At 60.2% G+C, this 54084-nt stretch carries 61 protein-coding genes, 2 tRNA genes and 1 pseudogene (2 of these 64 only partly in view); 26 read left to right on the forward strand and 38 right to left on the reverse strand.

The features are described from left to right. On the forward strand, nucleotides 1–161 hold the final stretch of the coding sequence (rplO, locus tag Q6L55_08240; GenBank protein MEN9258700.1) for a 50S ribosomal protein L15. The gene continues 289 nt to the left of window position 1, outside the view; the window shows 161 of its 450 coding nt (coding positions 290–450); the start codon falls outside the window, past its left edge; its stop codon occupies nucleotides 159–161. 56 nt (nucleotides 162–217) lie between these two features. Beyond that, a complete protein-coding gene (locus Q6L55_08245) occupies nucleotides 218–808 on the forward strand; it encodes a PAP/fibrillin family protein (GenBank protein ID MEN9258701.1) in 591 nt (196 codons plus the stop codon). On the opposite strand, the gene typA is transcribed toward Q6L55_08245, so the two are convergent. Further along, nucleotides 805–2595 carry a translational GTPase TypA gene (typA, locus tag Q6L55_08250; GenBank protein ID MEN9258702.1) on the reverse strand — a complete coding sequence of 597 codons (1791 nt, stop codon included), beginning with the start codon at nucleotides 2593–2595 and terminating at the stop codon, nucleotides 805–807. The genes Q6L55_08245 and typA overlap by 4 nt on opposite strands. 78 nt (nucleotides 2596–2673) lie before the next feature. Here typA and tgt point away from each other — a divergent pair, with 78 nt between their 5' ends. Further along, the gene (tgt, locus tag Q6L55_08255) at nucleotides 2674–3795 is read left to right on the forward strand and encodes a tRNA guanosine(34) transglycosylase Tgt (protein ID MEN9258703.1); all 1122 of its coding nucleotides are present in this window, start codon (nucleotides 2674–2676) and stop codon (nucleotides 3793–3795) included. 229 nt (nucleotides 3796–4024) lie between these two features. Here tgt and Q6L55_08260 read toward each other — a convergent pair whose 3' ends face one another. From Q6L55_08260 to Q6L55_08285, 6 genes are all read right to left on the reverse strand, one after another. Beyond that, the gene (locus Q6L55_08260; GenBank protein ID MEN9258704.1) at nucleotides 4025–5041 is read right to left on the reverse strand and encodes an FAD-dependent oxidoreductase; all 1017 of its coding nucleotides are present in this window, start codon (nucleotides 5039–5041) and stop codon (nucleotides 4025–4027) included. Beyond that, nucleotides 5041–8046, reverse strand: coding sequence for an SMC family ATPase (locus Q6L55_08265; GenBank protein MEN9258705.1), 3006 nt, complete (start codon nucleotides 8044–8046; stop codon nucleotides 5041–5043). The genes Q6L55_08260 and Q6L55_08265 overlap by 1 nt, the downstream gene beginning before the upstream one ends. Nucleotides 8047–8150: 104 nt before the next feature. Then, complete coding sequence (locus Q6L55_08270) at nucleotides 8151–9353, reverse strand: tetratricopeptide repeat protein (GenBank protein ID MEN9258706.1); 1203 nt, start codon at nucleotides 9351–9353, stop codon at nucleotides 8151–8153. Between the two features lie 3 nt (nucleotides 9354–9356). Further along, nucleotides 9357–9938 carry an orotate phosphoribosyltransferase gene (pyrE, locus tag Q6L55_08275; GenBank protein MEN9258707.1) on the reverse strand — a complete coding sequence of 194 codons (582 nt, stop codon included), beginning with the start codon at nucleotides 9936–9938 and terminating at the stop codon, nucleotides 9357–9359. A 102-nt stretch (nucleotides 9939–10040) separates the two neighbouring features. Continuing rightward, nucleotides 10041–10589 (reverse strand): hypothetical protein, encoded by a 549-nt coding sequence (locus tag Q6L55_08280; GenBank protein ID MEN9258708.1) that lies wholly within the window; start codon nucleotides 10587–10589, stop codon nucleotides 10041–10043. Between the two features lie 136 nt (nucleotides 10590–10725). Then, a complete protein-coding gene (locus Q6L55_08285) occupies nucleotides 10726–10941 on the reverse strand; it encodes a hypothetical protein (GenBank protein MEN9258709.1) in 216 nt (71 codons plus the stop codon). Nucleotides 10942–11120: 179 nt separating this feature from the next. Between Q6L55_08285 and Q6L55_08290 the strand changes: the two genes are divergently transcribed. Genes Q6L55_08290 through Q6L55_08300 form a run of 3 tightly spaced genes read left to right on the forward strand, consistent with a single transcriptional unit; the run spans nucleotide 11121 to nucleotide 12787 of the window. After that, nucleotides 11121–11369: a phycobilisome linker polypeptide gene (locus Q6L55_08290; GenBank protein ID MEN9258710.1), complete on the forward strand. Its 249-nt coding sequence runs from the start codon at nucleotides 11121–11123 to the stop codon at nucleotides 11367–11369. Next, nucleotides 11366–12133, forward strand: a complete 768-nt coding sequence (locus tag Q6L55_08295) for a HEAT repeat domain-containing protein (protein MEN9258711.1) — start codon at nucleotides 11366–11368, stop codon at nucleotides 12131–12133. The genes Q6L55_08290 and Q6L55_08295 overlap by 4 nt, the downstream gene beginning before the upstream one ends. Beyond that, nucleotides 12134–12787 carry a phosphoribosylanthranilate isomerase gene (locus Q6L55_08300; GenBank protein MEN9258712.1) on the forward strand — a complete coding sequence of 218 codons (654 nt, stop codon included), beginning with the start codon at nucleotides 12134–12136 and terminating at the stop codon, nucleotides 12785–12787. Between the two features lie 80 nt (nucleotides 12788–12867). Here the strand turns inward: Q6L55_08300 and Q6L55_08305 are convergent, their stop codons facing one another. The 3 genes from Q6L55_08305 to Q6L55_08315 are packed head-to-tail and all read right to left on the reverse strand — an operon-like array spanning nucleotide 12868 to nucleotide 14059. Then, nucleotides 12868–13338 carry a photosystem I reaction center subunit XI gene (locus Q6L55_08305; GenBank protein MEN9258713.1) on the reverse strand — a complete coding sequence of 157 codons (471 nt, stop codon included), beginning with the start codon at nucleotides 13336–13338 and terminating at the stop codon, nucleotides 12868–12870. Nucleotides 13339–13367: 29 nt separating this feature from the next. After that, the gene (locus tag Q6L55_08310) at nucleotides 13368–13493 is read right to left on the reverse strand and encodes a photosystem I reaction center subunit IX (GenBank protein ID MEN9258714.1); all 126 of its coding nucleotides are present in this window, start codon (nucleotides 13491–13493) and stop codon (nucleotides 13368–13370) included. Nucleotides 13494–13504: 11 nt separating this feature from the next. Further along, complete coding sequence (locus tag Q6L55_08315) at nucleotides 13505–14059, reverse strand: Photosystem I reaction center subunit III (GenBank protein ID MEN9258715.1); 555 nt, start codon at nucleotides 14057–14059, stop codon at nucleotides 13505–13507. Nucleotides 14060–14184: 125 nt separating this feature from the next. On the opposite strand from Q6L55_08315, the gene Q6L55_08320 reads away from it, so the two are divergent. From Q6L55_08320 to Q6L55_08330, 3 genes are all read left to right on the forward strand, one after another. Then, nucleotides 14185–14973 (forward strand): tetratricopeptide repeat protein, encoded by a 789-nt coding sequence (locus Q6L55_08320; protein ID MEN9258716.1) that lies wholly within the window; start codon nucleotides 14185–14187, stop codon nucleotides 14971–14973. Then, nucleotides 14970–15902, forward strand: coding sequence for an NAD(P)H-dependent glycerol-3-phosphate dehydrogenase (locus tag Q6L55_08325; GenBank protein ID MEN9258717.1), 933 nt, complete (start codon nucleotides 14970–14972; stop codon nucleotides 15900–15902). The genes Q6L55_08320 and Q6L55_08325 overlap by 4 nt, the downstream gene beginning before the upstream one ends. A gap of 13 nt (nucleotides 15903–15915) precedes the next feature. Then, nucleotides 15916–15988 (forward strand) — tRNA-Ala (locus tag Q6L55_08330). A gap of 30 nt (nucleotides 15989–16018) precedes the next feature. Here the strand turns inward: Q6L55_08330 and Q6L55_08335 are convergent. The 5 genes from Q6L55_08335 to Q6L55_08355 are packed head-to-tail and all read right to left on the reverse strand — an operon-like array spanning nucleotide 16019 to nucleotide 21188. Beyond that, entirely contained in the window at nucleotides 16019–16798 is a 780-nt protein-coding gene (locus Q6L55_08335; protein ID MEN9258718.1) for a ZIP family metal transporter, read from the reverse strand. Continuing rightward, nucleotides 16798–18045 carry an ABC transporter substrate-binding protein gene (locus Q6L55_08340; protein ID MEN9258719.1) on the reverse strand — a complete coding sequence of 416 codons (1248 nt, stop codon included), beginning with the start codon at nucleotides 18043–18045 and terminating at the stop codon, nucleotides 16798–16800. The genes Q6L55_08335 and Q6L55_08340 overlap by 1 nt, the downstream gene beginning before the upstream one ends. After that, nucleotides 18042–19091, reverse strand: coding sequence for a methyltransferase domain-containing protein (locus tag Q6L55_08345; protein ID MEN9258720.1), 1050 nt, complete (start codon nucleotides 19089–19091; stop codon nucleotides 18042–18044). Before Q6L55_08345 ends, Q6L55_08340 begins: the two co-directional genes overlap by 4 nt. Then, nucleotides 19088–19921 (reverse strand): Cof-type HAD-IIB family hydrolase, encoded by an 834-nt coding sequence (locus Q6L55_08350; GenBank protein ID MEN9258721.1) that lies wholly within the window; start codon nucleotides 19919–19921, stop codon nucleotides 19088–19090. Before Q6L55_08350 ends, Q6L55_08345 begins: the two co-directional genes overlap by 4 nt. Nucleotides 19922–19949: 28 nt before the next feature. Next, nucleotides 19950–21188: a DUF445 family protein gene (locus Q6L55_08355; protein MEN9258722.1), complete on the reverse strand. Its 1239-nt coding sequence runs from the start codon at nucleotides 21186–21188 to the stop codon at nucleotides 19950–19952. 88 nt (nucleotides 21189–21276) lie between these two features. On the opposite strand from Q6L55_08355, the gene Q6L55_08360 reads away from it, so the two are divergent. Together Q6L55_08360 and Q6L55_08365 are read left to right on the forward strand one after the other, a co-directional pair. Beyond that, nucleotides 21277–21987, forward strand: coding sequence for a phycocyanobilin:ferredoxin oxidoreductase (locus tag Q6L55_08360; protein MEN9258723.1), 711 nt, complete (start codon nucleotides 21277–21279; stop codon nucleotides 21985–21987). Beyond that, nucleotides 21984–22610, forward strand: coding sequence for a J domain-containing protein (locus Q6L55_08365; protein MEN9258724.1), 627 nt, complete (start codon nucleotides 21984–21986; stop codon nucleotides 22608–22610). Before Q6L55_08360 ends, Q6L55_08365 begins: the two co-directional genes overlap by 4 nt. Nucleotides 22611–22613: 3 nt before the next feature. Here Q6L55_08365 and Q6L55_08370 read toward each other — a convergent pair whose 3' ends face one another. The 9 genes from Q6L55_08370 to Q6L55_08410 form a co-directional block, all read right to left on the reverse strand. Then, the gene (locus tag Q6L55_08370) at nucleotides 22614–22925 is read right to left on the reverse strand and encodes a hypothetical protein (GenBank protein MEN9258725.1); all 312 of its coding nucleotides are present in this window, start codon (nucleotides 22923–22925) and stop codon (nucleotides 22614–22616) included. A 62-nt stretch (nucleotides 22926–22987) separates the two neighbouring features. Continuing rightward, nucleotides 22988–23941, reverse strand: a complete 954-nt coding sequence (cofG, locus tag Q6L55_08375; GenBank protein MEN9258726.1) for a 7,8-didemethyl-8-hydroxy-5-deazariboflavin synthase subunit CofG — start codon at nucleotides 23939–23941, stop codon at nucleotides 22988–22990. A gap of 7 nt (nucleotides 23942–23948) precedes the next feature. Further along, nucleotides 23949–24350 (reverse strand): photosystem II protein Psb27, encoded by a 402-nt coding sequence (gene psb27, locus Q6L55_08380; protein MEN9258727.1) that lies wholly within the window; start codon nucleotides 24348–24350, stop codon nucleotides 23949–23951. 62 nt (nucleotides 24351–24412) lie between these two features. After that, entirely contained in the window at nucleotides 24413–24832 is a 420-nt protein-coding gene (locus tag Q6L55_08385; protein ID MEN9258728.1) for a hypothetical protein, read from the reverse strand. Nucleotides 24833–24875: 43 nt separating this feature from the next. Further along, nucleotides 24876–25862, reverse strand: a complete 987-nt coding sequence (locus Q6L55_08390; protein ID MEN9258729.1) for a carbohydrate kinase — start codon at nucleotides 25860–25862, stop codon at nucleotides 24876–24878. A 1-nt stretch (nucleotide 25863) separates the two neighbouring features. Continuing rightward, nucleotides 25864–26586, reverse strand: a complete 723-nt coding sequence (locus Q6L55_08395) for a TIGR03943 family protein (protein MEN9258730.1) — start codon at nucleotides 26584–26586, stop codon at nucleotides 25864–25866. Beyond that, nucleotides 26583–27584, reverse strand: a complete 1002-nt coding sequence (locus Q6L55_08400) for a permease (protein MEN9258731.1) — start codon at nucleotides 27582–27584, stop codon at nucleotides 26583–26585. Before Q6L55_08400 ends, Q6L55_08395 begins: the two co-directional genes overlap by 4 nt. Before the next feature lie 97 nt (nucleotides 27585–27681). Next, the gene (gene rodA, locus Q6L55_08405; protein MEN9258732.1) at nucleotides 27682–28914 is read right to left on the reverse strand and encodes a rod shape-determining protein RodA; all 1233 of its coding nucleotides are present in this window, start codon (nucleotides 28912–28914) and stop codon (nucleotides 27682–27684) included. A 20-nt stretch (nucleotides 28915–28934) separates the two neighbouring features. Then, nucleotides 28935–29021, reverse strand: a tRNA-Ser gene (locus tag Q6L55_08410). A gap of 115 nt (nucleotides 29022–29136) precedes the next feature. Here Q6L55_08410 and atpD point away from each other — a divergent pair. From atpD to Q6L55_08430, 4 genes are read left to right on the forward strand one after another with little or no spacing between them, the layout of a single operon-like run. Next, on the forward strand, nucleotides 29137–30597 hold the full coding sequence (gene atpD / locus Q6L55_08415; protein MEN9258733.1) for a F0F1 ATP synthase subunit beta: 1461 nt from the start codon (nucleotides 29137–29139) through the stop codon (nucleotides 30595–30597). Continuing rightward, nucleotides 30594–31004, forward strand: a complete 411-nt coding sequence (atpC, locus tag Q6L55_08420) for an ATP synthase F1 subunit epsilon (protein ID MEN9258734.1) — start codon at nucleotides 30594–30596, stop codon at nucleotides 31002–31004. Before atpD ends, atpC begins: the two co-directional genes overlap by 4 nt. Further along, a complete protein-coding gene (locus Q6L55_08425) occupies nucleotides 31001–31711 on the forward strand; it encodes a hypothetical protein (protein MEN9258735.1) in 711 nt (236 codons plus the stop codon). The genes atpC and Q6L55_08425 overlap by 4 nt, the downstream gene beginning before the upstream one ends. Before the next feature lie 22 nt (nucleotides 31712–31733). Next, nucleotides 31734–32303 (forward strand): 5-formyltetrahydrofolate cyclo-ligase, encoded by a 570-nt coding sequence (locus tag Q6L55_08430; GenBank protein MEN9258736.1) that lies wholly within the window; start codon nucleotides 31734–31736, stop codon nucleotides 32301–32303. 16 nt (nucleotides 32304–32319) lie between these two features. Here the strand turns inward: Q6L55_08430 and Q6L55_08435 are convergent. Beyond that, nucleotides 32320–33072: pseudogene (locus Q6L55_08435) on the reverse strand (methylenetetrahydrofolate reductase). Nucleotides 33073–33140: 68 nt separating this feature from the next. Next, complete coding sequence (gene trpS / locus Q6L55_08440; protein MEN9258737.1) at nucleotides 33141–34151, reverse strand: tryptophan--tRNA ligase; 1011 nt, start codon at nucleotides 34149–34151, stop codon at nucleotides 33141–33143. A 78-nt stretch (nucleotides 34152–34229) separates the two neighbouring features. On the opposite strand from trpS, the gene Q6L55_08445 reads away from it, so the two are divergent. Then, a complete protein-coding gene (locus tag Q6L55_08445; protein MEN9258738.1) occupies nucleotides 34230–35138 on the forward strand; it encodes a bestrophin family ion channel in 909 nt (302 codons plus the stop codon). Next, nucleotides 35131–36084: a bestrophin family ion channel gene (locus tag Q6L55_08450; protein ID MEN9258739.1), complete on the forward strand. Its 954-nt coding sequence runs from the start codon at nucleotides 35131–35133 to the stop codon at nucleotides 36082–36084. Before Q6L55_08445 ends, Q6L55_08450 begins: the two co-directional genes overlap by 8 nt. On the opposite strand, the gene aroQ is transcribed toward Q6L55_08450, so the two are convergent. After that, nucleotides 35993–36451 (reverse strand): type II 3-dehydroquinate dehydratase, encoded by a 459-nt coding sequence (gene aroQ, locus Q6L55_08455; protein ID MEN9258740.1) that lies wholly within the window; start codon nucleotides 36449–36451, stop codon nucleotides 35993–35995. The genes Q6L55_08450 and aroQ overlap by 92 nt on opposite strands. A 243-nt stretch (nucleotides 36452–36694) precedes the next feature. Here aroQ and Q6L55_08460 point away from each other — a divergent pair, with 243 nt between their 5' ends. After that, nucleotides 36695–37591, forward strand: coding sequence for an adenylate/guanylate cyclase domain-containing protein (locus Q6L55_08460; GenBank protein ID MEN9258741.1), 897 nt, complete (start codon nucleotides 36695–36697; stop codon nucleotides 37589–37591). Here Q6L55_08460 and Q6L55_08465 read toward each other — a convergent pair. From Q6L55_08465 to Q6L55_08475, 3 genes are all read right to left on the reverse strand, one after another. Further along, nucleotides 37582–38403 (reverse strand): DNA-formamidopyrimidine glycosylase, encoded by an 822-nt coding sequence (locus Q6L55_08465; GenBank protein ID MEN9258742.1) that lies wholly within the window; start codon nucleotides 38401–38403, stop codon nucleotides 37582–37584. The genes Q6L55_08460 and Q6L55_08465 overlap by 10 nt on opposite strands. A gap of 1 nt (nucleotide 38404) precedes the next feature. Next, the gene (locus Q6L55_08470) at nucleotides 38405–38641 is read right to left on the reverse strand and encodes a photosystem I reaction center subunit IV (protein ID MEN9258743.1); all 237 of its coding nucleotides are present in this window, start codon (nucleotides 38639–38641) and stop codon (nucleotides 38405–38407) included. A 79-nt stretch (nucleotides 38642–38720) separates the two neighbouring features. Continuing rightward, nucleotides 38721–38972: a 2Fe-2S iron-sulfur cluster-binding protein gene (locus Q6L55_08475; GenBank protein ID MEN9258744.1), complete on the reverse strand. Its 252-nt coding sequence runs from the start codon at nucleotides 38970–38972 to the stop codon at nucleotides 38721–38723. Nucleotides 38973–39092: 120 nt separating this feature from the next. On the opposite strand from Q6L55_08475, the gene Q6L55_08480 reads away from it, so the two are divergent. Further along, nucleotides 39093–39626: a hypothetical protein gene (locus Q6L55_08480; GenBank protein MEN9258745.1), complete on the forward strand. Its 534-nt coding sequence runs from the start codon at nucleotides 39093–39095 to the stop codon at nucleotides 39624–39626. Here the strand turns inward: Q6L55_08480 and Q6L55_08485 are convergent. From Q6L55_08485 to Q6L55_08495, 3 genes are all read right to left on the reverse strand, one after another. Then, entirely contained in the window at nucleotides 39623–39892 is a 270-nt protein-coding gene (locus Q6L55_08485) for a hypothetical protein (protein MEN9258746.1), read from the reverse strand. The genes Q6L55_08480 and Q6L55_08485 overlap by 4 nt on opposite strands. Further along, a complete protein-coding gene (locus tag Q6L55_08490) occupies nucleotides 39889–40347 on the reverse strand; it encodes a peroxiredoxin (protein MEN9258747.1) in 459 nt (152 codons plus the stop codon). The genes Q6L55_08485 and Q6L55_08490 overlap by 4 nt, the downstream gene beginning before the upstream one ends. Before the next feature lie 65 nt (nucleotides 40348–40412). Beyond that, nucleotides 40413–40745 (reverse strand): c-type cytochrome, encoded by a 333-nt coding sequence (locus Q6L55_08495; protein ID MEN9258748.1) that lies wholly within the window; start codon nucleotides 40743–40745, stop codon nucleotides 40413–40415. A gap of 143 nt (nucleotides 40746–40888) precedes the next feature. Between Q6L55_08495 and ychF the strand changes: the two genes are divergently transcribed. Next, nucleotides 40889–41983: a redox-regulated ATPase YchF gene (gene ychF, locus Q6L55_08500; GenBank protein ID MEN9258749.1), complete on the forward strand. Its 1095-nt coding sequence runs from the start codon at nucleotides 40889–40891 to the stop codon at nucleotides 41981–41983. On the opposite strand, the gene Q6L55_08505 is transcribed toward ychF, so the two are convergent. Further along, on the reverse strand, nucleotides 41980–44073 hold the full coding sequence (locus Q6L55_08505) for a hydantoinase/oxoprolinase family protein (protein MEN9258750.1): 2094 nt from the start codon (nucleotides 44071–44073) through the stop codon (nucleotides 41980–41982). The genes ychF and Q6L55_08505 overlap by 4 nt on opposite strands. Nucleotides 44074–44129: 56 nt before the next feature. Between Q6L55_08505 and Q6L55_08510 the strand changes: the two genes are divergently transcribed. Both Q6L55_08510 and Q6L55_08515 read left to right on the forward strand, forming a co-directional pair. Then, nucleotides 44130–44510: a hypothetical protein gene (locus tag Q6L55_08510; GenBank protein ID MEN9258751.1), complete on the forward strand. Its 381-nt coding sequence runs from the start codon at nucleotides 44130–44132 to the stop codon at nucleotides 44508–44510. 42 nt (nucleotides 44511–44552) lie between these two features. Further along, nucleotides 44553–45848 (forward strand): glutamate-5-semialdehyde dehydrogenase, encoded by a 1296-nt coding sequence (locus Q6L55_08515; GenBank protein ID MEN9258752.1) that lies wholly within the window; start codon nucleotides 44553–44555, stop codon nucleotides 45846–45848. On the opposite strand, the gene Q6L55_08520 is transcribed toward Q6L55_08515, so the two are convergent. Genes Q6L55_08520 through Q6L55_08530 form a run of 3 tightly spaced genes read right to left on the reverse strand, consistent with a single transcriptional unit; the run spans nucleotide 45823 to nucleotide 49434 of the window. After that, on the reverse strand, nucleotides 45823–47940 hold the full coding sequence (locus Q6L55_08520) for a protein kinase (GenBank protein MEN9258753.1): 2118 nt from the start codon (nucleotides 47938–47940) through the stop codon (nucleotides 45823–45825). The genes Q6L55_08515 and Q6L55_08520 overlap by 26 nt on opposite strands. Nucleotides 47941–47949: 9 nt before the next feature. Continuing rightward, on the reverse strand, nucleotides 47950–48261 hold the full coding sequence (locus Q6L55_08525; GenBank protein ID MEN9258754.1) for a hypothetical protein: 312 nt from the start codon (nucleotides 48259–48261) through the stop codon (nucleotides 47950–47952). Nucleotides 48262–48279: 18 nt separating this feature from the next. Next, nucleotides 48280–49434, reverse strand: coding sequence for an aminotransferase class V-fold PLP-dependent enzyme (locus Q6L55_08530; protein MEN9258755.1), 1155 nt, complete (start codon nucleotides 49432–49434; stop codon nucleotides 48280–48282). A gap of 61 nt (nucleotides 49435–49495) precedes the next feature. On the opposite strand from Q6L55_08530, the gene ilvC reads away from it, so the two are divergent. From ilvC to Q6L55_08550, 4 genes are all read left to right on the forward strand, one after another. Then, entirely contained in the window at nucleotides 49496–50512 is a 1017-nt protein-coding gene (gene ilvC, locus Q6L55_08535) for a ketol-acid reductoisomerase (protein ID MEN9258756.1), read from the forward strand. A 26-nt stretch (nucleotides 50513–50538) separates the two neighbouring features. Continuing rightward, complete coding sequence (locus Q6L55_08540) at nucleotides 50539–50817, forward strand: hypothetical protein (protein MEN9258757.1); 279 nt, start codon at nucleotides 50539–50541, stop codon at nucleotides 50815–50817. Beyond that, nucleotides 50814–51041, forward strand: coding sequence for a membrane protein insertion efficiency factor YidD (gene yidD, locus Q6L55_08545; GenBank protein MEN9258758.1), 228 nt, complete (start codon nucleotides 50814–50816; stop codon nucleotides 51039–51041). Before Q6L55_08540 ends, yidD begins: the two co-directional genes overlap by 4 nt. 68 nt (nucleotides 51042–51109) lie before the next feature. Further along, on the forward strand, nucleotides 51110–51943 hold the full coding sequence (locus tag Q6L55_08550; GenBank protein MEN9258759.1) for an ABC transporter ATP-binding protein: 834 nt from the start codon (nucleotides 51110–51112) through the stop codon (nucleotides 51941–51943). 61 nt (nucleotides 51944–52004) lie between these two features. On the opposite strand, the gene Q6L55_08555 is transcribed toward Q6L55_08550, so the two are convergent. Beyond that, nucleotides 52005–54084, reverse strand: the 3' portion of a protein-coding gene (locus Q6L55_08555) for an AMIN domain-containing protein (protein MEN9258760.1). 146 nt of this gene lie beyond the right edge of the window; only the last 2080 of its 2226 coding nucleotides appear in the window; its start codon lies beyond the right edge, outside the window; the stop codon is at nucleotides 52005–52007.

Here is a 54084-nt window from a genome sequence, read left to right on the forward strand (position 1 = left end):
TGCAGGCAGCCGGTTGGGTCAAGCAACCCCAGGGGCCGCTAAAGGTGCTGGGGGATGGGGAAATTGACCGGCCTATTACGGTGGTGGCAGCGGCTTTTAGCGCGTCGGCTGAGCAAAAAATCACGGCGGCGGGGGGGACCTGTCAAATCGCTGGGTCATGACCGGCTTGTGTGGACCTGAAAAACCTACTTTAATAGCGGTGGGGTGTTAGGGCACCATGCAGGAGAAGTTAAAACTGTTACAGGCCGTGGCGGCGACCAATCGGGGATTGTTGGTGACCCCCCAGCTGCAGGCGGAGATTGACCAACTGGTGCGCCGGTTAGAAGCCCAAAATCCCACGCTCAACCCGGTGCAGGCCACGGAACTCCTGAGCGGGTGTTGGCAGTTGCTCTACACCACTAGCCGGGATGTGCTGAGTTTGGGGCGCTTGCCGGTGGTCACCCTGGGCCAGATCTACCAGGTGATCCAAGCCGACCGCAATCGGGTGTACAACGTTGCTGAGGTGCAGGGGTTGCCGGGGTTGGAGGGGTTGGTAACGGTCAAGGCCCGGTTTGAGGTGGTTAGTCCCAGCCGGATTGCCATTTACTTTGAACAGAGTCTGGTGGGGTTGCAGGCGCTGGTGGGCTACCAACAAAATCCCACCCGTTGGCTAAGTCGCCTGGAGCAGGAGGACAACCTGCCTTTGGTGCGCATCCCCCTGGACAGCAACCGGTCCCAGGGCTGGCTGGACATCACCTATCTGGACATTGACCTGCGCATTAGCCGGGGGGATAAGGGGAATCTGTTTGTGCTGGGGCGGGCCGGTTAACGGCGGGCCAATTTTTTGTTCACCTTGCGCAGGCGAATGGATTTAGGGGTCACTTCCACCAGCTCATCGGGACCGATGTATTCCAGTGCCCGTTCCAGGGTCATTTCCACCGGTGGTTGGAGTTGGGTGAGTTCCTCGGCTCCGGCTGCGCGCATGTTGGTCAGGTGCTTGGTTTTGCAGACGTTGAGTTCCAGGTCTTGGGGCCGGTTGTGCTCCCCCACGATCATGCCCCTATAGACGCGGGTGCCCGGCGTGATGAAAAACACCCCCCGGTCTTCGGCGTTTTTCAGGGCGTAAAAGGTGGCTTCCCCCTCTTCGAGGGCGATGAGCACCCCGTTGCGGCGGGTTTCGATGGGGCCGGCCAGGGGGCGATAGTCTAGGAAACTGTGGCTCAGAATGCCCTCGCCCCGGGTCAGACGCAAAAACTCGCTGCGAAAGCCTACCAACCCCCGCGCCGGGATGATGAATTCCAATTGGGTACGCCCGTTGCCCCCTACCTGCATGTCCTGCATTTCTCCCCGCCGGGGACCGAGGGCCTCAATGCAACTGCCTACGGCCTCGTCCGGCACATCCAGCACCAGGTACTCATAGGGTTCGCAGGGTTGGCCGTCAATTTGCCGGTAAATCACCTGGGGCTGGGACACTTGAAACTCGTAGCCCTCCCGGCGCATGGTTTCGATGAGAATACCCAGGTGCAATTCGCCACGCCCCGATACCAAGAAGCGGTCCGTGTCTTCCGTCTCCTCCACTCGCAGAGCCACGTTGGTTTCCAGCTCCCGGAATAGGCGCTCCCGCAACTGCCGCGACGTGACGAATTTGCCCTCTTGGCCGGCGAAGGGGGAATCGTTGACGGAAAAGGTCATCTGTAGGGTTGGCTCGTCCACCTTGATCAGGGGCAGGGCCAGGGGGTTGTCCGGGCAGGTGATGGTTTCGCCGATGTTGGCCTCGTTGAACCCGGCTACCGCCACGATGTGACCAGCGCCTGCCGATTCCAGCTCCACCCGCTCCAGGCCCTCAAAGCCGAACAGCTTGGTGACCTTGCCGCGAATAATTTTACCCTCCGCCGTAACCAGGGCCGCCGTTTGCCCAGTGGTAATCCGCCCGTTGTGAATCTTGCCGATGACAATCCGCCCCAGGTAGTCCGAGTAATCCAGGGTGGTGACTTGCAGTTGCAAAGGCTTGCTGTCATCCCCCGCTGGGGGCGGCACATAGCGAATGAGGGCTTCAAACAGGGGTTGCATATCCACCGGTTCATCTTCCCACCGCCAGCGGGCATGGCCGGCCATTCCTGAGGCGAACAAATAGGGGAACTCGCACTGGTCGTCGTCCGCCCCCAGCTCCAGAAACAAATCCAGCACCTTGTTTAGGGCCACGAACGGGTCGCCCCGCAACCGGTCCACCTTGTTTAACACCACAATCGGCCGCAGCCCCTTTTCCAAGGCCTTGCGCAGCACAAACCGCGTCTGGGGCATGGGGCCTTCATTGACATCTACGATGAGCAGGCAGCCCTCGACCATCCCCAGCACCCGTTCCACTTCGCCCCCAAAATCCGCGTGCCCTGGCGTATCCACGATATTGATGAGGTAATCCTTGTAACGCACGGCGGTATTTTTAGCCAGGATGGTAATGCCCCGCTCCCGCTCTAGGTCATTGGAGTCCAGCACACAGGTCGGCACCTTTTCCCCCTGGCGAAAGGCCCCCGCCTGCTGCAGTAGGGCATCCACCAGCGTGGTCTTGCCGTGGTCCACGTGCGCGATAATAGCCACATTGCGAATAAGCGCTGTCATAGGGGCAACAGGAATAGGTGGCTGAAACGTTAAATCTTGTTAATTAAAACTCTAGCAGAGGTAAGGACTAACCAGCCCGTGAGCGCCTTTCGGTTTGTGATCGAGCAGACCTGTTCCCAGACCCACGCCCGGGCCGGTCAGTTGGAGACCCCCCATGGGGTGGTGTTGACGCCGACTTTTATGCCGGTGGGCACCCTGGCGACGGTCAAAGGTGTCGCCCCCGACCAATTGGCCCGCACCGGCGCCCAGATGATCCTCAGCAACACCTACCACCTGCACCTGCAACCGGGGGAAGACATCGTAGCCCACTGCGGCGGGTTACATCGGTTTATGCAGTGGCCGGGACCCATCCTCACCGATTCCGGGGGATTTCAGGTGTTCAGCCTGAGCGCCCTACGCCAGATTAGCGACGAAGGTGTGGTCTTTCGTTCCCCCCGCAGCGGCGATTGGGTCGAATTCACGCCGGAGAAAGCCATCGCTATCCAAAACGCCCTAGGGGCGGACGTGATCATGGCCTTTGACGAATGCCCCCCCTATCCGGCCAGCTATGACGAGGTCAAACAGGCGGTGGAACGGACCTACCGGTGGTTAGGGCGCTGTGTACGGGCGCATCAACGGGCGGACCAGGCGTTATTTGGGATTGTCCAGGGGGGCATTTATCCCGACTTGCGGCAGCTTTCCCTGCAATACACCCTGGAGTACGACTTGCCCGGCTACGCCATTGGCGGTGTGAGCGTGGGCGAACCCGTGCCCCACATCCATGCCATCGTGCAGCAGGTAGCGCCGCAGTTGCCCCCCGACCGGCCCCGCTACTTGATGGGGGTGGGCACCTACCGAGAAATGGCCCTAGCCATTGCCGCCGGCGTGGATTTATTCGACTGTGTGATGCCCACCCGCTTGGCGCGGCATGGCGCGGTCCTGGTGCAGGGGGAACGGTGGAACCTGAAAAACCGAGCCTTTCAGCGGGACGAACGGCCTTTAGACCCCACTTGCCCCTGCTACACCTGCCAACACTTCAGCCGGGCCTATTTAAGTCACCTGTTTCGCGCCCGAGAGTTGCTGGCCTATACCCTGCTTTCCATTCACAACATCACCGAACTGATGCGCTTTACCGCCGGTTTGCGCCAGGCCATTCTTGCCGGTCGTTTCCCGGAAAAATTGACCTTCTGGCAGCAGCGGGTCACCAACAGTGATGATTAAGCGTGCCGCTGTCCCCCATTACCCCTGTTTCGGGATGGATAACCGATGCGTCAATTTGTAAAGATTTGTGTCTGCCAACCATACGACCAGCGCTGGAAAGTCCCGTAGTTGCGTCGAATCGTTGACAACTGACGTTGACGCGTCAAACGCAAACAAATCTTGCCCGGCTGTCCCCATCGGTTTTTATAGAAGCTTTCCTCACTCGCTGGGGAAGTCTATCAATTGGAAACTAAGTGCTGATCATCTGCCGCACCTGTTGGGCTGTCCAGGGGGCCAAAAGGACGCCATTGCGGTAGTGGCCTGTGGCCCAAATCACCTGGGGACATTGGGGATCGCGCTGCACGATGGGTGCGGTCTGCTCGACCGGGTGTGGGCGCAAACCATGCCATTGCCGTTGCCAGGGTCGCCCCCCCAGGACCGGACACATGGCCACCGCTCCTTGCCAGAGCTGTTCCCACGCCTGCGGGTCCGGCGTTGTCCTGGTTTCCACCGTCGCCCCCACCCACACCTGGCCGGACGCCTGGGGCACGATGGCAACGTCCTGGCCGTAGAGGACCGGATAATCCGCCAATTCTGGACAAAACACCTCCACCGCCTGCCCCAACACCGGCTCCAGGCGAAAGGGGGCCGTCAACCCCGGAATCTGAGTCGAACCCAGACCCGCACTCACCACCAGCACATCACACGTTTGTTCACCCCCCGGTATCTGCAATCGCAGGGGTTGTTCAGGAATCACCCGCAACACCGGCGTTTGATAATGCACCTGCACCCCCCGCGCCTGGGCTGCCGTTAACCAGTAGCGGGTTAAAAGCACGGGATGGAATTGCCATTCCTGGGGAGAAAAAACCGCCCCTACCCACCCTTGGGCAGCGATGGCCGGAAAACGCGCCCGTATCTCCACAGGGCTCAGCAGCTCCAGCGACCATCCCTGCGCCCGTCGCCGTGCCACTAGCTTGTCCACCTTCAGCCAGGCACTTGCATCGGCATACAAGCGCAACAGTCCCCGCCGGTTACCGGGCACATCCGCATCCGCCAAGATTTCGTGGTAACGCTGCAGACTGGCTAACCGTTTCGCCGTCCCCCGGTCGCTCAACACCGCCATCACCAACCCCAGGGCCGCCGAGGTCACCCCTTGTGCCGGTTCGGCTTGGGCTTCATAAACCGAGACCTCCCACTCCGGGACACCTGCTAACTCCCAGGCAATGGCCGCCCCCACCACCCCTGCACCTACAATGGCAATCCGCATCACACCACCAACTGCACCTGGGAACCCGCCTCCGTTTTGGTCACCTCGATGCGGGCAGGAAACGCCTCCTTCAGACTAGGAATGTGCGTCACCACCAAAATACAAGCATACTCATCGGCGATGGCACTAATAGCCGCCAACAAACGGTCACACCCCTGGGCGTCCTGCGTCCCAAACCCCTCGTCAATAATTAACATCTGTAGGGTTGCGCCGGCCCGCTGGGTCAACAGCCGTGCCAAGGCCAGGCGAATGGCAAAGTTCACCCGAAACGCCTCACCTCCGGAGTAGGTCTCGTAGGGACGGGTGCCCTGGGCATCGCCGATAACAATGTCCAATGTTTCAATCATCTGGTTCCGGTGGTTGCCACTTCTTTTCGGTTTTTGGGTCACAAAGCTGACGTGTAACTGGTTGTTGGTCAAGCGTCCCAGGATGTGATTGGCCGTCGCTTCGAGCTGGGGCAACACCTGCTCAATCATCAACGCCTGGATGCCGTTTTTCCCAAAGGCTTGGGTCAGCGCCTGATATACCTGATAGTGATGCTCGTGCTGGGCCAACTCCTGTTGTAGTTGCTGGTGCTTCTCTTGCAGTTGCACCAGTTGATGTAACTGCTCTTGCAATTTGCCGCTTTCGATGTACTGGGCCTGGAGACGTTGCCACTGCTGCTGCATTTCTGTCTCCAACCCTTGGAGGCGCTCACTCAGGTCGGGGAAATCCGCCAGGGTCTGCTCCAGCAGCGCCAGTTGCTCGTCCAACTGCTGCAATTGCCGAGCCTGTTCTGCCTCTGCCGCCGTCAACGCTGCCAGTTCCGTCTGTAGGCGGGGGTATTCCTGCTGAGCGTTTTGCAGCTCTTGGTAATACAAGGGTGCTTGTTCGTACTGCTTGAGTTGTTGGCGTAGGGCCTGATGGGCAGCCGGGTCATAGGCCAGCTCCGCCAGTTGTTTCCGGCACTGTTCGAGGGCATAGCACAGGGGTGAGTGCTGGGTAAAATGAGCCATCTCTTCCTCTAGGGCCTGCTGCCTTTGAGTCAGATTGGCCAGTTGTTGGGCTAAGTTGGCATACATCCGTTCGGCATTCTCGATTTCTGCCTGTTTGATTTCCACCCACCGCCACTTTTCGACCTCCGCTCGGGCGCAGGTATGTTCCTTTTCGTCATAGCCGATGGCCGCCATCTGGGCACAGAGTTGCTCCATTTCCGGATCGACCACCGGTTGAGCTAAAGCCTGCTCCAGGGCCTGTAACCGGGCTTCCAGGTCGGTAATTTGCGCTTGCAGGTCTTGTCGGTGCTGGATTTGTTGGAGCAATTGCCCCTGTTTCTGGTGCAGGCGTTCCCTGGCTTTCAACTGGTTGCTGACCTCCCGGTACTCCTGACGCAGGACCTCAATCTCCCGCTCAGTAACCGTTATTTGCTCCTGGGTCAGCCAGATGGCCTCCTCCAATTCCCGTTGCTCGAGTTGCTGTTTTTGGTGAACCAGTTGCCAGTGTTGGGCATCCAGGGGCCGGGCACATAGGGGACAAACCGCCTCCGGTTCCCGTAAAAGGGCCATTTTTTGCTGGAGCTGGGCCATTTGTGCTTGGTAATTCTGCAGGCGGGCCTTGAGCTGGTCCTGAAAGCTCTTGCGCTCTTTGCCCTTTTCCTCCACGTGCTTGAGATAGATTTCTTTCTTGTCCAGTTCCCCCAATTGCTGCTGGAGCGCGGCCAGTTCCTGGTCGAGGTGGGCGAGGGATGGCCACTGGTGCCGCAGGCGTTGCAGTTGCTGTTGTAGTTCGTGGCGCTGGGCCTCTTGACGGGCGCGCTGCTGCTCCTGCTGCTGGTTCAGCTGTTGATAGCGGTCGTAGAGGGGACGGTACTGGTCGGCGCGCCGGTCCAGCTCCTGGAGGTAACGCCGGGCAGTTTCCAATTGGACGAACGCATGGGCTAGCCGTTCCCTTTCTCGACAAACCGCCAGGCATTGTTGTTGATTCGCCTGTAGATTTTTGATTTCCGTTTCCAGTTGCCGCTTTTGCAGCTCCAGCTCATGTAGGGCCTGTTGATAGTCCTTCTCCAGCCGGTTGTATTCTGCTTGGAGTTGCCGGTGCTGCTGGGCTTTTTGGGTGAGTTGTTCCTCTTGCTTTTGCAGTTCGTAGTAGGTCTGATACCACTGGGTTCTGGTGTCGGCTTGGGCCAGGATATGGGCCAATTCCTGCTGCCGTTGCTCTAATTGCTGACGCCGCTGCTGGGACTGCCGTCGCCCACTAGCGAGTTGTGCCCGTTGTTGTTGTAGCCAGGTGTACTGCTGAAGCCACTGCTGCCTTTGTTGTTGGCGCTGCTGGTAGTGTTGGTACTCCTGTTGGCAACGGTCGTAGGCCGCCTGTTGGGCTTGAATCTGTTGCTGGAGTTGCTGAAAATGCTCCCGGACGACCACCTCTTGGGCCAAGGTTTGGACCTGTTGATTGAGGGTTTGCCGCAGATGCCTAATGTGGGATTCATGGTCGCTGGCGCGCTTTTTCGCTTCTTCAGCCAGGGTGTCGTAGTGCTCCAGTTGCAACAAACTGGCCAGGACCTCCTTGCGCTTGCTGGGGGTTTTCAGCATGAATTCATCGGCCCGCCCCTGGCGCAAATAGGCCGAGTGAATGAAGGTGTGGTAATCCAGTTTCAGTTCCCGGTTGATGTATTCTTGGGTTTCTGTCAGGCTGCGCTGGGTCAGGGGTTGCCAGCGGTCATTCGCCCAGATTTGAAACTCTAAAGTTGTCGTGTGTCCCCGCCGTCGCACCCGAATCACCCGATAGGTCTGCCCGCCACTGGAAAAACTAAAATCCACCCGCGCTTCCGTACAACCACTGCGAATCACATCATCGGCCTCCGGTGCCCGGCACTTGCCCCAAAGCGCCCAGGTCATGGCCTCCAAAAGGGAGGATTTACCAGCACCGTTGGGGCCACAGATACAAGCGGTGTGCAGACCGCGAAAATCTAAAGTAGCCTGACGATAACTCAGAAAGTTTTTGAGGGTTAATTGATGAGGAATCACAGGCCATCCGGTGCGGTTCTGACCCCATCATAGCGTAGATTCTCCAGGTGTTCCAAGGGGGGCGGCCCACCACTGGAAAAGATTTGTAATCGGCAAAAAAACCTCTAAAAACCGGGCAACAACCCGAGGGTTTGTAACTCCTGTTGCAGTTGTTGACCGGCGGGGGAACCCTGTTGTTGATATAACGCAATGGCCTGCTGCCAGTGCCGCTGGGCAGTTCGCAAATCCCCCAACTTACACCAAACCACGCCGATATTTTGGTGGGCCGGTGCCAAATTGGGGTCCAGTTCCAGGGCCTTTTGGTAAGCCGCCAGCGCTTCTGGTAAACGATTTAACCCCCGCAGGGCCAATCCCAGATGGTAATAACCCCAAGCCCACGTGGGCGCAATTTCCGTCACTTGCCGGAATAACTCATGGGCTTGGGCCGATTTACCCTGCTCCTGATAGAGACTGCCCAGGTTGGTGTAGGCCCCCAGTTTGGCCCGCGCCGGGCAGGGAACCCCCAGGGCCATTTGGTAATGGGTCTCTGCCAGCTCCACCTGTCCTTGGCGTTGGTAGAGCAACCCTAGGTGAAAGTAAATTTCGTACTGCACCATGGGTTCTGGGGGCTGCGCGGCTAACGCCCGTTGCAACAACGCCAGCGCCTGCTCGTTTTCACCCTCGGCCAAATAAACGGCAGCCAGCTTGGTGCATCGATAGGCATCCTGAGGATTTTGCGCTAGGGCCTGAGCCAGCAACCGTCGGGCGCGCGCCTCCTTGTCCTGGGCCTGGACCACCTCCGGCACATAACCCCAGTGCCGCAGGGCAATCGTCTCCAGGGTCGCTACCTGCCAGTGGGGTTCCCGCCGGCAAATCTCAACCACACTGTCGTCAATCAATTCGTGGTAGGCCCCGCGAAAACCAATATCCGGGTGACGGCGAAACAGACGCGACACCAGGGAATAGGGCGTCTGCCGAGCACCCACTTCCTGCCGCCATAGGTTCACCACCAGCACCCGAGCGTCCGCCATAGCCTCCTGCAATCCTGGGATGGCCTCCGGCAGCAACTCCTCGTCCGCATCCAGCACCAAAATCCACGGCTGCCGGGCCAAAGACAGGGCATAGTTGCGGGCGGCGGCAAAATCCTCTTGCCAGGTAAACCCATGCACCCGGGCGCCATAACGGCGGGCAATGGCCACCGTGTCGTCCGTGGAACCCGTATCCACCACCACAATTTCCGCGGCCACCGGCTGCACACTGGCTAGGCACCTGGGCAAAAACGGCGCCGCATCCCGCACGATCAGGCATACGCTCACCGGCAACGGCATGGTTCACCCCCCCGTCGCCTGGGATTGCCGTTGGACATACAGGGCTTGCACCTCCGCCAGGGTAAACAGGGCCGTTAGCGTCACCCCCTTTTGCGCCAAATAGTCGCTGCCCCCCTGCTGCCGGTCCACCAGAGCGATCCCCTGACCCACCCGATAGCCCGCCGTCCGCAGCACCTCCACTGCCAGCCCCAACGATTGCCCCGTCGTCACCACATCCTCCACCACCGTCACCCAACTCCCCGGCGGCGGCAACGGTCCTTCGATTTGACTACAGGCGCCATGGCCCTTGGGTTCCTTGCGAATGATTAAAGCGCTCACGGGATGGTTTGTCTGGGCCGAAACCAGGCTAATCGCCGTCACCATCGGGTCCGCTCCCAAGGTCAAACCGGCAACAGCAACGGTTTCCGGCGATAACAGGGCTTGGCACAACTGCCCCACTAAGTAAGCCCCCCGGGGGTGCAACGTCACCGTCTTGCAATTGATGTAGTAGGGACTCTTCGCCCCCGAACTAAGCAAAAAGTCCCCCTCCCGGTAAGCCAACTGAGCGATCAACCCCAAGAGTTCCTGGCGGCTAACGGCTGACATTCCCCTGCGACCGGTCAACGTTCTTAAACGTTCTTAATTTTAAAGCCACAAAAAAGCCCCCTTACGGGAGCCAAAACGAACAGATAACCGTAAAGCGCAACCTTAGCCCGGGCAAATGGGCACGTTATTGGCGTTCAGTTGAATACGGCCCGGGTCGCCGTTGATTTGGATGGGCACCTCCTCCCGACCCACCAACCGGAACATAGCACCCCGCTGCCGGGCACAGGTGCTGATACTCGTCCCCCACTTGCGCAACTGTTCCGTGAAGGTGCGTTGGTGCTGGGGAATGTCATCCAGATTCTGCACCCCGTCACCCGTGTAGTCCCGGAAGGGCGTCGGCTTGAACTTGTCAGTCACCGGCGTGGCCGAAGTTCCCGTTGTCCGGCGAATCCCGATGCGGAATGGTTCCATGCTCCGCTCAATGGCAAAGGGATGTTCATAGTAGGACGGCTTCGGGAATTGGATCAACTCATCCGGTTTACCGCGCATGGCCGGACCCGTAAAGGGGGGCCAGGGTTCCGCCTTGGCAGCTGGGGTCGTCATCACGGGCGGGTCATACAGGCGGGGAGCAGGCTGAGCATTCACCGGGGCCACTGCTGCTGCCACCATCGTGCCCGCCACCGAAAGAGATAACCATGCCTGGGGACGCATAGCCGCAACTCCTCAACTAAAAAAATAGCTTTACTCCAATCCACTCACCACAAAGATGCAGTGATGATGCCCCCATTTTAACAGCATCTCTCCCCGCCGCCGTCAAGTCAGGACCAAGCTTAACCGGAACATAACCTTAACGGGTGCCGTTGACCCGTGCTGCCCATTGCCGCAGTTGTTCGTTGTAGGCTTTTTGGTGGGCCGGCAGGTCATCTAAGTTTTGTACCCCGTCGCCGGTGTAATCCCGAAACGGGGGAATGCGAAACTGGTCGGTAATGGGCGTACGGCTTTGCGCCCAGGCTGGTAGGGTCAGCAATGCCCACCCACAGGCTAGGATCGGCCACCAACGCATGATAGTTTCCTCTGTCAGTTCAGGGCTACGCCCTATCCTACCATTCCAACCGGCATCTGAAGGTCCTGGGGGGTCTGGACCATCCAGACCTCAGCTCATGTTACAAATTGTCACGATTTGGGCCGGATGCCATCAGCTTTTACAATAGGGTTTGAGGAATTAATGCGGGAGTGGTGCTGATGTTTTACGGGCCAGCGAGTGCCGGGATGTCCAGCCTCAACGATGCCAACCGGCGTCTATTTCGTTACGAGGTGGTGGGTCTGCGCCAGAATGACCAGACGGACCGCCAAAATTTTCCCATTCGTCGCAGCGGCAGCGTGTTTATCGTCGTCCCCTACAACCGGATGAACGAGGAAATGCGCCGGATTACCCGGTTAGGGGGCCGGATTGTCAAGATTGAAGCCCTCAACGGTAGCCAGCCAGAGTGACGGTCGCCGAGGCCCTGGCCCAACTGCAGTCCCCTGACCCGAGCCAGCGGTATTATGCCGCCTGGTGGCTTGGCCGTTTTCGGGTTAAGGAGGCAGTACCGGCCCTGATAGCAGCCCTGCAGGATGAGTCGGACCGAACTGCCCTGGGGGGTTATCCCCTGCGACGCAATGCCGCCCGGGCACTGGGGGAAATCGGTGACCCGCGGGCCGTCCCCGGCTTGATCGCTTGCTTGCAGGTGGCAGATTTTCAACTGCGGGCAGCGGCAGCTACGGCGTTGGGGTTATTGGGGGACCCCCAGGCGATTCCCGCGTTGGTAGCCCTGTTACAGGAACAGAGCGTCCCTTCGGCCCTGGGCACGGAGAACCTGCCCCAACCCTATAGCGCCATTCTTTTGGCCCTGGGACGGCTCAAGGCCCACACCGCCATCCCCGTCATTGCTCCTTTTGCCGGTCACCCTTTGCCCCGGGTACGCAGCGCCGCCCTGTGTGCCCTGTACTTGCTTACTCAGGATGAACAGTACATTCAACAGTTACTCGACCTGATTAGTCGCTCTGAAACTCGCCTGCAGCGGGTGTTGTTGACGGACCTGGGGGAGACGGGGCATCTGCCGGTGGCGACAGCCATTGCCCAGGCGGCGGCCGAACCCAGTTTCAAACTGATGGGGTTACACCGGTTACTGAGCCAATGGTTAACCACCCAGAACAGCCCTCCCGATTGGCCAGCGGCGACACCCGTATTCCAGTTGATGGACCAGTTGTTGTGAATGGAAGTTAAAATCTGCGGTCTCACCGACATTTCCCAAGCCGTGGCGATTGCCCAGATAGGGGTGACGGCCATCGGTGTCATCTGTGTGCCCACCTCCCCCCGCTATGTTGCACCACCGCAACAACGGGCCATTAACCGGGCGTTAGCCCCTTACCCAGTCTGGCGCGTCGGGGTTTTTGCCGACATACCCCTCAACGAATTGGCAGAGAGCGTCCAAAGGGCCGGCTTTGATACGGTTCAGTTGCACGGGGAGGAATCTCCCGCGGATTGTCAATCTCTCCGGCAAGCCCTACCCCACCTGCGGTTGATCAAGGCCATCCGGGTACGGGACGCGACCAGCCTGGCTCAGGTGGCGGCCTACCAGCCCTGGGTGGATCGGCTATTGCTAGACGCCTATCATCCCCAGCAGTTGGGGGGCACAGGGCACACTTGGAACTGGCAACATTTGGCCTCGACGGTGCGCCCTGGGATTCCCTGGTGGTTGGCGGGGGGATTGACACCCGAGAATTGTGGGCAGGCGATCCACCAAACCCAGCCCTGGGGGATTGACGTGTCCAGTGGGGTGGAAATCCGGCCAGGTTGGAAAGATGTGTCAAAGGTGCGGCAACTGGTGGCACAGGTCGCCAATTACAGCCGACAAACTCCTCGGTAAACCACTGGCAATCCCAACGCCAGTCAAAAAAAATAAAGGGAGCTGCCGGTCTGCCCCCTATAGCCCTCGTCGTGTCAAGGTTAGTTAAACAGATTGTTGCCGATCCCCTGCAAAACCGGCAGGAAGAACAACAACACCCCGGCAAACAGCACCCCACCGGCCCCGCCGATGAGAAAGCCACTAGTAAAGCTGCTCCAGCCCTCCGTGGTTTGCAGTTGGTCCGTCGTTCCCTGGGGCGAGGGCCGATCAAACGCCACACTTCCGTAGAGGGACAGACAGACCGTCAAGATCACCACCAGCCCCAAGGCCGCCATCACCCCTGCCGCCAGGGCGTATTCTGAATCCCGCAGCGGACCCAGCTTGTAAAAGGGGCCGACCAGGAAATAACCGTGGGCCATGCCGATTTCCAGTCCCCGCCGCGACGGCTCCAACCCCGGACGATAGGCCGGTAGGTTATTCACCAGGGCCATCCCCAAACCCGCACTCACCGGCGTCTCCAAATGTCCCTGCATCGGGTCGCCCCGCCAAGGCCGCACAAAATCTTCGCTCATGCCACTACCTCCTAACCAAAACTAAAAAACTAAAAAGGAAAGGCCAATGCGTCGGGATAAAACCGGTTAATTTCAATCAAAATCCCGGCGATGATAAACAGCCAGACGGCCAACAACACCGGCGCCGTCGAGAGATACTTTTTTAGGTCCTCCATAAGCCCACCTCCTAACGGGGAGAAACAGGAATTTCCGCATCCGGCACGGTCAATTGCCCGGTGGTCCACTCCCGAAAGGCCATCACCGGCCAACTAAAGCCGGACAACATGCAGCGGATTGCCAGGGGCACATCCAGAATCACCTCTTTTTCAGTGGGTTCTTTTTCCCGCCGGATGGCAATCAGGTAGGCTCGGCCCACCCAGCCAATCCAACCAGCAATATACAGAAACAACAACCCCGGCAGGGTGAATTCGGCGGCATGGGACCAGCGGCCATCGGTAATCAAGTGCGGTAGGCCGTCCTCCCCACACAACAACCCCTGGGAGGCATACCGTTCAAAGCGGGCCTTGGTTTGGGCAATCCGCCGCTCAATGGCCTTGGCTTGCGGACTCCCCGGCGCATAGAGCGCTAAACGGGCCTCCTGGGTCGCGACTTCATTTTGCAGGCGCTGTTGGAAGGCCGCCGACTCCCGACAGGGGGTTAAGCCAGCCACATCCGCTTGCGCCGACGGTGCCCACACACACCACAGCACCAGCGCCAGGACGAAAGCCAGGACTTTGGTCATCTCTTTTCCTCTCATCAACGGATAAAATGTCGTGGGAGAATCTCAGGCCCCACTATAGCCTGAGGCATGCCCCGGCGCAGCCGTGTCGCAATGTTCTGTAAACTTGTAACACAATATGAGTTTTTATGACTTCACTGGACAAATGGGTGGGAGTGCTGGTGGGGGTGGGGTGTCTGTTGGGGAGCGGTGGCTGTCAACTCCGGCTGATACCTTCCTCAGCGCCAGCCCGCCCCAGCCTCACCCGTCGGGATGAATTGAATCGCGAGGGTGTGCAAAAGGCCCAAGCCGGGGATTATCCAGGGGCCATCCAACTGCTGACCCAGGCCCTTGACCTGGCCCCCCAGGATGCCGAGCTTTATTACAACCGGGGGTCGGTGTACAGCGACATGGGCCAAACCCAGGCAGCCATCCGGGACTTTACCCGGGCGATTCAATTGCGGCCCAACTTTGTCGAGGCCTATAACAACCGGGGCATTACCTACGCCCGGGGGAATAATTACGCCCAGGCCATTGCCGATTTTACGAGGGCCATTGAAATCAATCCCGATTTCAGTGAAGCCTATATCAACCGGGCGAAGGCCCATCGCATGCAGGGCAACTACCAGGCAGCCCTAGCGGACTGCAACGCCTTGCTACAAAAGCAACCGACCTTGGCCGAAGCGTATTACCAACGGGGAAGTACCTGGATTGCCCTGCGGGAGTACCGCAAAGCCCTGGCGGATTTGGACCATGCCCTGCGCTACAATCCCCAACTGGCGGCGGCCTATGCCCAAAAGGGGGTAGCCCACCGGGCGTTGGGGGAACGGTCCCAGGCCATTGAGGCTTGGCAGCAGGCGGCGCGCCTGTTCCAACAGCAGAAGGACCAAGACGGGCTGGCCCAGGTCACCCGTTTACTCCAGCAGTTGGTGCGATGAGCGCTGAAGTGGTGACGGTGGTGGGGGCAGGCGTCTGGGGGTCCCTGCTGGCCGAGTTAATCCGGCAAAATGGCTACCCGGTGCAGGTTTGGTCACGGCGTTGTCCGCAACCCCTGGCGACCGCCGTGCAATCGGCCACGATGGTGGTCATTGCCGTATCGGTTACTGGGGTTCTGCCAGTCTTGCGGGCGATGCCTTCCCTAGCGCCGGGTGCGGTGATAGTCAGTACCACCAAGGGATTGCTCCCCGGTAGCCACACCACACCGGCCCAACTGTGGCAAAAAGCTTTTCCTGACCACAGCGTGGTGGTGGTCTCCGGACCCAATCTGGCGGCTGAAATTGCCCAAGGATTACCAGCAGCCACCGTAGCAGCCAGTGTCCAGCGCGAGGCAGCTCGGCGGGTTCAGCGGGTCCTGGCCTCGGAACGGCTGCGCGTTTACACCAACGACGACCCCCTGGGTACGGAACTGGGGGGGGCCTTGAAAAATGTGATGGCCATTGCCGCCGGGGTATGCGATGGGTTGGGGTTGGGGGCCAATGCCAAAGCGGGGTTAATCACGCGGGCGCTAGCGGAAATGGTGCGGGTGGCGGTGGCGTTGGGGGCCAAGGCCCAGACCCTCTACGGCTTGGCTGGGCTGGGGGATTTACTGGCCACCTGCAACAGTCCCTTGAGCCGCAACTATCGCCTGGGGTACGGCCTAGCCCAGGGACGGTCCTTAACAGAAATGCTCCGGGAACTCCAGACCACGGTTGAGGGGGTTAATACGACTTATGTGTTAGTCCAACTGGCCGACCGACAGGGAATTGCCGTCCCCATTGCCCAGCAGGTCTGTCGGCTTCTCCAGGGGCAGGTTACCCCTCGCCAGGCCGTCACTGCCCTCATGGAACGAGATTTGAAAGCTGAATTTGCCCCCGACGAGCTATCATAGATCATACCTGTGTGGGGAATTAGCTCAGTTGGTAGAGCGCTGCGATCGCACCGCAGAGGTCAGGAGTTCGAGTCTCCTATTCTCCACTGCTGCATTCCGGTGCGGGGTATCTAGCTCTAGGCCAGCGCCACATCCAGCACCAGCATCACCACAAACCCCAGCATGACACCGGCGGTGCCCTGACGTTCTAATCCCCGGCGGTGGGACTCCGGGATGATTTCATCGCTGATGACAAACAGCATAGCTCCCGCTGCTAAGGCCATCCCCCAGGGGAGAATTTGCCGGCTGATGCTGACTAGACTGGCGCCCACCAGGCCCCCCACCGGTTCCACCAGCCCCGTCAGCAGGGCAATCCCCAGGGCAAACCCGCGCCCATAACCTAGGCTCCGCAGGGACGTGGCCACCACTAGCCCCTCGGGCAGGTTTTGCAGGGCAATGCCCACCGTCAAGGCCAGGGGGTTGCCTACGTTCACATCGCCAAAACCTACCCCCACCGCCAGGCCCTCAGGAAAGTTGTGCAGGGTAATGGCCAGGACAAACAGCCAGATGCGTTGCAAACGACCGGCCCGGCCCCCCTCCAGCCCCTTAAAAAAATGCTCGTGGGGAAAGAAGTTATGGGCCAGTTCCAGCAGCACACCCCCTGCCAGAATGCCCAGCGCCATGCTGCCTGCCGCTCCAACCTGGGAATAGCCCAACTGCAGGGCCGCCTCCGTGCCGGGGAGCACCAGGGAAAAGGCCGTCGCCGCCAGCATTACCCCGCCCCCAAACCCTAGCAACAGCGCCTGCAACCCCACCGTCAGCGTTACCGGCAGCAATACCGGCAAAGCCCCCAGTCCACTGCCCAAACCGGCAATCAAGCTGGCCAAGGTCCCGGCTAGCACCGGCTGTTCCGGCATCAGTCGCCCCCTGGACAAGCCCGCACGTACCGTTCCAGAGCAGCCGCCGGTGGTTGTCCCAGCAATGTCGCCTCAATCGCCCGCCCTAAGCAGTTGGACAGACGCTGGTAATTCGGGCCGTTGGGACGGGAATAGGCAAAGCGCATCTGGTCGAGAAACACTTGTAGCGGGGGATGGTCGCGCAAAAAAGCTTGATACGTCGGGTCCTGTCGCGCCGATTGGGTCACCGGTAACGCCCCCGTCTGCACCGCCCAGGCCACCTGAAAAGCGTCACTCAAAATATAGTCCAAAAACTGGAGCGCCGCCTGTTGCCGCCTAGGTTCGGTGCGCATCACAAACACATTGGCTCCCCCCACAATCGTGGCCGGGCGCTTCCCCGCCGGCAGGGGCATCACACCAAAGGGCACCCCCGTTTGCGTGAGATACCCCAGCGTCCACGGCCCGGTAATCTGCATCGCCACCTGCCCCTGGATAAACGCCTCCTGTTCATAACCCCGCTCCGGCGCTGACAAAACCGCCACCCCCTTTTGCCACAGCTCCTGCCAGAACCCCAACGCCTTAAGCGTCGCCTCATTCAGCAAGGACAAGGTGCCCTCAATAGCCTCGCCGCCGGCGCTAAACCAAAACGGCAGCCAGGAAAACACTGTCCATTCCCCCTTGCCCAAGGGCAGCAGCAACCCGTATTGATCCGGGCGACCATCGCCGTCCCGGTCCTGGGTCAACTGCTGGGCCACTTGGGCCAGTTCCTCCCAGGTGCGGGGCAGGGTTTGCACCCCGGCGGCGGCCAACAAATCCGGGCGGTAGAAAAGGCCCAAATTGCTGGTGGTAAAGGGCACCGACCACAACTCCCCCTCAAAGGTCATGCCGGGCCGCAAAGCCGGGTCCAGGTTGGCCAAATATCCCCCTTTTTGCAACCAATCTGTCAGGGGAACGATGCCCTGCACCTCCACCAGACGCCCCGTCAACAAACTGTCAAACCAGAGCATGTCCGGCGGGCTATTCCCCACGATGGCCGTAAGAATTTTGGGAAACTGCTGGTCCGCCTGGCCGATGTAGATGGGTTGGACTTGCACATCGGGGTGGCGGGCATTAAATTGGGCGACCAACTGCTCAAAAACTACCCGGTTGGCCGGCGGATTGATGCCATGCCAAAAAGTCAACACCAGGGGTCCGGTGAGGGGTCCTTGGCTGCCCTGACAACCCATGAGCCATAGCACCGTGATGACCAGTAACCCCAACCGTTTCATTTCTGGGCTGCCACACAGGCGATGACCGGGTAATCGGGGTGGTACTGGTCCAATTCGGCGGGGGTCAATTCCTCGGCCGCTACCCCCAACAACGTCGCCACCACCGTCAAGGCATTGCCGTAAGTCAACAGGTCACAGTGGGCATACCTCCGGAACAGATGCCGCAAGCCATCGGGCAACAGCCGCCAGTAATCCGCTGGTCGGTCGTGTAGGCGTTGTGCGGTGGGCACCAGGGCCAAACACCAGCCCCCCGGTTTGAGCCAGCTATGGATATTGGCAATCACCTGCCCCGGGTCGCGGCAATGCTCCAGCACGTTGAAAATCAAAACCGCATCCCAGGCATTGGCCGCCGTCGCTTGGGGGTCATGGGCATCGGCCACCACATGCACCCCGGCTCCGGGCGTCAGATTCATACAGCAATAAAACGTCATTTGCCTGCGGTCAAAGGGGTAAAACTCCCAGTCTTTGGCCACACCGCCGATTTCCAGAACCCGCCCCTGGACCTTGTCCTTCACCCGGTGCAGGAATTGTTGTTGGTAATAGCGGTCAATGGGCGTCCCCCGGGAAAAGCCCGTCAGGCTACACAGGGGCGTCCAGCGCCGCAGGTCTCCCCAGACGATTTCCCCCACCGCCGGCACGATCAGCCCCAGGGCCACCAGCTCCTGCCACAACTGCGCAAATTCGGCAAAGGACAGCTCCGGATAGGGGGCAAACAGGGGCAACTCCGGGGTCAAATCCACCTGCTGGTCTGGCTCTAAATAGCTGGCAAAGCCGTTGGCCAGGGCCACCACTTGCCCCTGCATCATCTTGAGCAATAGGGGTTTTCCTGCATCATCGGTTAAACGCAGCCCCGAGGCCACCTTTTGGCGCGAGCAGTAGAGTTCATAGGCCGACTCCGGCGTTTGCCACTGCACAAAACACTCCAGGATGGCCCCCTGGGCCGGCAAGGGCAAATCCACCGGCTCCCGCTGACTCCAGCCGAAAACCGCCCGGGTTTTTCCTTGAGCCCATTCCAGGAACGTACTGGTGCAATAGCGCCGGCTCATCCCGACAACACCCAGGTTTCCAGGGCAGCTACCACCCCGTCTTGCTCGACACTTGGGGCCACCCAATCCGCTTGTTTCTTCACCTCATCGGGCGCATTCCCCATGGCGATGCCCACCCCCGCATACTGCAACATTTCCAGGTCATTGTAGTTATCACCGATGGCCACCACCTCCTCCCGCCGCAACCCCAGCAATTCCTCCGCCAAATATTGTACGGCAGCGCCCTTATTGACCTGGGGATGAGCTGCCTCAAAATAAATGGGCGCCGAGCGTGTTAAATACAGTTCATCCCGACTGTAGCGCCTTTGCAACGTGTGCAGGATGATCTCGATCAGACCGGGATGTTCGCTGACGGCCAGCACCTTAGTTGGCGGGGTATCCAGGGCTGCCACCACCTCCCGCAAATCCGCAACCAAGATGGGTTCAATGAGCGTGCGTTTGGCGTACTGGTCCGTATCTGGGCGCATCTCCTGCACATATAACTGGTCGTTGAGATAGAAGTGGATGGACAGATGGGGCCGCCAGTCCGCCTGTTCAAAGTAGTCCAACAACTCCAGCGCCCGTTGGGTGTCAATCGGCCAGTGGCGATGGCGGTAACCCGTGTGGGGGTCCTGAATCCACGCCCCTTGGTAGCTCAACAGCGGTAACGTCAGCTCCAACTCCCGGTAAAACCGTAACGCCGAGCGGTACATCCGCCCCGTCGCAATGGCCACCTTGACCCCCGCTTTGCGCACCGCCTGGATGGCTGCCTTGACCGCCGGTGTAATGCGGTTGTCCTCACCGACAATCGTGCCATCCAAGTCCAGCACCAGCAGGCGCACCTGGGGCATGGTGAAGAAACGTTAAGGACCATTGTCACTATACCAGGTTGGCCTGCCACCAGAGCAACAGGGACTGTCCTAGCCCCACTAAAAACCCCAGGATGCCCCCCAAGTTAACAATCGCCTGCAATTCGCTGCGCACGATCCCTTGAATCCCTGCCTCCAGGTCCGCCGGCGACGTGGCATTGACGCGCTCAATAATCGCCCGGTCAATATCCAGGATGGGAATCACCCGGGCAATCAACTGCTCCAGGTCCTTTTCCAGATAGCGCTCGATAATCAGGGCCAATTCTTCGCTGATTAGACTCAAGGATGTTTGCATCACCGGTGAATTGCGCAGGCGGGTGAGGATCAAATGGGCAATCTCATCCCAGTTCAGGGAATAACTCAGGTTTTGAATCAGCGTCGGTCCATCCGTTTGCAAGTACTCCCGCACCAGTTCTCGCAGTTGTTTGCGCAGGCGATGCACCGTCACCACCGGCAAATTCTGTAGCGACAGTTCCTGGAACCATTCCGTCAACCGCCGGCGCAACTCTAGCGAATTCAGCAACTTAGCCAGTCGTTGATTGGCCACTGCCGGTTCCTCGATACAAAACTGCCGCAACCGCAATAGGCCATTGCGCACCCCAAACAAATTGGCCACCACCCAATAGGTTCCCGTCGTTTGTTCCCGCAGGTCTTGGTCAATCACTGCAATCGTTTCCTCCGTGAGGAAATCCACCAGGGTCTGCCGCAGGAGGTCGGGGGTCAAAACCGTAGCCAGCAGCCAATCGGCCAACTGTTCTGCCTGGGTCGGCGACAGGCGAAACTCCAGCAAAAACCGGTCGAAAATTTGGTTGACCTGGTCGGCTAGGAAGTTTTCTTGGCGGGCGAGGATGCGCACCAGCCGGGGCAAGGATTGACCCAGAAAATCCCGGAGAATGCCGGCGAGAATTTTAGCGGTGCGGGCCTTGTAGGCATCCAATTTCACCTGGTTGAGGGCCGTTTGCAGCAACCAGTAAATAGCCGCCTGGGTGCGCTCGATTTGCAATAGACGGCGGGCGATAGTTTGCAGCTCCTCCGGCGTCAGCAGGGAACTGGTAATGGTGTCGGCAATGCGCTGGGCAAGGCGCCCCTGGTTGCTGGGGATCAGCCCCGGCGTAAACGGCACCCGGTAACGACCGATATACCAGGCGCGGTAGGGACGAAACAACATGCGAATGGCCATGTCGTTGGTGAAATAGCCAATGACCGCACCCAGCACCGGGGGTAGGACGTAGTTTAGGGCAATGGCCACAGCTTTCCCAGGGTTTGGCTGCCATTACTTCGATCATAAACGGTGGAACCGGCTGGCTATGCTAGAGAAGAGAGCGTTTTACGTTTCAGTGATTCAGCATCCCTTGATCGAACAGTTGGCGCAGGTGATTCGCCAGAGCTGGCAGACCCACTTGCCTTTGGAACCCTACCCCTTGCCGGCGGATATGGGCTATGTGGAAGGCCAGCTGGAGGGGGAACGGCTGCATATTCGCAACGTTTGTTACCAGAGCCGCCACTTTCGCAAGCTGCATTTGGAGTTGGCCCAGGTGGGCACCAGTCTCGATATCCTGCACTGCGTAATGTTTCCCCGTCCCTGCTATGACCTGCCGGTGTTTGGGGCTGATATTGTGGCGGGCCGGGGTCAGGTGAGCGCCGCCATCGTGGATTTGTCCCCCACCCGGATTGACCGTTCCCTGCCCGAGACTTATGTGCACTTCCTAACCACTCATGGGCCGGGTCCCTTTGAGCAGCCCCGTCCCTTGCCCCCCTGGGGAGATATTTTTTCCGAGTTTTGTCTATTCATTCGTCCGGTCAACGCTAGGGAACAGCAGCGATTTGTGGACTACGTAGCGCAGATACTGGCGTTCCATTGTCAGCAGGCCCTGAGGGCTACCCCCCTGTCACCGCCCTTGCAACAACAGCACCACTGCCAACAGAGCTACTACTGCCGGCAGCAACAGCAAAACGACAAAACTCGGCGAGTGCTGGAGCGGGCCTTTGGCAGCGCTTGGGCTGATCGTTACATGAGTACCGTGTTGTTTGACTTGCCCCAGGCATGATGGACCACTACCGCACCTTAGGGTTGCGCCCCGACGCCACCCCTGCCCAGGTCAAAGCTGCCTATCGCCGCTTGGTGAAGCTCTGCCATCCCGATACCAATCCCCACGGCCACGAACAGATGATCGCCATCAATCTGGCCTACGAGGTGCTGCGGGACCCCGAACAACGGCGCGCCTACGACCAGCAATATCAGCAGCATTGGTCAGCGAAACTCCCTAACCCTGACCCATCACCCCAGCTCTGGTGGCGTCAGGTGTTTCAGCCGGTGGACCAGCGGGTGGGCCGCATTCTCCAGAGTCGCCGTCGGCAACTGGAACGCTTGGCCGCCGACCCCTTTGACGAGACCTATCTGGCCGCCTTTGACCACTATCTGCAGCACTGTCGCCGTACCCTGCAGGAGGCAGAGGCCCTATTTCGCAGTCAAGCCAATCCCCCTTGCCTCGCCGGAGCCGCCAGCAGTCTGTACTATTGCCTCAATCACCTACAGGACGCCCTAGAGGACCTGTACTGGTTCACCCAGAGCTACAGTGAACACTATCTGCAAACCAGCGAGGCCCTGTTTCGTCGGGCGGGGGAACAACGCCAGTTGGCTTGGCAAGCGGTACGGCAGGCTGGATTTTAGTTTTTAGTTCATATCGGTCAAGTGGTCATCAGGGGCCGGGCCGTCAATCCGTTCCAACTGCCAGAGGATTTGATTGCCTTCCCGCCGCACCCGGGAGACGATCCAGTTGCGCCAGGCCCAGGTTTCCCCCCGGCTGGTGACGGCGCTGGCATTCACATCCATCAACGCCGCCAGCTCAGCGCTGGTAATGAAGTAACCCTGTTTGGCGACGATGTCCGCCGTGCGGAGAGTCTCTAACAGCAGACGCAGTTGGCTGATGCGATTTTCCCGGGAGATGACTTCATCGTTATGGGCATTCAGCAGAGTTTCCGACATAAAAGCAGCCCCAGTGGGAAGTGACAACCAATGAATTTTTTACCTTAGACACCGTTAGACACCTAATACCTTACACCAAATTCGGGGGATTGGCTAGAACGGGGCCAAATATGCCTAGAATCACGCCATTTGGGATAAATCGGCAAGCGGGGTTGTAATTCATAGCCGTGGGTCGCCAGGAGCTGCGTCAGCCTGGTCAGGGCAGGATAGGGGTAATCGGGGTTGACTTCATCCCTTGGCCCAATGCCCCCCAAATCCCGGGCGCCAGCGGCTAAACAGGCCAACAACATCTCCGGTTGATCCACCAGATTCGGCGGTACCTGAATGGTGATGTCCGCGGGTAATAGCCGCCGGGCCAGGGCCACCACCGCCGGGAGTTGAGCCAAGGGAAAATCGGCCAGCGCGGTTGGTTGTTGGCTGCCCTGCCGATAGGGTTGCAGGATGACCTCCTGAATATGTCCCCAGCGCCGGTGGACTGCCGCAATCGCCTGCAACCCAGCTTCCCAATCGGCGGCCGTTTCCCCGATACCCAGCAACAATCCGGTGGTAAAGGGAATCCCCAGGCGTCCGGCCTGATCCAATTGCGCCAGGCGTAGAGTAGGGTCTTTGCTGGGGGCGTGGTGATGCACCGGTAAATCCGGGCGCAGCTGTTCCAGCATCAACCCCATCGAAACATTCACCGTTTGCAGGCGGCGCATTTCCCCTTCACTGAGGGGACCAGCGTTAGTGTGGGGCCAGAAGCCTAAGTCCCTCGCCAGCTTGGCCAGTTGGTACAGATGTTCCACCCACTGGGCGCGCCGGGGACTGTGGGGATGCACCTCGCCGCTGAGGATGAGCACTTCCGTGACCTGGGGATGATGGCGCCGGATAGCCCTGAGACGTTCCTGGGCCTGCTCGAGACTCAGCCAGGTATCAGTTCCCGGAGCCACTCGGAAATTGCAGTAGCTACAGGCGTTGAAACATTCGTAGGTCGGTACCAGGGTCACCGCCGGGCTGTAGGTGATGACCGTGGCCATAGCGGGCTCAATTGCCCCGTTTCAGGGCCAACTCCACCTGGTCCAGTTGCTCGTTGATGCGGTTTTTCAGTTTCTCCGGCAGGGGCCGCCCCGGATAGGAGCTGTAGTGTCCCGCCAGGGAATTCAGGGCCGTCCGCAGGGTGGTGAAGGACAGCAGACCGGAAACATGACTATCGCGGCGATAGCGGGCGGCAAAGTCGTTAATCTGCTGCCGGGTTTCACTCTGGATGGCGGCTTTGTTGGGGTCGTCCTCCGGGAGGGCCACTGCCCGGCGTAGGGTTTGCACCAGTTTCAGGGTGTCCTGGGTGTAATCCCCCGACAGGGTGCCCATCCGACCGCTGCATCCGGTCAACAGCAAGCTAACCACCACTACGACACCCAACAGTACAGCTCCCAGTCGCTTCAGCACCCTACCTTCCTCCACACACGTTCCTTTATTGTGGCATCGGGAGGACACCGAAGCAATCGTTGTTACATCGTTTTAGGCGCCTGTCGCTGTTGCCGCCACTGTTGCCGCCGGGCCTCCAGTTGTTGCCGTTGTTCGGGGGTGAGCACGGCCTCGATCTGCCGGCGGGTGTTGGCCCGGATAAGCCGCATCTGTTCCTTCTGGGCTTCAGTGAGATTGAGGGCCTTCATGAATTTGCGCCGTTCCCCCGGCGGTTGGTTTTGGGCTTGTTGCCAGAGTCGCCGTTGTTCGGGGGTGAGCACCTGTTGCATTTGCTGCCGCGCGTTGGCCCGGATTTGGGCAATCCGTTGCCGTTGTTCCGGCGTGAGGTTCAATTCCGACCAGAATCCCCGTCGCTGGGGAGTTTGGGCCACCTGAACGACCCCGGTTGTTGCCACTTCCGTCGCCAGGACCGGTGGGGCCGATAGCAAGCCTAGTACAGCCACGAGTACTCCAAAACCCATAGGTTGCTCCTTTCAAGGGTGATGTCTATTCAGTTAGACGCCGGGGGCTGGAGGTGGGTTCACCGACATAACGGGCCAAAAACCGCTGCACGACCGCCGGCGACGGGGCTTGGGTGATGGCACCGGGAGCCGTCGTGGAAATGGCCGCGACCGCATTGGCCCAACGCAACGCCTGCTGTAGGCATCCCGCCTCCTGGATCAGACGATTCCCCCAGGTCACCCACTGGTGCAACCAACCAGCGACAAAGGCATCCCCAGCACCGGTGGTGTCCACCGCCTGGACGGGAAAGGCGGGGCAATGGCCCTGGTGAGGACCGACCCAATAGGTGCAACCCTGGGCCCCTTGAGTGACTAAGATCACCTGTAAATGGGGGCATTGTCCGGCAATCGCCCTAGGGTCAGCCGTACCCCACAGCCACCGGGCCTCCTCCGCCGTTGCCTTGACCGCCGTTACCTGCTGCACCAGGGTTTGGGTCACGGACCGGGCCAACCGCTCCTCTGTCCACAGGGTGGGTCGCCAGTTCACATCCAGCAGCGTGATGACCCCCCGTGCAGACGCCCACTCGACCAAAGCGAAGGCCGTTGCCCGGGACTCGGGGAACGCCAGCACCACCCCCTCGATATACAGGCACTGGGGCGGCTGAGCCGGCGGCCGAAACCTGATAAATTCATCCGCAAAGGCCGGACAATCCGGGGGCCGAAAACCGGCGAATTCCCGCTCCCCATCCGTCCGGCGCAGCACCTCCACCAAACGGGTGGGATAGGGTAAGCGCTGCATCAGGGCTGGGCAAACCCGGTGGGCCTGGATGACCTGGAGCACCCGGTCGCCCCAATCATCACACCCGACCGCCCCCAGCAGAGCCGTCTCCACCCCCAACCGCCCCAGGTGACAGGCCACATTCAACCCCGCCCCGCCAGGATAGGGGGTCCAGGACTGCACTTGATCCCGGGGTACCCCTATCTGGTCCGCCAGCAAGTCCCACAGGGCAAAACCGTAACACAGCACCGTCATGTCAGTACAGGTAGGGATTGGCGGGACGCTCAATGGGGGTAATGTTTTCCGCTTGCACCACCAACCGGCGTTTACCGTACACCTCGGCGGTGGTCATCCGGCCCTCCACCCGCAGCCAGGTATCTGCCGGGTATTGCTGCGCTGAACCTGTTGGCACATCCACCGGCAAGCCCACCGGGTAGGCATCGGCGGCGCAGCAGGTGACCACAAAGCGGGTGAGGAAAAAGCGCTGGGGAGGACTTTGGGGGGGATGCACCACAAACCCTTCAATGCGGGCCTTCTGCCCCTGGTAGGCATCCGGTTCAGGATAGACGTTAAGGAGGCGCACCCAATCCACCAACGACCGGTCCTCAGGACGTTGTAGCGGGCGAAACCGTTGGGGCATGGTGCGGGTCAGGGTCAACAATTCCCCGCTTTCCAGAGCCACTTGACTGTTGAAAGGCTGGGGCGTCACGATCAGGCCCACAACGGCGGTGCTCAGCAGCAAAAACCGGCTCCAGGCACGGGGCAGCAGTACCGTTCCTTCCGTCCAGGCCCGCGGTCGTCCCCGTTCTTGCCACTGTTGCCAACCCTGCCAGGCCGTTAACCCCAGCAGGAGCAACCCGGCCCCCACCGTCAAGGGAAAATAATTGGGATGGATCAGCACCGCCAACTGCCCTGTCAACCAGTACTTGACCAGCAGCGCTCCCCAAGCCCCGATGGCCAGCAAGTCCCAACCGTTCATCCCAGGTACAGGTTCATAGCCAAGGTCAACACGAAGGTTAACGAGGACGCCAGCAAAAACAGGTAGAGCACCGCCCGGGGCCGAAAAACCGTCAGGAGCAAGCTCACTCCCTTGAGGTCCACCATCGGCCCGAACACCAAAAACGCCAACAACGCCCCGGTCGTAAAACTCCCGGCAAACGACAAGGCAAAAAAGGCATCCACCGTCGAGCAAATGGAAACCACCGTCCCCAGGACCAACATGGCCAACACCGAGGTTACCGGCCCCTGCCCCAAACTCAAAATCACCTCCCGGGGCGCCAACACCTGCACTGCTGCCGCCACCGCTGTTCCCAAAATGAGCACAGCCCCCAACTCCCGCAGCTCTGTCAAGGCGTTGACCCACACCAATCGCCAGCGCCCCCGCCGGGACAGGAGCCGGGATAGATTCCACCCGTCTGTCTCCAGGGCAACGGTTTTACCCCCGCTCACCGCCCAGAAATGACCCGTTGGCACCCCCACCAGGGCCAATTCTCGGGCCGGGGGTCGGGGCGCAGGCACCGGTATCGCTTGGGCCACCGCCGGTTGTAAAAATGGGCGTAAATCCCGCTGCACCGAAAACACCCAGCCCACCACCACCGCCACCACCAGGGTCAGGAGCATGCGCCCCCAGACCATCAGCGGCTGGTCCCGAAACGCCACCCAGGTGGACCAAAGGACGATAGGGTTAATGGTGGGCGCCCCCAGGAGAAACCCCACCGCCACCGACGTCGGCAGCCCTTGGGTTAACAGCCGTCGCGCCACCGGCACATTGCCACACTCACACACCGGCAACAGACACCCCAGCACCGCTCCCGCCACTGCCCCGGCCAGGGGATGTCGAGGCAACCGCCGCACCAACTTTTCCGGGTCCACCCACAGCAACAAAGCACTGGAAAACAACACTCCCAGCAGCAAAAACGGCAATGCCTCCACCAGCAAACTGAAAAACAACGTCAACCCCTGTTGCCAGGCTGTCATAGCCCCTAACCCAGACCTGCAGAGGAATACCTAATCACGGGGGTGGGCCAGCGGTAACCTCCACCACACCTGTAGCTATTAAACCATCAAGGGGTCCCTAGTACAGCGATTTGCGGCGGTGATTGGCCACCGACTGCACCAGCCCCAGGGCCAGAAAGTTCGCCAGCATGGCCGATCGCCCATAGCTTAAAAACGGCAGGGGAATCCCCGTAATGGGCGCCAAACCGATGGTCATGCCGATATTGACCACCACTTGAAACATCACCATACTGAGCACTCCAATTGCCAGCAACGACCCAAAGCCATCCCGGGCACTGCGGGCAATCAACAACAGTCGTAGGGCCACCAACCAGAATAAAAACACCACCAGCATGGCCCCGATAAAGCCCATTTCCTCGCCCACCACCGAAAAGATAAAGTCCGTGTTTTGTTCCGGGATGAAACTCAACTGGGTCTGGGTTCCCTGGAACAGCCCCTGGCCCCACAGGCCCCCTGAACCGATGGCAATCCGGGATTGGATCAAATGGTAGCCGCCCCCCAGGGGGTCCTTGTCCGGGTCCAGAAACAGGATCAACCGGTCCCGCTGGTAATCCTTGAGCAACCCCCAGAACCAATGCCCCAACTGTCCGGCCACCAGGTTCACTGCCAGGGCCGCAAGGGACCCCCAGTGGGGCCAGGGCAAGCAAAACCAACCTAGCAGGCCCATGACCGCCACCCAGACCCCCCAAGCCGGCAGGGAGAGGGACAGCAAAATGGCTGACACCAGGGGCGAGAGCAGGAGCACAATCCAAGTCAGGGGGATATTCGCCCAGTACAACATGCCCAGGGTGATGGCCACAAAAATCAACGCCGTGCCCAGGTTCGGTTGGATAAACACCAGCACCCAGGGCAAGGCCACCACCCCTATCGCCTGGAGGATGGTCCACAGGGCCGGCGCCCGGGACTTTTCCAACAGGGCAGCCAAGGTCACGATCACCGCTACCTTGGCAAATTCCGACGGTTGTAAATGGAATCCCCCGATGGCGATCCAGCGTTCCGCCCCTAAAGCCGAGGTGCCCACAAACATCACCGCCACCAGCAGGAGGTTGGCCAGGGCATAGGTCAACCAGTGCCAGCGCCGTAACGCCTCATAGGGCCAGCGGGCCAAGACCAACATCACCCCCAAGCCCAGCAGGATGATCAGCGTCTGTTGCCACCAGTCACTGGATTTGTTGCTCCAGCCGGTGCTCAAAAGGGCTGTGACCCCGATGACCGCAAGACTCAATACGGCCGCCAACAGGGTCAGGTCCATATCCTGCCAGGGCCGCCACCAGACCGCACGGTAGGTCATACTAGCGCTTTAGGTCCCCACGGAGAGGGAGGGATTCGAACCCTCGATGACGTTGCCGTCATAACGGATTTCGAGTCCGCCGCATTCAACCACTCTGCCACCTCTCCACATCAGCATCTTTATATTATGGATGCTGGCGCAGGCAACCTGACGACCCAAAGGAGCACCCTAGTGGTACGCTAATAGGAAGCAAGGCTTGTGCGTACATAGGGATAGACACTCATGGTTGCCACTGCGGAACAGGTGAATGTCGGTCGGATTGTGCAGGTGATTGGCCCGGTCGTGGATGTGGAGTTTCCGCCGGGGCGCCTGCCCAAGGTCTATAACGCTCTGCGGATTCAGGGGAAAAACCCAGCGGGTCAAGAGGTGGCGGTGACCTGCGAGGTACAGCAACTGCTGGGGGATAACATCGTCCGGTCGGTGGCCATGAGTTCCACAGATGGCCTGGTGCGGGGGATGGAGGTCGTAGATACGGGTGCCCCGATCTGTGTGCCGGTGGGGGAAGTGACCCTGGGACGAATTTTTAATGTGCTGGGGGAACCGGTGGACGAGAAGGGGGAGGTGCCCCGGACTAAGACCCTGCCCATTCACCGACCCGCCCCTAAGTTTACCGATTTGGAAATCAAACCCTCGATTCTAGAGACGGGGATCAAGGTAATTGACCTGCTAACCCCTTACCGGCGCGGCGGCAAGATCGGCCTGTTCGGCGGCGCGGGGGTAGGCAAGACGGTCATCATGATGGAACTGATCAACAACATCGCCATCCAGCACGGGGGGGTGTCGGTCTTTGGCGGTGTCGGCGAGCGCACCCGAGAGGGCAACGACCTGTACAACGAAATGATTGAGTCGGGGGTGATCAATACCGAGGACCTGAGCAAGTCCAAAATTGCCCTGGTCTACGGCCAGATGAACGAGCCGCCGGGGGCGCGGATGCGGGTGGGTCTGTCGGCCCTGACCATGGCGGAATACTTCCGGGATGTGAACAAGCAGGACGTACTGCTGTTTATTGACAATATTTTCCGGTTTGTGCAGGCGGGTTCGGAGGTGTCGGCCCTGCTGGGACGGATGCCCTCGGCGGTGGGGTATCAGCCGACCCTGGGGACGGACATGGGGGCGTTGCAGGAGCGGATTACGTCCACGCGGGAGGGGTCAATTACCTCGATTCAGGCGGTGTACGTCCCGGCGGATGACCTCACGGACCCGGCGCCGGCGACCACCTTTGCCCACTTGGACGGGACGACGGTGCTTTCCCGGGCCTTGGCCTCCAAGGGGATTTATCCGGCGGTGGACCCCCTGGAATCCAGTTCTACCATGCTCCAGCCCAGCATTGTTGGCGAAGAGCACTACACGGTGGCCCGGCGGGTGAAGGCGACTTTGCAGCGTTATAAGGAGTTGCAGGACATCATTGCCATCCTGGGGTTGGATGAACTGTCTGAGGAAGACCGGCTGACGGTGGCCCGGGCGCGCAAAATCGAGCGGTTTTTGTCCCAACCGTTTTTCGTGGCGGAGGTGTTCACCGGCACGCCGGGCAAGTACGTTAAATTAGAAGACACGATCAAGGGCTTCAAGATGATCCTGGACGGGGAGTTGGACGACCTGCCGGAGCAGGCGTTCTACATGGTGGGGGACATCAACGAAGCCAAGGCGAAGGCGGAGAAGTTGCGGGCTGAGGGCAAAGCATGACCTTGATGGTGCGGGTAATCACGCCAGACCAAACGGTGTGGGACGGTCCAGCCCAGGAAGTCATCCTGCCAAGTATGTCGGGGCAACTGGGGATCCTGACGGACCACATCCCCCTGTTGACGGCTCTGGACATCGGTGTGATGCAGATTAAAGCCGGCGGCACCTGGACGCCTTTGGTGGTGCTGGGGGGCTTTGCCGAGGTGGAAAACAACGAAGTGACGGTGCTGGTCAACGGCGCAGAACTGGGCAGTAGCCTCAAGCTGGAGGCGGTCCAGGCGGAACTGGCGGCGGCGGAAGCGGCTTACGACCAGGCCACAACCCGCAAGGATAAGCTCGATGCCACCCAGCAACTGAAGCAGGCGAAGGCGCGGCTACAGGCGGTACGTATGGTGACACCGGAGCAATGAGCGCGGTTGCCAGTTACGTGCATCCTATTCCTCCCCCCACCGAACCTCTGCAGTACCGGGCTATCGGGGTGTTGCGGGGGCGTTATCAACCTTCGGTGGAACAGTTCACCAAGGGGGTTTTGGTCACCCATGACGGGGTGCAGGTGGATGCGGTGCTGCTGGGGCGGTTGATGAGCTTGGCCAAGAAACGCCTGGACCTGTCCCAGGAGCACCTCTGGGTGGTGTACCCCCGCACCCGCAACAAACCCCGGGTCAAAGCGGGGGAAACACCGCCGGAGACCCCCTTTTTGCCCCTGCACGTGCAGATAATGGGGGTATGGGAACCGGAAGCGCTCCATCCCGAGGAAAACCTGGGGCCGGACCAGGTGTGGGTGGAGGAGGATTATTTTTCCATTCGCGGGGAAGTGGTGCGCCAAAACCAGCAGTTGGGCATTGTGACGGTGCGGATTCGCCGGGCGCCGATGACCCTGACGGGAGCCGCAGAGACCTTTAAGTTGGAACTCAAAGGGACGCTGCCCCAGCCTGGCAAGGGAATGTTCTGGGATTTGCAGGTGCAACGCCAGGGCACGGATTTGGTGATTTGCCAAGCCCATAAGGTGGCGGCCATTGTCCCTACCAAGACTAAGGCCAAGCGTTCGGGTCCCAAGGCCCGGCCATCCCGCCCTGTACCCCCCAAAAAATCGACGCCCGCGATTGAAAAACCCTGAAATTGGCCGTCTGAAGCAGAACTTGCGCGGTTACCTTCGCCAGCAACGGGCGCAACTTTCCCGGGACACCTACCGCCGCTGGAACCAGCAGTTATTAACCCATTTGCAATGGCATCCCTGGTGGCGGTCGGCCCGGCGGGTGTTTGGGTATGTGAGTCTGCCGGGGGAGCCGGATTTGCGTCCCTTGTGGGAAAGGGTGTCGGTGTGGGGTTTACCCCGGCGGGCGGGAGATCGCTTGGTCTGGCACCAATGGCAACCGGATCAGCCCTTGACCCCGGGACGCCTGCCGGAACCTTACCCCGATGCCCCGGTCCTTACACCACAGCCGGGAGATTTGCTGGTGATTCCGGCTTTGGCCTACGACCACCAGGGCTATCGCTTGGGGTATGGGGGCGGCTACTTCGACCGACTTTTAGCCCGACCCGAGTGGCAGGCGGTTTATCGGGTGGGGGTCATTTTCCAATCGTTTCTGGTGCCGGCGTTACCCCGTGACCCGTGGGACCAACCGGTGCAGGCGGTGTGCACAGAGATGGGTTGGTGGGTGCCAAGCCCGCCCGCCGGAGAATCTCCGGGATCAGGTCCTCCCGCTTGACCGCCATGACATGCACCCCCTGGCAGAGTTGCCGCGCCCATTGCACCTGCTCGCTGGCGATGGTGATGCCTTCCTCGAGGGGGTCGGCGGCCCGTTCTAGGCGCCGGATGATGGCTTCGGGGATGTGGACGCCGGGAACGTATCGGTTGATATAGCGAGCGTTTTTGGCGGACTTCAGCAGAAAAATGCCGGCTAAGATGGGACGACCACACCCCTGGGCAATGTGGGTCATGAATTTTTCCAGCCGGTCAAAATCCACAATCATCTGGCTTTGGAAGAACTGCGCCCCGGCCTGGAGTTTGCGTTCAAAACGGCGCTGTAGCCCTGACCAGCTCCCGCACTGGGGGTCCACCGCTGCTCCCGGAAACAAGTAGGTTGGCCCATCCGGCAGGGGTTGATTTTCGCTGTCCACCCCCTGGTTGAGTTTTTGGATCACCTGCAACAGGCGCACCGATTCGTAGTCGTACACCGGCTTGGCGGTGGGATGGTCGCCCGCCTGGACCGGGTCGCCGGTGAGGGCCAAGACATTGCGAATCCCTAGGGCGGCGGCTCCCAGCAAATCAGCCTGTAGGGCAATGCGGTTGCGGTCGCGGCAGGCCAGTTGGTAGATGGGTTCTAGGTGATGTTGCCGCAGGAGGGCAGCTGCTGCCAGGGAACTCATGCGCAAAACGGCCCGGCTGCCGTCGGTGACGTTGATGCCATGCACCCAGGGCTGCAGCAAACGGGCCATGCGCAACAGGTGTTGGGGGTTGCTGCCTTTAGGGGGCATGACCTCGGCGGTGATGAGAAACTCGCCCCGCTGAATCCCCTGCTGGAGACGGCTGAGGGACCCCTGGTTCATACCGGCAGCGCCATCCCCATCGCCTTCTGCACCCGATCCAGCGTGGTTTGGGCCACGTGATGCGCCCGCTCGCGCCCCTCCCGCAACACCTGGTGCAAGTAATCCTTGGCCCCCATCAATTCCCGGTACTTGGCCTGGATAGGACGCAGGTGCTCGATGATCACCTCCGCCAGTAGGGGCTTAAATTCCCCCCACCCCATATCCTTGACTTCTTCGGCGACGGTGGCCTTGTCCTTGCCGCTGAGCAACTGGTACAGGGTCAGCAAGTTATGGCATTCCGGGCGTTGGGGGTTGTCAAATTCCAGGCCGCGAATCGGGTCAGTTTTGCAGCGCTTGATTTTTTTCTGGATCAAGTCGGGGGGATCGTTCAGGTTAATCCGGCTCATGTCCGAGGGGTCGGATTTAGACATCTTGCTGGTGCCGTCGGTGAGGCTCATGACCCGGGCGCCGGTGCGGGCAATCAGGGGTTCGGGGATGGTGAAAACGGGGTCATCCGGGGAGGCAAACCGGTAATTAAACCGCTGGGCGATGTCCCGGGTGAGTTCCAGGTGTTGTTTTTGGTCCTCCCCCACCGGCACCAGGTCGGCCTGGTAAAGCAAAATGTCGGCGGCCATCAGCACCGGGTAATCCAGTAGCCCCACCCCCACCTCTTCCCCCTGTTTGAGGGCCTTTTCCTTGAACTGGATCATGCGCTCCAGCCAGTTGAGGGGAGTGATGCAGTTGAGCAACCAGGCCAATTGACTGTGGGCGGGCACGTGGGACTGGATGAAGATGACGCTCTGCTGGGGGTCCAGCCCGCAGGCCAGATACCAAGCCGCCACGTTGTAGGTATTGTGGGCCAATTCCGCCGGGTTGTAGGGGACGGTCATGGCGTGCAAGTCCACCACACAAAAATAGTTCTCCCGTTCCTGCTGGCCAGCGACCCAGTGGCGAATGGCCCCCAGGTAATTGCCCAGGTGTAGATGGCCGGTGGGTTGGACTCCCGACAGGACTCGCGGACGGCCCATGGCGCCTCTTCTTGGGACTGGGATTTATTGTACCGGCCTGACGTAATATTATGGAGGGAAATCCGGCAAGGACAGCCCATGTGGAGTACCCTGGGTGGGCAGTCATGGCTTCGGGTAGCCTTCCAGATGCGGGGATCAGTCCTGCCCAGGGTAGCCCCCCGGGTGTGGTTATTCATGGGCTATAGCGTCCTGGTCGTCCTGACCCGGCAGATGGGCTGGAAATTACCTATCGGTATCTTGGGGGAAATTACCGCCAATGTGGCCTATAACTTGGTCCTGGGATTACTGCTGGTCTTTCGCACCAATAGTTCCTACGACCGCTACTGGGAGGGGCGCAAGGCCTGGGGCCAGATCATTATTGCCCTGCGAAATTTGGCCCGCACCATCCAAGTGGCGATTCCCACACCGACCGAAGCGGAATGGCGGCAAAAAAAACAAGCCCTCCAATGGCTGATGGCCTTCCCGGTGGCGGTCAAATTGCACCTGCGGCAAAACCCTGATCCCCAGGAGTTGCAAGTCTTTCTCACCCCGACGGAATACGCCGAAATCGCCCCTGTTTTCAACCGCCCGGTTTACATCACCCTCTGGCTAGAGGATTACTTACAACGACAACTGCACCACCGGCGGCTAGATGCCAATCGGGTCTGGGAACTGGACGAAGCCCTCAACCAGCTCATCCAGGGACTGGCCACCTGCGAACGCATCATCCAAACACCGGTGCCCCTGGCCTATGTGATCTATCTCAAGCAATTGATTTTGCTCTACTGCCTGGCGTTGCCTTTGGCCTTGAAGCCGGAGTTGGGTTGGGCGGTGGTGGCCATCACGGGAATCGTGGCCTTTATTTTGATGGGGGTGGAGGAACTGGCCCGGGAGATCGAAAATCCCTTCGGTCTGGATGTGAATGACCTGCCCCTGGAGGACCTCTGCCAGATGGTTCAGCGTAGTATTGAAATGATTAGCCAGTTTCGCCCGACGGCGGATGACTAACGGGCTGACGCTACAACCAATGCTCGGCCGGTGGATGTACGCTCTGGTGCTCTGGCAGGGTTCGGTGCTGTCGCGCATTTGGTCCCTGCTAATCCTGTCTGGCCTGTACGCCGCCGGCATCGTCTGGCTGTGGCAACAGCACGTGCCCCTCCCCCTGGGGTTTTTCGGCGAGTTCACCAACAGCGTGGTTTACAACCTGGTGCTGGGGCTGCTGCTGGTGTTTCGCACCAACAGTTCCTACGAGCGGTTCTGGGAAGGCCGCAAAGCCTGGGGGGATGTGGTGGTGAATATCCGCAATCTAGCCCGCACCATCCAGTTGTGTGTACCGGTGACCACAGATGGGGAAAAGGAGCGGCGACAGACGGTGTTAAACATGTTGCCGGGGTTTGCGGTGGCGATGAAATTGCACCTGCGGGACATGGCCGATCCCCAAGCTTTGCAACCCTATTTCTCCACGGCGCAATTCCACCAACTGGCCCACAGTCGCCACCGACCCCTGCAAATCCTAATTTGGATCCAAGACTACCTGCAACAGGAATTCCACCAAGGACGGATCGATACGGTGCGTCTGCTGGAGGTCAATCAACTCCTCAACGCCCTGATCCAGGGCCTGACCGCCTGCGAACGCATCCGCCAAACCCCCCTGCCCCGCCCCTACGTGATTTACCTGCGGCGACTGATCCTGCTCTACGGCCTGTGTTTACCGGCGGTGGTGGCGCCCAAGGTGGGTTGGTGGACGGTGCCCATTGCCCTGCTGGTCAGTTTTATCCTGTTCGGCATGGAAGAACTGGGCTGCCAACTGGAGGACCCCTTTGGCCTGGACCCCGACGATTTGCCCCTCGACCAGCTTTGCACTACCTTGGCGGAGAATGTGCAGATGATTGCCGGAGATGGGTCACCAACGCTGCCAACCCCCAGCGATAACTCGCCGGTCCAAAGCCACTGACTTGACCCACAGCCACCGGCGCAATCCAGGAATGATGGCGGTAGGGTTCCCGGGCGTAGATATTACTCAGGTGCACCTCCACCGTAGGCAAACCCGTAGCCCGAATGGCATCGGCAATAGCCAAGCTGGTGTGGGTGTAGGCCCCGGGATTAATCAGTAAACCGGCAAACTCCCCTGCCGCCTGTTGAATCCAATCCACCAGCACCCCCTCGTGGTTCGACTGCCGACAGACAAGGGTCACCCCCAATTCCTGCGCTTGGGCTTGCAATTCCTGGTTAATGGCCTCTAGGGTCTGGGCACCGTAAATCGTCGGCTCGCGCTGTCCCAGGAGGTTCAGGTTAGGGCCATGCAAAACCAGAATACGCACCTAGCGGCGGTCATCCACGGGGACGGGCACCGGTTCGGGTTCGGGCTGGGGACCCAACAGGACATCGAGTAAACGGCGTAACCACTCTCTCAGCTTGGCGAGGATACTTTCCATAGGATTCCTTCCCCAATCAACAGCCCGAAGCACCGGTTGTTATCTATTATAGTCAATGCTTCATGGTGGGCGAGGGAGCTTTCCGACCTTGGGCTATGATAGGGTGGGACCCGTTTGACCCCTAGGACCATGGAAAGGGAAGCCACCGTCCTATTCGCCGACATTAGCAGCAGCACTAAGCTCTATGAGACCCTCGGGGATGAGGCGGCCTTGGTCTTGATCAGCGACTGTCTGCAATTACTCTACCAGGTGGGGCGAAAATATCAGGGTCAATTGGTCAAGACCATCGGCGATGAAATCATGCTCTGTTTTCCCAATCCTTCCCTAGCGGCCCAGGCGGCTTTTGAGATGCAAGACCAGGCGGCCCAATTTTTCCACAAACAGCAAGTCCTCTCCGGCTTGAGGATCGGGTTGAATCATGGGCCGGTCCTCACCCAGCAAGACGGGGATATGTTCGGCGATGCAGTCAATGTCGCCGCGCGGATGGTGGAACTGGCCAAGCGCAACCAAATCCTCGTCCCCGCCCCTACGGTTGCCCAGATGGACCCGTCCCTGCCCCTGCAAAAACGACTGGTGGACCGGATGCCGGTGCGGGGCAAAAGCGACCTCATCGAGGTGTACGAAATCCTGGTTCACCCCTCCGATGCTACCTTTGTCAGCGTGGACGCGGCTTCCCCACCCTCAACCCCTACCCTCACTTGCCTGCGTCTGCAATTCCAAGGCCAGGTGTATTATCTGGATGAACGACACCCCACGTTGAGCCTGGGGCGGGCGCCGGATAACGATCTCGTAATTCGCTGTGACCAGGTATCGCGCCAACACGGCCGGATTGAATGGCGGCGGGGGAAATGCGTCCTGGTGGACCAAAGCGCCAACGGCACCTACATCCATGTCGCTGGTCAAGCGCCGATCTATATCCGCCGGGATGAACACCTTTTAACCCACGCAGGCACAATCCACCCCGGCAGTCCCCAGGTGGAGGGCATCCATTACCAATGTCTGACGACGCCAGTGGTTCAATCCTGACAGCGGGGACACCAGTGGCTCGACCGACCCCCAATTTTGGTGCGCTGGATAACCGTACCACAGCGGCGACAAGGCTGCCCTGCTCGCCCATACACCCAGGCCTGATCCAGGTAATGGCCGTTCATCCCCTGCACATGGCGAAAGTGAGCAAAAGTGGTTCCCCCCAGGGCAATACTGGTCTTCAACACCTGGATCACCCCCTGCCGCAGGCGCGCCACTTGCTCCCGGGAGAGATGACAACAGGGAGTCTGGGGGCGAATCCCACCGAGAAATAAACCCTCATCGGCGTAAATATTCCCCAACCCCGCAACCCACCTCTGGTCCAAAAGGGCCGTTTTAATCGAGCGGGAGGTGGACTGGCAGCGGCGAAAGAAAGCCTCCAGGTCCAGGTCCCAGGGTTCTGGCCCCAAACTCTCCAAGCCGGCCACCCCATCGGTCACCTTTTTCCCCGGCGGCACCCACCACCAGCGACCGAAGGTACGTTGGTCCACAAAACGTAACTCGGTGCCACCGTCAAAAAAAACCCGCGCCCGGGTGTGGGCCGTCAGGGGTTGCGGATCGGTCAGCCAGAACAGTTGCCCCGTCATGCGCAGGTGGATGACCCAGTGACCACCGTTGGTCAACTCCCCCAACAAATACTTGCCCCGGCGCCGCCAAACCCGAATCCTCTGGCCCCTCAACCCCTGCTGCAATGCATAGGGCGACCCGACCACACAGTCCGGGCGCAGGAGGACCACATCAGTAATAACCCGCCCTGGCGTAAGTTGGTCTAACCCCCGGCGGATGATTTCCACTTCCGGCAGTTCCGGCAAGCTATTTCCCTTTCTTGGGGGGCGGTTCCACTTCCACCAGTTCGTCCAGGGCAAAGTTGTTGGTGGCCACCCCGCCCTGCTCACCGCTGTAACCGGTGTAGTTCACCTTGTCAAACCGCACGATAACCGGATATTTGATATTGCCGCCGCTTTGGTCAATCGAGGCCACCGTGCCCACATCCTGATACCAGTAGGACTCCTTGCGCAGAATCCGTACCTTGGAACCCCGTTGGATCATACCGTCCTCCCATACACAGGCTGTTTTTTAGCTTAAGGCCACTGCCGCCTCAGTGCCACCTCCCCGGTGCTAAGAATTATTACCAGGTGGGGTCCTGGTAGAGATAGACCGTCAGGTGAGTCACCCCCGCCGGAATACTGGTCAAGCAAGCCTGGACGGTCTCCAGCCCCGTCGCCGGGGATTCCCAATCCACCAGACAGGCGTAGCAGGCCCCCATCAGACAGCCCGTGGGAATCATCACCCCCGCCCGGCGCGCCACCCCGAGTAAAGATTCCCCCGCCGTTGCCACCACCGTTACGTCATCCGGCAAAAAACGCACCTGGACCGCCATGGGGCCCCCATCGGCAATCTCCATTTATTTCATATTGTAGGCAGGTCTTCCCCCAGGCTTTTCAAGACCCGGGAAGTCCCCTATAGTAGAAGTAGTCCTGGTTGCCCCCTTTTCTGAGGAGTGAATTTAGCCATGAAACGATTACTCATGTTGGCTATAGGTGGCCTGGCATTGGGTATAGCAGCACCGGCCCGGGCGGATTTCTTCAGGATTTATCCCAACGGTTATCCCCATTTCACCGCCGGTCCCAATACCTTGCCCCTGCAACGGCTGTATAACGAGGTCTATTTCGGCAATACGGGCGGGTATTATTACCAATCCTGGTTGGCGGGGCAAACCCAGACCCTGTTTAACCTGCACATCGGGCGGTTGAAGACCACACCGGGCGGCCCTGAGATTGCGGTGCAGACCGACGCTCGCAACCTATCGGAGTTGAACGTCAATATCATGGACATCCAGGGGCAAATTCCCGGGCCAACCCTCCGGGTGCAGGATTTCCCCAATCCCTTTACGACCTCATTGTTTGACCTGAATTGCCGGCCTGTAACCCGCCCCGAATGCGCCCGGGATGGAGTGTTTTATCCCCCGACTCCTGGGGTGGAAGCGCCGGTTGAACCGTTCAGGCCGCCAGCCCCCATCCGTGGCCGGGGTTAAGGTTCCGCCGATTCACTCCTCACATCTCCCCATTTCAGAAAAGCGGCTTCGGGGCCTTCCTCGCGCCGTTTTTTGCTATCCTGCTCAAACCAGGCGATGATCTGGGTGGGGGTCAGTTGTTCCACCGGCACCTGGTAGTAACGGGCAATGTGCATGAGCAGACGCAGGGAGGAAATGGTCAAACGGGTTAGGAACTTTTCGTGGGAAGAGAGCAATGCCGCATCCACCTGGGCCGCCTCCTCCCGGGTCAGGAAGGTTTCGTTCATCGGGTCGCCCCTTTGATCGTCGCCAAGGCCTGGTCCACGTGGGCGCGGAAATTAAACTGGGAGTCAAACACCAGCCGCACGATGCCCTCCGGGTCAATCACATAGGTCACCCGCCCGGGGATCAAACCCAAGGTGGCCGGTACCCCATAGGTGCGCCGCAGTTGGTTGCCCGCATCACTCAGCAAAATAAACGGTAGATTGTACTTGCGCTTGAACCGCTGGTGACTGGGGGTATCATCACCACTGACCCCGATAACCACCGCCCCCGCCGCCCGGAACGCATCGTAACTGTCCCGGAAAGCGCAGGCTTCGGCAGTACAGCCGGGCGTATCGTCCTTGGGATAAAAATACAGCACAACCCACTGCCCCCGGAATTGGGAGAGACTGACCATTTGGCCTTCGCTGTCCGGCAGTTGAAAATCCGGAGCCGGCATCCCCGCTTTGACTGGCGCCATGGCAGTGTTAAGAATTATGACCTGCTTTTAGTATAGGCCAGGTCTCTCCCACTTCCCAGGGGCTCCTACTGCCAACCCTTTTCCGCCTGGTCCAGCACGTAGTAGGTCACGTCTTCGATGTCGGTGGGGCTGAGACGGCCCTTGAACGCCGGCATAGCATTTTTCCCATTAGTAACTTGATAAATGATCGCCTGGGCGTCCAGCATGCCGTATTTCTCCAGGGCGTCCTTCATCAGGGACTTACTTGCCACCACCACGTTCCGCCCCCCGGCGTGACAGGCGGCACAGTTAGCCGCAAAGACCTTGGCGCCATGGGCCAAATCCGCCGCTTGGGCCGGCATGACCCAGGTCACCAACGCGAAGATACCGGTCAACACCACAGTCCACAAAGCACGCATGTTCCCCTCACTTGCCGATAGGATGATTGGGATGATTTGGGCAAAATATCCCTATAGTATCCTACAGAATCTTTTTGCCGCTGTACCACAAACTTTAGAAGATATTTAGGAATGCTACAATCCCAAGGGCATGGGAGAGGACGGTGATGCTTAAAGCTGGAATTGTCGGGTTACCGAATGTGGGTAAGTCCACCCTGTTCAATGCCCTGGTGGAAAACGCCAAGGCGGAGGCCCAGAATTACCCGTTTTGCACCATTGAGCCGAACCGGGGGGTGGTGAACGTTCCGGATGAACGCCTGGAGGTCCTGGCCAAACTTTCCCGTTCCCGCCAGATCGTCCCCACCCAGATTGAGTTTGTGGACATTGCCGGGTTGGTGGAGGGGGCCAGTCGGGGGGAGGGGCGGGGTAACCAGTTTCTCTCCCACATCCGCCAAGTGGACGCCATTGTGCAGGTGGTGCGCTGCTTTGATGACCCGGAGATTGTCCATGTTTGCGGATCGGTGGACCCGGTGCGGGACATTCAAGTGATTAATTTGGAACTGGCCCTGGCGGATTGGGAACAGGTGGAGCGACGGCGAGAAAAGCTCAAGAAACTGGCCCGCACCCAGAAGGAGGCCCAGGCGGAGGTGGCCCTGCTGGAGGAGGTGGCGGCGGCTTTGAATGAGGGAAAACTGGTGCGGCAACTGCCCCTGAACCAGGAACAGCAGGCCATGCTGCGGCCTTTGGGGTTGCTCACCGCCAAACCCATGATTTACGCCGTGAATGTCAGCGAGGTGGATTTGGCGACGGGCAATGCCTGGACCCAGCAGGTGGAAGTCCTGGCGCAGCAGGAGCAGACCAAGGTGGTACGGGTGTCGGCCCGGGTGGAGGCGGAGTTGACAGAATTGCCCCCAGACGAACGGGCAGCCTACCTGGCCAGCTTGGGAGTGCAAGAGGGGGGGTTGAAGTCCCTGATCCGGGCCACCTATGAATTGTTGGGCCTGCGTACGTTCCTGACGACGGGGGAAACGGAAACCCGCGCCTGGACCATCAAGGCCGGAACGTTGGCTCCCCAGGCTGCCGGGGTGATTCACTCGGATTTTGAGCGGGGGTTCATCCGGGCGGAAACCATTAGTTACGAGGATTTGGTGCGGGCGGGTTCCCTGGCGGCGGCCCGGGAAAAGGGGCTGATCCGCAGCGAGGGCAAGGACTACGAGGTGCAGGAGGGGGATGTGATCGTTTTTCGGTTTAACGTCTAGCGCCGCACCCCTAACAGGGCTAAGGCCGGTTGGTCGGGGGGGTCGTGGGCCAGTTCCCCGGCAAGAAAGGCCAGCGCTTGGTCGGGGGTCAGGAGTCCGGAGCAATCCACCAGCCGATCCGGCAGCACCACCCACAGGGCTGGGTAGAGTTCACCGCCATCGCCGTAGGTTTTGTGGGCCTGTAGCCATGCGGTCAGGTTGGAGCCCAGGGCGGCAACGGTGCTCTGGTTAACGACTGCTCGCTGCAGGGAGAGGTGCACCACACCGTTTTGGCGCAGGACTGCCAGGGGCCGGTTAGGGGAACGCCCGGTTTTTTGGTAGAGGCAGTAGTCCCCCAGCTCGGCGACGGATTGCACTTGCCCAGGTGGGCAGCCGAGGACCCGAGCGGCCACTGCAACCCGTTCCTGGGGGTTCAGTTTCTGACCAAGGGATGTTGTCTGTAGCTCTAGCGCTCCGGTGGCCGTTGCCGTGACTTTTTGCCGCCGTCGGTCAACTTCTAGCCGTACTTGCACCGTCGCCGGATGGGCGCCCATGCGGATCACCGCCTGTACCACCCCCTGGCGTAGTTGCTGGATGTCCGCCGGCGTGGGGTCCACGACACTGCGCTCAATGGTTTCTTGAATCAGCCCCAGGGCCACGCCAATGGCGGCGATCACTTCCGCATCGGGCGCCAACCAGCACCGCAGACCCATGCGTTGGGCGACATGGGGGACCAGGGCTGCTGCACCGCCACCCCCGCCGATCAAAACCACTGTGCGCCGGTCTAATTCGTACTCGACGAGTAATCGCTCAATTACCCGTTGGATTTTGCGGCTGGCGATCTGTAAAACCCGTTCCGCCAGGGCTGAGGGTGTGGTTCCCAAATCGGCGGCCAACCAGGACACCAGGGTTTTGGCGTAGGGGGACGGGGCCTCTCGTCCTTCAAGCACCATCGCCGCATCAGTGGGGGTAAAGGTCCAGGTGAGTTGGTCCCGGTCGGCAATCGCCAGGTAATGCTGGGGGGAAAAGGTCCGTCGCCGAAGCTGATCCGGCTGGGGAGGGGTGTCTGTAAAGCTGATGTATTGCAAACCGGCGATATGGGCGCTGCGGGGACCCACATCCACTACCTGTTGACGGCGCAGGCGGGGCACCGACCCCCCAGCAATACCCACCGTGCGAATGTCCAGGGAGCGCAGATAGAGACGTTTGCCGGCAATCTCGGCGGTTTTGACCTGGGGACGACCTTGGACAATCACGGAAATATCAGTGCTGGTGCCCCCCACATCCAGGAACACCCCGTCGGCGATACGGGCATAGCTCAAGGCGGCGGCTACCCCCGCAGCTGGGCCGGAAAGGATGGTCAAAATTGGGCGCTGGCGCATCTCCTCCAGACTCATGATCCCCCCATCGCTGCGCATGACCATCACCGGTGCCGTAATGCCCGCGGCCCGTACGGCTTGTTCGGTGGCCTGGGCGGTCGCCAGCATCCGGGGCAGCAGGGCGGCGTTGATCACCGCTGTCCGGGTGCGCAGGCGTAAACCGTAGAGCTGGGAGAGTTCACAGCCGGCAGTTGCCAGGTAACCCCGCTGCCGCAGCCAGGTCACCACCTGCCGCTCGGGTTCCGGGTCATCCACGGCAAAGGCGCTGCTGACGGCAAAAACCTCTGCCCCTTGGGCCTGTAGGCGGGCCACCAGCTGTTCGAGGGCAGACCAGGGGATACCTTCATCGGTGCATAGCCAACCGTGGCGGGTCGGTAGGAATTGCCCGGGTGCCAGCTCCACGTCCTGGATGCGGGTTTGGCTTCGGGTCACCCAGCCTAGCCAGCGATTGCTTAGGGCAATGATGCCCACAGTGGCGACATCCCCCTCCAGCAGGGCGTTGGTGGCCTGGGTGGTGCTGTGGGCAATGAGTTGAATTTGGTCGGGTGCAAGACCTGTGGTCTGGAGCAACGCCTGTAGAGCCTGCACAACGCCGGCTGCCACGCCGATGTCCGCCCGGTGGGTGGTTGGGACGCGCACTTTGCCCAGGAGACGATGGGTTTGGGTGTCCACGGCGACGGCGTGGGTAAAGGTACCTCCTACATCAATGCCGATTTTGACGCCCGTGGTCATGCCCCATCCCAGCAAACCGGCTTACAATGATGGTATCGGGAAAGGTAGCCAATTCCATGGGCAAATGGACAGCCCAAAGAATTGATATTGAGCGGGTGTATCCTTGTCCCTGTTGTCGCCGGGCTGGTCGTCTACGCCGGATTACCTTGACCGAGGCCTTTGGCTGCGACCGGTGCCAACAGATTTTTGTGCTCAAGGAGGAGGAACAGGTTTTGGAACAACTGGGTAGTACCTATCCGGCGCAGCGGGCCTGGTATTGGGATGGGCAATCCTGGCAGCGCCTGTACCACGTCTGGGGCCGCATGACGCCCTTGAGTGGTTTTTCCCTGGTGTTGTTGCGGTTGCCGCTGCTGTTTTTGCTGTTTCTGTTGGTGGTGTTTCTGCTGGCGATTTTTGGCTTTATTCAACTAGTGGCCACCTGGGTGAATGGGCGCTAGGGCCATTGCTACAATAACCCCAAATACCGGGAGAGACGACCGATGGTAAGCGCAGAGATATTAGCAGTGGCGCGGCAGGCCCGGCAGGCGGCGCAACGGTTGGTGACTCTGGATACGGCGGCGAAAAATCAAGCCCTGGCGGCTATGGTGCAGGCACTGACGGCTCACCAGGGGGAGATTCTCCAGGCCAACCAGGCGGATATGGAACGCTCCCAGCAGGCGGGATTGCCGGCAGCCCTGTTGCAACGGCTGAAACTCTCGGCGGATAAGTTGGCCAGTAACATTCGGGGGGTGGAGGATGTCATGCACCTGCCGGACCCGGTGGGCCAGCGGCAATTGCACCGGGAGTTGGATGCGGGGTTAGTCCTGGAGCGGGTGACCTGTCCGCTGGGGGTGCTGGGGGTGGTGTTTGAGGCCCGGCCTGAGGCGGTGATTCAGATTGCGGCGCTGGCTATTAAGTCGGGCAACGCGGTGATTCTCAAGGGGGGGCAGGAGGCCACCGAGTCGTGTCAGGTGCTGGTGCGGGCTATTCAGGAGGGACTACAACGGACCCAGGTGCCCTCGACGGCGGTGCAGTTGCTCACCACCCGGGCGGAAATCCAACAACTCCTGGAACTGGATGAATATGTGGATTTGTTGATCCCCCGGGGGTCGAATGCGTTTGTGCGCTATGTCCAGGAGCATTCCCGGATTCCGGTGCTGGGCCATGCGGACGGGATTTGCCATCTATACGTGGACCGGCAGGTAGATATTCCCCAGGCGATTGCCATTGCGGTGGACAGCAAAACCCAGTATCCGGCTGCCTGCAACGCCATCGAAACCCTGCTGGTGCACAGGGACATTGCGCCGGAGTTTTTACCCCCCTGTGCGGCGGCGCTGGTGGCCAAAGGGGTGAAGCTCCGGGGGGATGAAGCCACCCAAAACATTATCCCGGTGGCCCCGGCGACGGAGGAGGACTGGCGCACGGAATATCTGGATCTGATCCTGTCGATTCGGGTGGTGGATTCCCTCGAGGCGGCCATTGAGCACATCAATACCTACGGCTCCGGCCATACAGACGCCATTGCCACGACGGATCTGGAGGCGGCAGCTCAGTTTATGGCCCAGGTGGATTCCGCTGGCGTTTACCACAACTGTTCCACCCGTTTTGCCGATGGCTTCCGCTATGGGTTTGGAGCAGAGGTGGGCATCAGCACCCAGCGTTTGCCGCCCCGGGGACCGGTGGGTTTGGAAGGGCTGGTGACCTACAAGTACCGGTTATGGGGACAGGGACAGGTGGTGGCCACCTACAGCGGTCCCCAGGCAAAACCCTTTACCCACCGGGATTTACCCCTTTAGGAAACAGGGATTCCACCACTGCCTGGAGGGCCTGTTTCACCTGACCCGCATCCCGATAGCGGTCGGCGGGGCGTTTGGCCAGGCAGGTCATGACCACCTGGGCCAGAGGGGGGGGGACATGGGCGCCGAAGGGTTGCTGGGTCAGGGGAATCGGCGGGGTATGGACGTGGCAACGCAACCATTGGTGACGGGGGGCCTGATTGGGGAGGCCGAAGGGGTTGGTGGCCGTCAACATTTCGTAGGCGATTAACCCCAGGCTGTAGACGTCGGCCCGTTGGTCGGCCAAGCAAGCGCGGCCATCGCACTGTTCGGGGGAGGCGTAGCGGTACGTGCCGAGAAAACAGCCCAGGCCCGTCAACGGGGTGACCTCGTGCTGGGTATCCTCAACCACCCGGGCGATGCCAAAGTCGAGGATTTTTACCAGTTCTGCGCCGGTGGCCTCGGTGACCAGGTAGATGTTGTCGGGTTTGAGGTCCCGGTGCACGATGTTTTGGTCATGGGCGACCGCCAAACCCTGACAGACTTGCAACAGGATGTGTAGGGTGCGGGGAATGGCCAAAGGTGCTTCCTGACGGATCAGGGCACCCAGACTCTGCCCCTGGAGATACTCCATGACGTAGAAGGGGATGCGGTTCTGGATTAAGCCGCTGTCGTTAACTTGGACAACGTGAATGTTCTTAAGCCGCGCCAGGATGTCAATTTCCCGCTGAAAGCGGCGGATGATCTGGGCGCTGGCGGTGGCTTCGACCGGTAAGCGGGTGAGGATTTTCACCGCCACCGGTTTTCCCAGGTGTTGGTCCTCCCCCAGAAAGACATCCCCCATACCGCCGCCCCCCAGATGCCGGTGCAGGAGATAGCGTCCCCCGATGGTTACCCCTTCCCAGAGTTGCCGGGTGGTGTCGAGGGGGGCAGTGGAGTCTGAACCCGTTGCGGTCGGTAGGGTCACGGGACGTTGCGGCCACACCAACGCCATCCCCCAAGTGCCGACCCACACCAACAACGGGCCGACCAGGGGTATCCAGGTGGAGCCGCTGCCCATCCACAACCCCAGCAATACCCCCATCCCCCCGGCGAACCACCATCCCCGACGGTTACTGCCCACCAGCACACCCACGGCCGCCACGCCCCAGCCCACCAGCCACAGGGACTCCCAGGGTTCGGGCCAGAACTGCACCGCCGGTTGGCCGGTCAAGGCCTGGTCGAGGATTTGGGCCGCCGCCTGGGCATGAAAAACAATCGCCGGTTGCCTCTGACCATTGGGGTGACGCCAGGCGGATATCCCGTCCGCACCGATGAACACAATGCGCCCCTGCACCTGTGCCGGTGTGAGTTCGTGCAGCGCTTGCCACAGGGTTTGCATCTCCCAACGGCCGGGACGATAGACTAGGGGCATTTGCCAAGCCGGTCCCCCTGCGTGCTGATAGGGTCCCGTATCGGCAGACCAGCGCCGCCATTGCCCCCGCCCCAATACCAGGGTTGATCCTTCCCAGCGGGCCGTTATCCCTTGCCAATGCAGGTAATGCACCGCCACCAGCAACCCCAGGGAATGGGCCGGTTGACCGGTCCCCGCCGGAGGGAAACCGTTGCCGAGGGGGTAGCGGCGCACCCAGCCCCCGGGGTGATCCACCAATAAACTACTGTTGGTGACTTGCGGTTCCCCAAGCCGGGCCACCGGCAAAGGTAGGGGGCTAGAAGAAGTCTGACCCCAAGGAACAGGGCATCCCACGACGACCGGCAGATGGGCGACTTGGAAGTGTGGCAGTTGGGCTGACCATGCCTCCTCGGTTAGGGCAGTCGCGGGTAAGGCGATGGCTATCACCCGGGGGCGCATCTCCGCCAGGCGAAACAGGAGTTTTTGCCAAACCCCCATCCCTATAGCCTTTTGTCCCAGGCGCTGCCTATCGTCATCTGTGGAGTGAATCAATAAAAAGCGTTCATCCACGGTTGGGGAGGGCTGCCGCCGTAACCACAGGTCATAGCTGGCCAAATCCAGGGGTTGCCATCCCCCGAGGGCGCGGACGAGCAGCACCAGCCCCGTGGATAGCCCACCTGCCCATACTGCCCGTCGCCAGCGGGATGTTAGGCGGTTCATGACCCAACATTACAGCCGCTGCCAGCGCCGATAACCCCACCAGCCCAGCAATCCGACCCCCACCAGCCCATATATCACTCCCACCGGCGCCGCCCAGCCCAAAAACCCATCCGGCAACCAGCCCAGGACCTGCCCGATCACCAGAACCAGCGCCAGAGCAGGAATACAGGTCAGCCCCAGGGTTGTGGCTGTCATTAGGGGCAGGTCGTGACCCCAGCCGGTGAGTACGGCATCAGTTCCCACCGTCGCCAGGGCACCCGCTACCGCCAGTAGTCCCAGTAACCAAAACTTGCGCGTGCGCAGAACATATTTCCACAGCATCACGGCGCCCCCACCCCTTCAGACCCTAGTGTACTGGTTCCGGCGCAGAGCTGGCAGTAGTTCCCGTAGGTAGGCCACCACCTGCTCAATGTCCGCCTGGGTGGTCCACCGCCCCAAGCCAAAGCGCACCGAACTGGCCGCCAACGTCGGCGATAACCCCAAGGCCAAGAGGACATGGGACGGTCGCCCCGTACTACAGGCTGACCCAGCAGACACCGCCACCACCGGCTGGAGACGCTTGTGCAATTCCGCCCCATTCACCCCTAGAAACGTCACGTTGAGATTACCGGCCAACCGGGGGGACCAGGCCCCGTTCAACCGCACATCCCCCAGCCCTTCCAATTCCCGCCACAGGTAGGTGCGCAGGGCCAGCAAGCGGGCTTGTTCCGTTTCCCGTTCCGCCAGCGCTATCTGCACCGCCGCCCCCAACCCCACAATCAACGGCACCGCCAGGGTCCCCGACCGGAAGTCCTGTTCCTGGCCACCCCCGTGGAGTTGGGGCACCAGTTGCACCCGGGGCCGGTCCCGCCGGATAAATAACGCCCCCACCCCCTTGGGTCCACCAATTTTATGGGCCGTCAGGGATAACAAATCCACGTTGAGCGCCTCTACGTCTAGAGGAATTTTGCCAATGGCCTGGGCCGCATCCGTATGGAACAAAATCCCCCGCTCCCGACACAGGCGACCAATTTCCGCCAAAGGTTGCAGCACGCCAATTTCGTTGTTGGCGGCCATCACCGACACCAAAATCGTGTCCGGCGTCAGGGCCTGCGTTAGTTGTTCCAGGTCCACCAGCCCGTCGGGCCGCACCGGCAATTCCGTCACCCGAAACCCCAGGGTCGCCAGGTAACGACAGGGGTCCAACACCGCCCGGTGCTCCGTTTGCACGGTCACGATGTGCCGTCCCCGGCTGTGGTAGGCCGCCGCCACCCCCTTGATGGCCAGATTGTTGGCCTCCGTGGCTCCGCTGGTAAAGATGATGCTGTCGGGGGTGGTGTTGAGGGCCGCCGCCACCTGTTCCCGGGCCAGCTCCACCGCCGCTTGGGCTTCCCACCCGTAAACATGGGCGCTGGCCGGGTTGCCAAACCGCTCCCGCCAGTAGGGCAACATCGCCTGCCAGACCCGTTCATCTAAAGGCGTAGTAGCCTGGTAGTCCAGGTAAATGGGGCGCATGTTTTCAGTCTAACAGGCGGGTCAGGGGGGAGTCGGCTCTGGTATGATGAAGAGTCTAAAGATGACATGGCAGAGGTGGCGCATGGCTCGGCTGTACTACGATGCGGACGCAGATTTAACCCTTTTACAATCCAAACCCATTAGCATCATTGGTTATGGGTCCCAGGGCCATGCCCATGCCTTGAACCTGCGCGATAGCGGCCTGAATGTGACGGTGGGGCTTTATCCGGGGAGCAAATCGGCGGCCAAGGCCCAAGCGGAGGGGTTGCGGGTGCTATCGGTAGCCGAGGCAGCCGCCCAGGCGGAACTCATCATGCTCCTGCTGCCGGACGAAGTACAAAAGGAGGTGTACTACCGAGACATTGCGCCCCATCTGCGCCCTGGCAAGATTCTGGCCTTTGCCCACGGGTTTAATATCCACTTTGGCCAGATCGTCCCCCCGCCGGAGGTGGATGTAATCATGGTGGCGCCCAAAGGGCCGGGTCATCTGGTGCGGCGGACGTTTGTGCAGGGACAGGGGGTGCCTTGCCTGTTTGCCGTCTATCAGGATGCGTCGGGGCAGGCGCGGGAACGGGCCATGGCCTATGCTAAGGGGATCGGCGGCACCCGAGCGGGCATTCTGGAGACCACCTTCCGGGAGGAAACGGAAACGGATTTGTTTGGGGAGCAGGCGGTGCTGTGTGGGGGGTTAACGGCCCTCATCAAAGCGGGGTTTGAGACCTTGGTGGCGGCGGGCTATCAACCGGAGCTGGCTTACTTTGAGTGCCTGCACGAGGTTAAGCTGATTGTGGATTTAATCGTTGAGGGGGGCCTGGCCCGCATGCGCGATAGCATCTCCAACACGGCGGAATATGGGGACTACACCCGGGGACCGCGGGTGATCAACGAATCGGTGCGGGCCGCCATGCGACAGATTCTGCATGAAATTCAAACGGGGCAGTTTGCCCGGGAGTTTGTTTTGGAAAACCAGGCGGGCAAGCCCAGTTTTACGGCCATGCGGCGACGGGAGGCGGAACATCCCATCGAGGAGGTGGGGCGCGATTTACGGGCCATGTTCAGTTGGCTAAAATCGGAGTAGTGCAGGTGGCAGAGTCAGAAATGACCATGACGGCTGCGACCCCATCTCCTGTGGAGTTGACCCAGGGCAGTACAGTTTACTTGAAGGATGACCCCTGGGCGGAGGAGGGACCTTGGGTGATTTTGGATACGGAAGAGACCTCTCGCCATATGGTGCTGTGCCTGCGCCAGAGGTATTACCCCCGGGATTTGTACCGGTCAGTATGGCTACGGCGGGATATGCTCTCACCTGAACCCTGGCCCCCGGAACCGCCCCGTCCCCGTCCAGCACCCCCGGTGAAGAAACCCTCCCGTCCCAACCCATGAAGACCCTGGCGCTGCTGGCCATCCGGGCCTACCAACGGTGGATTTCCCCCCTCAAGCCGCCCAGTTGTCGTTTTTATCCCACTTGTTCGGTGTACGCCTACGAGGCGGTGCAGCGGTTTGGTCCCTGGCGAGGCGGCTGGTTGGCCCTGCGGCGCTTGCTCCGTTGTCATCCCTGGTCGCCCGGCGGTTACGACCCCGTACCTGAGAAACTGGAGTCGTTGTGAGGAGGCCCATGGAGTTTTCGTCCCCGCCCACTCCGTCTGCCTGTCATGACTGTGGGACCGCCGTTTGCTTGCAGAACGTTTACAAGGTGTACCAGCGCAAGGCGGTGGTCCAGGACCTGAGCCTGGTGATTAAGCGGGGTGAGGTGTTTGGGTTGCTGGGGCCGAATGGGGCCGGCAAATCCACCACCATTCGCATGATCACTACCTTGACCCGCCCCAGCGAGGGGGATATTTGGGTGGCGGGCTGCAATGTCTATCGCCAGGGGTTGGCCATCCGGCGGCGGATTGGGGTGGTGTTGCAACAGGTGAGCGTGGACGGGGATTTGACCGTCTGGGAAAACATGGAGTTCCATGGCCGGTTGCACCACATCCCCAAAGCGGAACGACGACGCCGGATTGATTATTGGCTGGACTACGTAGAACTGACGCCCCGGCGTGACGACCTGGCCAAGATTCTTTCCGGGGGCATGAAACGGCGGTTGCAGATTGCCCGCGCCCTATTGCACCAACCCCAAATTCTGTTTTTGGATGAACCGACGGTGGGCCTAGACCCCCAAACCCGGCGGCGCCTGTGGGCCTTGATCCGACAGTTGAACCAGGAGGGCATGACCATTGTCCTGACCAGTCACTACATGGAGGAGGTAGAGTCCCTATGCCACCGGGTGGGGATCATTGATGGGGGCAAATTGATTGCCCAGGGGACGGTGGCGGAATTGCGCCGGAAATTGGGGGAAGCCCTGGTGGTCAAACAAATGGGGGAGCAGTGGGAATACCGCTTTTTCCCCACCCTGGCGGAGGCCAACGCCTACCTGGACCAGTTCGAGGACAAAACCGGTTTGCTGGTGCGCCCCTCCAACCTCGAGGACGTGTTTGTAGAGCTAACGGGCCACCGGTTGGATTGAGATGCAAAAAACCCCCTACCCAAGGCAGAGGGTGGTTAACTAACTGGAGGTGAAACCTGAACTAGCGAGCGGCGCCCGTGGCATCCAACAGCGGCCCCCCATGACTGACCGGCTGACCGGGTACAGCACCGCGCGGGCCAACCGGAGCCGGCACCGGTGTGTAGTTAAAGATGGCCGCATCCGTTTCATTAACGATCTGGGGGGTTAACACCACAATGACCTCGTTCCGTTGGTTGACCTTATTCGTCGAGCGGAACAGGGCACCCAACAAGGGAATGTCCCCCAGAATAGGTACCTTGGAGGCCTGCACCCGGTCCGTATCTTGGATCACCCCGGTCAAGACCAAAGGCTGACCATCCCGCAAGCGCACCCGCCCTGTGGTCACCCGGCGCCGGGCCAGCAGAGTAATTTGATTAACAGCTCCTGGCGAACCGCCAGCCCCCGGCGTCGCAACGGAGAAAGTACCTGCCGGTGCACTGATGTCGGGACTGGCCGACAAGGTGATAAAACCGTTGTCGTCAATCCGTTCCACATTAATCGCCAGTTGCAGACCGGCCGGTTCCCGCTGAACCGTAATGGTTGGCGCTTGGCCTTGGGTTGTAGCAGGGATGACTTGGATATTGGTGACCACATCGGCTGTTAGCTGCACTGTCGCCGTTTCCCCCTCCTGAATTAGCAGGGTGGGGTCGGTCAAGATTTTGGCATTATTCTGGGCAATTTGGGCTTGGAGGACAGCAAAGAAGTTAGGGCTAAAGGGGGTAAAAGGCCCTGGGGTACCGATACCTGTTGGGAATCCCCCCGGCAGCAAGGACCCTGTCCCCTGGGGTGCCTGCCGACCAAAGTTGATGATTGCGGCCCCATTGTCAAAACGGAAAAACGTATCATTGACCCCGAAGGACATGCTAAAGCCCTGGGCCTGGGTGTTGGTGAGATTGACATCAATCACCTTGACATTGACCATGACCTGGCGCTTGCGCACATCCAACTGGGCCACATATCCAGAGGCAATTTCCACCAAACGGGCTGGTCCGGTCAAGGTGACCGCATTGGTCCGGGCATCCACCACCGCCCGCAATCCCTGCAAAATCGGGTTAGAGACCCCTTCTGGTGCGGCAATTCGTTCCACCCGTGCCTGTTCCCTGGGGAAAGTTTGCACAATAGGCGGCGAACCCGGCGAAGCCACCACCTGGTTGGTCTCCAGCACCGTTTCAAAAATCGTGCGATAGACCTCCGCCCCCTGGGATGCCAAATATCCGGCCAGACTCACAACCGACGACTGGTTAATCCGCAACGTCCGGCTGATGACGTTGTCAGCTTCCGGGGGCAGGTTCCGGCCCACAAACAGCGTATTGCCCACCTTATTAGCCCGTAGCCGTGCCACCCGCAAGACATAGTTCAGCACGTTTTGGGCCGCTTCGTTTTCGATGTCCAGGGAAATTGTCGTTTGTCCTGTTTCCTGCTCCTGAACCGCCTCCTCTTTGGTTTCCAGGCGGAACCCACCCGTGACCTCCTGCAACTGGGTTTGGCGCACCCTGACCCGTTGGGTATCCGGCACAAAGACCAGGTTCACCCCTGCCGCCCGGGCAATCAAGCTCAGCACCTCCCGCACCGGCGCATCCCGCAGCACCAACCGGGGAATCCGCGTCGCGCCCTTGGGACCCAGGTCAATCACCTCCGCCCCCACATTCACCTGGCTAATGGCAATGTCCCCCACCGGCGGTGCTACAGCCCGGGGCAGAACCGGCGGCAAGGGATTGGGTCCCTGAGGCAAGTTCGGCGGAATTGTATCAGGGGAAGCCGTACCTGGCCGGGGCGTTGGTTCAGGGGTAGTCGCTTGGGCCACGGTTGGATTCGCCCGTTGTTCACTTCTAGCCGGCGTGACCCGCTGGGGTTCGATGAGAAAACTCACCTGGTTATCTGCCCGTTGGCCAATCCGTCCGGCAATGGTTTTGCTGGTCCCTTCCACCGTCAAGCGCACCCCACCTTCGGGTATAGGGGCCACCTGCACCGATTGAATCCCGGCGATGGGACGCTCTTGGGTGAATTTGCCCTGGGGTAAAGCCAATTGAGCATTGGGGATTTCCGCCACCCAAGTACTCCCCTGGCGACTTCCCAGCACCTGCATTTGTTTGCCGCCTTCC

It is taken from the genome of Gloeomargarita sp. SRBZ-1_bins_9, assembly GCA_039794565.1.
In the GTDB taxonomy this organism is placed as follows: Bacteria; Cyanobacteriota; Cyanobacteriia; order Gloeomargaritales; family Gloeomargaritaceae; genus Gloeomargarita.

Bases quoted from the DNA above. Each gene is read 5' to 3' on its own strand.
- Q6L55_08345 (MEN9258720.1), bottom strand. From the start codon at position 19,091: ATGAGCCGGCGCTATTGCACCAGTACGTTCCTGGAATGGGCTCAAGGA.
- Q6L55_08460 (MEN9258741.1), top strand. From the start codon at position 36,695: ATGGAAAGGGAAGCCACCGTCCTATTCGCCGACATTAGCAGCAGCACT.
- Q6L55_08540 (MEN9258757.1), top strand. From the start codon at position 50,539: ATGACGGCTGCGACCCCATCTCCTGTGGAGTTGACCCAGGGCAGTACA.
- Q6L55_08445 (MEN9258738.1), top strand. From the start codon at position 34,230: ATGTGGAGTACCCTGGGTGGGCAGTCATGGCTTCGGGTAGCCTTCCAG.
- Q6L55_08335 (MEN9258718.1), bottom strand. From the start codon at position 16,798: ATGCCGGAACAGCCGGTGCTAGCCGGGACCTTGGCCAGCTTGATTGCC.
- rodA (MEN9258732.1), bottom strand. From the start codon at position 28,914: ATGACCTACCGTGCGGTCTGGTGGCGGCCCTGGCAGGATATGGACCTG.
- Q6L55_08350 (MEN9258721.1), bottom strand. From the start codon at position 19,921: ATGCCCCAGGTGCGCCTGCTGGTGCTGGACTTGGATGGCACGATTGTC.
- Q6L55_08495 (MEN9258748.1), bottom strand. From the start codon at position 40,745: ATGCGTGCTTTGTGGACTGTGGTGTTGACCGGTATCTTCGCGTTGGTG.
- Q6L55_08290 (MEN9258710.1), top strand. From the start codon at position 11,121: ATGTTTTACGGGCCAGCGAGTGCCGGGATGTCCAGCCTCAACGATGCC.
- Q6L55_08270 (MEN9258706.1), bottom strand. From the start codon at position 9,353: ATGCCGTTGCCGGTGAGCGTATGCCTGATCGTGCGGGATGCGGCGCCG.
- atpC (MEN9258734.1), top strand. From the start codon at position 30,594: ATGACCTTGATGGTGCGGGTAATCACGCCAGACCAAACGGTGTGGGAC.
- Q6L55_08310 (MEN9258714.1), bottom strand. From the start codon at position 13,493: ATGGAGGACCTAAAAAAGTATCTCTCGACGGCGCCGGTGTTGTTGGCC.
- Q6L55_08485 (MEN9258746.1), bottom strand. From the start codon at position 39,892: ATGAACGAAACCTTCCTGACCCGGGAGGAGGCGGCCCAGGTGGATGCG.
- Q6L55_08520 (MEN9258753.1), bottom strand. From the start codon at position 47,940: ATGAACCGCCTAACATCCCGCTGGCGACGGGCAGTATGGGCAGGTGGG.
- Q6L55_08490 (MEN9258747.1), bottom strand. From the start codon at position 40,347: ATGGCGCCAGTCAAAGCGGGGATGCCGGCTCCGGATTTTCAACTGCCG.
- Q6L55_08530 (MEN9258755.1), bottom strand. From the start codon at position 49,434: ATGCGCCCCATTTACCTGGACTACCAGGCTACTACGCCTTTAGATGAA.
- pyrE (MEN9258707.1), bottom strand. From the start codon at position 9,938: ATGTCAGCCGTTAGCCGCCAGGAACTCTTGGGGTTGATCGCTCAGTTG.
- Q6L55_08365 (MEN9258724.1), top strand. From the start codon at position 21,984: ATGATGGACCACTACCGCACCTTAGGGTTGCGCCCCGACGCCACCCCT.
- yidD (MEN9258758.1), top strand. From the start codon at position 50,814: ATGAAGACCCTGGCGCTGCTGGCCATCCGGGCCTACCAACGGTGGATT.
- Q6L55_08475 (MEN9258744.1), bottom strand. From the start codon at position 38,972: ATGGCGGTCCAGGTGCGTTTTTTGCCGGATGACGTAACGGTGGTGGCA.
- Q6L55_08390 (MEN9258729.1), bottom strand. From the start codon at position 25,862: ATGACGGTGCTGTGTTACGGTTTTGCCCTGTGGGACTTGCTGGCGGAC.
- Q6L55_08325 (MEN9258717.1), top strand. From the start codon at position 14,970: ATGAGCGCTGAAGTGGTGACGGTGGTGGGGGCAGGCGTCTGGGGGTCC.
- atpD (MEN9258733.1), top strand. From the start codon at position 29,137: ATGGTTGCCACTGCGGAACAGGTGAATGTCGGTCGGATTGTGCAGGTG.
- cofG (MEN9258726.1), bottom strand. From the start codon at position 23,941: ATGGCCACGGTCATCACCTACAGCCCGGCGGTGACCCTGGTACCGACC.
- Q6L55_08305 (MEN9258713.1), bottom strand. From the start codon at position 13,338: ATGAGCGAAGATTTTGTGCGGCCTTGGCGGGGCGACCCGATGCAGGGA.
- Q6L55_08510 (MEN9258751.1), top strand. From the start codon at position 44,130: ATGGGCAAATGGACAGCCCAAAGAATTGATATTGAGCGGGTGTATCCT.
- Q6L55_08300 (MEN9258712.1), top strand. From the start codon at position 12,134: ATGGAAGTTAAAATCTGCGGTCTCACCGACATTTCCCAAGCCGTGGCG.
- Q6L55_08425 (MEN9258735.1), top strand. From the start codon at position 31,001: ATGAGCGCGGTTGCCAGTTACGTGCATCCTATTCCTCCCCCCACCGAA.
- Q6L55_08280 (MEN9258708.1), bottom strand. From the start codon at position 10,589: ATGCGTCCCCAGGCATGGTTATCTCTTTCGGTGGCGGGCACGATGGTG.
- Q6L55_08505 (MEN9258750.1), bottom strand. From the start codon at position 44,073: ATGACCACGGGCGTCAAAATCGGCATTGATGTAGGAGGTACCTTTACC.
- trpS (MEN9258737.1), bottom strand. From the start codon at position 34,151: ATGGGCCGTCCGCGAGTCCTGTCGGGAGTCCAACCCACCGGCCATCTA.
- Q6L55_08370 (MEN9258725.1), bottom strand. From the start codon at position 22,925: ATGTCGGAAACTCTGCTGAATGCCCATAACGATGAAGTCATCTCCCGG.
- Q6L55_08315 (MEN9258715.1), bottom strand. From the start codon at position 14,059: ATGACCAAAGTCCTGGCTTTCGTCCTGGCGCTGGTGCTGTGGTGTGTG.
- Q6L55_08320 (MEN9258716.1), top strand. From the start codon at position 14,185: ATGACTTCACTGGACAAATGGGTGGGAGTGCTGGTGGGGGTGGGGTGT.
- Q6L55_08340 (MEN9258719.1), bottom strand. From the start codon at position 18,045: ATGAAACGGTTGGGGTTACTGGTCATCACGGTGCTATGGCTCATGGGT.
- typA (MEN9258702.1), bottom strand. From the start codon at position 2,595: ATGACAGCGCTTATTCGCAATGTGGCTATTATCGCGCACGTGGACCAC.
- ilvC (MEN9258756.1), top strand. From the start codon at position 49,496: ATGACATGGCAGAGGTGGCGCATGGCTCGGCTGTACTACGATGCGGAC.
- Q6L55_08450 (MEN9258739.1), top strand. From the start codon at position 35,131: ATGACTAACGGGCTGACGCTACAACCAATGCTCGGCCGGTGGATGTAC.
- Q6L55_08515 (MEN9258752.1), top strand. From the start codon at position 44,553: ATGGTAAGCGCAGAGATATTAGCAGTGGCGCGGCAGGCCCGGCAGGCG.
- Q6L55_08260 (MEN9258704.1), bottom strand. From the start codon at position 5,041: ATGCGGATTGCCATTGTAGGTGCAGGGGTGGTGGGGGCGGCCATTGCC.
- Q6L55_08525 (MEN9258754.1), bottom strand. From the start codon at position 48,261: ATGCTGTGGAAATATGTTCTGCGCACGCGCAAGTTTTGGTTACTGGGA.
- Q6L55_08245 (MEN9258701.1), top strand. From the start codon at position 218: ATGCAGGAGAAGTTAAAACTGTTACAGGCCGTGGCGGCGACCAATCGG.
- Q6L55_08285 (MEN9258709.1), bottom strand. From the start codon at position 10,941: ATGCGTTGGTGGCCGATCCTAGCCTGTGGGTGGGCATTGCTGACCCTA.
- Q6L55_08395 (MEN9258730.1), bottom strand. From the start codon at position 26,586: ATGAACGGTTGGGACTTGCTGGCCATCGGGGCTTGGGGAGCGCTGCTG.
- Q6L55_08400 (MEN9258731.1), bottom strand. From the start codon at position 27,584: ATGACAGCCTGGCAACAGGGGTTGACGTTGTTTTTCAGTTTGCTGGTG.
- Q6L55_08470 (MEN9258743.1), bottom strand. From the start codon at position 38,641: ATGATCCAACGGGGTTCCAAGGTACGGATTCTGCGCAAGGAGTCCTAC.